This is a genomic window from Castellaniella sp., from assembly GCF_041675725.1.
Lineage (GTDB): Bacteria > Pseudomonadota > Gammaproteobacteria > Burkholderiales > Burkholderiaceae_B > Castellaniella.
The window spans coordinates 1-48,065 of sequence record NZ_JBAYTI010000021.1; the positions used below are offsets into that span (position 1 = coordinate 1).

At 63.7% G+C, this 48,065-nt stretch carries 42 protein-coding genes and 2 pseudogenes; 15 read left to right on the forward strand and 29 right to left on the reverse strand.

What is annotated here, in order from left to right:
• Positions 1–157: 157 nt before the first annotated feature.
• From WCZ84_RS06080 to WCZ84_RS06090, 3 genes are read right to left on the reverse strand one after another with little or no spacing between them, the layout of a single operon-like run.
• On the reverse strand, positions 158–1,882 hold the full coding sequence (locus WCZ84_RS06080) for a hydantoinase B/oxoprolinase family protein (protein WP_372685368.1): 1,725 nt from the start codon (positions 1,880–1,882) through the stop codon (positions 158–160).
• Positions 1,854–3,929: a hydantoinase/oxoprolinase family protein gene (locus tag WCZ84_RS06085; RefSeq protein ID WP_372685369.1), complete on the reverse strand. Its 2,076-nt coding sequence runs from the start codon at positions 3,927–3,929 to the stop codon at positions 1,854–1,856. Before WCZ84_RS06085 ends, WCZ84_RS06080 begins: the two co-directional genes overlap by 29 nt.
• A gap of 14 nt (positions 3,930–3,943) precedes the next feature.
• Positions 3,944–5,071: a histidinol-phosphate transaminase gene (locus WCZ84_RS06090; protein WP_372685370.1), complete on the reverse strand. Its 1,128-nt coding sequence runs from the start codon at positions 5,069–5,071 to the stop codon at positions 3,944–3,946.
• Positions 5,072–5,159: 88 nt separating this feature from the next.
• Here WCZ84_RS06090 and WCZ84_RS06095 point away from each other — a divergent pair, with 88 nt between their 5' ends.
• Complete coding sequence (locus WCZ84_RS06095) at positions 5,160–6,668, forward strand: PLP-dependent aminotransferase family protein (RefSeq protein WP_372685371.1); 1,509 nt, start codon at positions 5,160–5,162, stop codon at positions 6,666–6,668.
• Between the two features lie 122 nt (positions 6,669–6,790).
• On the opposite strand, the gene WCZ84_RS06100 is transcribed toward WCZ84_RS06095, so the two are convergent.
• Genes WCZ84_RS06100 through WCZ84_RS06135 form a run of 8 tightly spaced genes read right to left on the reverse strand, consistent with a single transcriptional unit; the run spans position 6,791 to position 14,013 of the window.
• Positions 6,791–7,585: an alpha/beta fold hydrolase gene (locus WCZ84_RS06100; protein ID WP_372685372.1), complete on the reverse strand. Its 795-nt coding sequence runs from the start codon at positions 7,583–7,585 to the stop codon at positions 6,791–6,793.
• 44 nt (positions 7,586–7,629) lie between these two features.
• On the reverse strand, positions 7,630–9,165 hold the full coding sequence (locus WCZ84_RS06105) for a GMC oxidoreductase (protein WP_372685373.1): 1,536 nt from the start codon (positions 9,163–9,165) through the stop codon (positions 7,630–7,632).
• Positions 9,166–9,188: 23 nt separating this feature from the next.
• On the reverse strand, positions 9,189–9,896 hold the full coding sequence (locus WCZ84_RS06110; RefSeq protein WP_372685374.1) for an ABC transporter ATP-binding protein: 708 nt from the start codon (positions 9,894–9,896) through the stop codon (positions 9,189–9,191).
• Positions 9,883–10,659, reverse strand: coding sequence for an ABC transporter ATP-binding protein (locus WCZ84_RS06115; protein WP_372685375.1), 777 nt, complete (start codon positions 10,657–10,659; stop codon positions 9,883–9,885). Before WCZ84_RS06115 ends, WCZ84_RS06110 begins: the two co-directional genes overlap by 14 nt.
• Complete coding sequence (locus WCZ84_RS06120) at positions 10,652–11,608, reverse strand: branched-chain amino acid ABC transporter permease (RefSeq protein WP_372685376.1); 957 nt, start codon at positions 11,606–11,608, stop codon at positions 10,652–10,654. The genes WCZ84_RS06115 and WCZ84_RS06120 overlap by 8 nt, the downstream gene beginning before the upstream one ends.
• A 5-nt stretch (positions 11,609–11,613) precedes the next feature.
• Positions 11,614–12,480: a branched-chain amino acid ABC transporter permease gene (locus WCZ84_RS06125; RefSeq protein WP_372685377.1), complete on the reverse strand. Its 867-nt coding sequence runs from the start codon at positions 12,478–12,480 to the stop codon at positions 11,614–11,616.
• Positions 12,481–12,488: 8 nt separating this feature from the next.
• Positions 12,489–13,664 (reverse strand): ABC transporter substrate-binding protein, encoded by a 1,176-nt coding sequence (locus WCZ84_RS06130; protein WP_372685378.1) that lies wholly within the window; start codon positions 13,662–13,664, stop codon positions 12,489–12,491.
• A gap of 25 nt (positions 13,665–13,689) precedes the next feature.
• A complete protein-coding gene (locus tag WCZ84_RS06135) occupies positions 13,690–14,013 on the reverse strand; it encodes a hypothetical protein (RefSeq protein WP_372685379.1) in 324 nt (107 codons plus the stop codon).
• 114 nt (positions 14,014–14,127) lie between these two features.
• Between WCZ84_RS06135 and WCZ84_RS06140 the strand changes: the two genes are divergently transcribed.
• Positions 14,128–15,036: a LysR family transcriptional regulator gene (locus WCZ84_RS06140; protein WP_372685380.1), complete on the forward strand. Its 909-nt coding sequence runs from the start codon at positions 14,128–14,130 to the stop codon at positions 15,034–15,036.
• Here the strand turns inward: WCZ84_RS06140 and WCZ84_RS06145 are convergent.
• The 13 genes from WCZ84_RS06145 to WCZ84_RS06205 form a co-directional block, all read right to left on the reverse strand.
• Positions 15,031–15,963, reverse strand: coding sequence for an NAD(P)-dependent oxidoreductase (locus tag WCZ84_RS06145; protein ID WP_372685381.1), 933 nt, complete (start codon positions 15,961–15,963; stop codon positions 15,031–15,033). The genes WCZ84_RS06140 and WCZ84_RS06145 overlap by 6 nt on opposite strands.
• A gap of 4 nt (positions 15,964–15,967) precedes the next feature.
• Positions 15,968–16,384: a carboxymuconolactone decarboxylase family protein gene (locus tag WCZ84_RS06150; RefSeq protein ID WP_372685382.1), complete on the reverse strand. Its 417-nt coding sequence runs from the start codon at positions 16,382–16,384 to the stop codon at positions 15,968–15,970.
• A 39-nt stretch (positions 16,385–16,423) separates the two neighbouring features.
• Positions 16,424–17,221: an N-acyl homoserine lactonase family protein gene (locus WCZ84_RS06155; RefSeq protein ID WP_372685383.1), complete on the reverse strand. Its 798-nt coding sequence runs from the start codon at positions 17,219–17,221 to the stop codon at positions 16,424–16,426.
• Between the two features lie 30 nt (positions 17,222–17,251).
• A complete protein-coding gene (locus WCZ84_RS06160; RefSeq protein WP_372685384.1) occupies positions 17,252–18,310 on the reverse strand; it encodes an SDR family oxidoreductase in 1,059 nt (352 codons plus the stop codon).
• A gap of 3 nt (positions 18,311–18,313) precedes the next feature.
• Positions 18,314–19,831 (reverse strand): 3-hydroxyacyl-CoA dehydrogenase, encoded by a 1,518-nt coding sequence (locus WCZ84_RS06165; RefSeq protein WP_372685385.1) that lies wholly within the window; start codon positions 19,829–19,831, stop codon positions 18,314–18,316.
• The gene (locus WCZ84_RS06170) at positions 19,828–20,832 is read right to left on the reverse strand and encodes an NADPH:quinone oxidoreductase family protein (RefSeq protein WP_372685386.1); all 1,005 of its coding nucleotides are present in this window, start codon (positions 20,830–20,832) and stop codon (positions 19,828–19,830) included. The genes WCZ84_RS06165 and WCZ84_RS06170 overlap by 4 nt, the downstream gene beginning before the upstream one ends.
• Positions 20,833–20,846: 14 nt before the next feature.
• Positions 20,847–22,367, reverse strand: a complete 1,521-nt coding sequence (locus WCZ84_RS06175; protein WP_372685387.1) for a 3-hydroxyacyl-CoA dehydrogenase NAD-binding domain-containing protein — start codon at positions 22,365–22,367, stop codon at positions 20,847–20,849.
• Entirely contained in the window at positions 22,364–23,530 is a 1,167-nt protein-coding gene (locus tag WCZ84_RS06180) for an acyl-CoA dehydrogenase family protein (RefSeq protein ID WP_372685388.1), read from the reverse strand. Before WCZ84_RS06180 ends, WCZ84_RS06175 begins: the two co-directional genes overlap by 4 nt.
• Complete coding sequence (locus WCZ84_RS06185; RefSeq protein WP_372685389.1) at positions 23,530–24,234, reverse strand: SDR family NAD(P)-dependent oxidoreductase; 705 nt, start codon at positions 24,232–24,234, stop codon at positions 23,530–23,532. Before WCZ84_RS06185 ends, WCZ84_RS06180 begins: the two co-directional genes overlap by 1 nt.
• Complete coding sequence (locus WCZ84_RS06190; protein WP_372685390.1) at positions 24,227–24,997, reverse strand: enoyl-CoA hydratase/isomerase family protein; 771 nt, start codon at positions 24,995–24,997, stop codon at positions 24,227–24,229. The genes WCZ84_RS06185 and WCZ84_RS06190 overlap by 8 nt, the downstream gene beginning before the upstream one ends.
• Before the next feature lie 6 nt (positions 24,998–25,003).
• On the reverse strand, positions 25,004–26,620 hold the full coding sequence (locus WCZ84_RS06195) for a class I adenylate-forming enzyme family protein (RefSeq protein ID WP_372685391.1): 1,617 nt from the start codon (positions 26,618–26,620) through the stop codon (positions 25,004–25,006).
• A gap of 48 nt (positions 26,621–26,668) precedes the next feature.
• On the reverse strand, positions 26,669–27,916 hold the full coding sequence (locus WCZ84_RS06200; protein WP_372685392.1) for a CaiB/BaiF CoA transferase family protein: 1,248 nt from the start codon (positions 27,914–27,916) through the stop codon (positions 26,669–26,671).
• 75 nt (positions 27,917–27,991) lie between these two features.
• Positions 27,992–29,653, reverse strand: a complete 1,662-nt coding sequence (locus WCZ84_RS06205; RefSeq protein ID WP_372685393.1) for a sigma-54 interaction domain-containing protein — start codon at positions 29,651–29,653, stop codon at positions 27,992–27,994.
• A gap of 306 nt (positions 29,654–29,959) precedes the next feature.
• On the opposite strand from WCZ84_RS06205, the gene rpoN reads away from it, so the two are divergent.
• Positions 29,960–31,387, forward strand: a complete 1,428-nt coding sequence (rpoN, locus tag WCZ84_RS06210) for an RNA polymerase factor sigma-54 (protein WP_372685394.1) — start codon at positions 29,960–29,962, stop codon at positions 31,385–31,387.
• Positions 31,388–31,460: 73 nt separating this feature from the next.
• On the forward strand, positions 31,461–32,561 hold the full coding sequence (locus WCZ84_RS06215; protein ID WP_372685395.1) for a CaiB/BaiF CoA transferase family protein: 1,101 nt from the start codon (positions 31,461–31,463) through the stop codon (positions 32,559–32,561).
• A gap of 18 nt (positions 32,562–32,579) precedes the next feature.
• Here the strand turns inward: WCZ84_RS06215 and pcaF are convergent, their stop codons facing one another.
• On the reverse strand, positions 32,580–33,785 hold the full coding sequence (pcaF, locus tag WCZ84_RS06220) for a 3-oxoadipyl-CoA thiolase (RefSeq protein ID WP_372685396.1): 1,206 nt from the start codon (positions 33,783–33,785) through the stop codon (positions 32,580–32,582).
• Positions 33,786–34,006: 221 nt separating this feature from the next.
• Here pcaF and tsaE point away from each other — a divergent pair, with 221 nt between their 5' ends.
• Together tsaE and WCZ84_RS06230 are read left to right on the forward strand one after the other, a co-directional pair.
• A complete protein-coding gene (gene tsaE / locus WCZ84_RS06225; protein WP_372685397.1) occupies positions 34,007–34,504 on the forward strand; it encodes a tRNA (adenosine(37)-N6)-threonylcarbamoyltransferase complex ATPase subunit type 1 TsaE in 498 nt (165 codons plus the stop codon).
• Positions 34,471–35,844 carry an N-acetylmuramoyl-L-alanine amidase gene (locus WCZ84_RS06230; protein ID WP_372685398.1) on the forward strand — a complete coding sequence of 458 codons (1,374 nt, stop codon included), beginning with the start codon at positions 34,471–34,473 and terminating at the stop codon, positions 35,842–35,844. Before tsaE ends, WCZ84_RS06230 begins: the two co-directional genes overlap by 34 nt.
• Positions 35,845–35,941: 97 nt before the next feature.
• On the opposite strand, the gene WCZ84_RS06235 is transcribed toward WCZ84_RS06230, so the two are convergent.
• On the reverse strand, positions 35,942–36,583 hold the full coding sequence (locus tag WCZ84_RS06235; RefSeq protein ID WP_372685399.1) for a VTT domain-containing protein: 642 nt from the start codon (positions 36,581–36,583) through the stop codon (positions 35,942–35,944).
• 80 nt (positions 36,584–36,663) lie between these two features.
• On the opposite strand from WCZ84_RS06235, the gene mutL reads away from it, so the two are divergent.
• Both mutL and miaA read left to right on the forward strand, forming a co-directional pair.
• Positions 36,664–38,526, forward strand: coding sequence for a DNA mismatch repair endonuclease MutL (mutL, locus tag WCZ84_RS06240; protein WP_372685400.1), 1,863 nt, complete (start codon positions 36,664–36,666; stop codon positions 38,524–38,526).
• Positions 38,527–38,529: 3 nt separating this feature from the next.
• Positions 38,530–39,504: a tRNA (adenosine(37)-N6)-dimethylallyltransferase MiaA gene (gene miaA, locus WCZ84_RS06245; RefSeq protein WP_372685401.1), complete on the forward strand. Its 975-nt coding sequence runs from the start codon at positions 38,530–38,532 to the stop codon at positions 39,502–39,504.
• On the opposite strand, the gene purM is transcribed toward miaA, so the two are convergent.
• Positions 39,494–40,543, reverse strand: coding sequence for a phosphoribosylformylglycinamidine cyclo-ligase (gene purM, locus WCZ84_RS06250; protein WP_372685402.1), 1,050 nt, complete (start codon positions 40,541–40,543; stop codon positions 39,494–39,496). The two genes, miaA and purM, sit on opposite strands and share 11 nt — an antisense overlap.
• 143 nt (positions 40,544–40,686) lie before the next feature.
• Between purM and hda the strand changes: the two genes are divergently transcribed.
• The 7 genes and pseudogenes from hda to WCZ84_RS06285 all read left to right on the forward strand — a co-directional run bounded on the left by hda (position 40,687) and on the right by WCZ84_RS06285 (position 47,372).
• A complete protein-coding gene (hda, locus tag WCZ84_RS06255; RefSeq protein ID WP_372685403.1) occupies positions 40,687–41,397 on the forward strand; it encodes a DnaA regulatory inactivator Hda in 711 nt (236 codons plus the stop codon).
• On the forward strand, positions 41,394–42,092 hold the full coding sequence (locus WCZ84_RS06260) for an HAD family hydrolase (RefSeq protein ID WP_372685404.1): 699 nt from the start codon (positions 41,394–41,396) through the stop codon (positions 42,090–42,092). Before hda ends, WCZ84_RS06260 begins: the two co-directional genes overlap by 4 nt.
• Before the next feature lie 72 nt (positions 42,093–42,164).
• Positions 42,165–43,577, forward strand: a complete 1,413-nt coding sequence (gene pcnB / locus WCZ84_RS06265) for a polynucleotide adenylyltransferase PcnB (protein ID WP_372685405.1) — start codon at positions 42,165–42,167, stop codon at positions 43,575–43,577.
• A gap of 2 nt (positions 43,578–43,579) precedes the next feature.
• Positions 43,580–44,128, forward strand: a complete 549-nt coding sequence (folK, locus tag WCZ84_RS06270) for a 2-amino-4-hydroxy-6-hydroxymethyldihydropteridine diphosphokinase (RefSeq protein ID WP_372685406.1) — start codon at positions 43,580–43,582, stop codon at positions 44,126–44,128.
• Positions 44,125–44,601: pseudogene (locus tag WCZ84_RS06275) on the forward strand (dihydrofolate reductase); the annotation flags it as partial. The gene folK and the pseudogene WCZ84_RS06275, both read left to right, overlap by 4 nt.
• A gap of 57 nt (positions 44,602–44,658) precedes the next feature.
• Positions 44,659–45,987 carry an aspartate aminotransferase family protein gene (locus tag WCZ84_RS06280; RefSeq protein ID WP_372685409.1) on the forward strand — a complete coding sequence of 443 codons (1,329 nt, stop codon included), beginning with the start codon at positions 44,659–44,661 and terminating at the stop codon, positions 45,985–45,987.
• A 77-nt stretch (positions 45,988–46,064) separates the two neighbouring features.
• Positions 46,065–47,372, forward strand: a complete 1,308-nt coding sequence (locus WCZ84_RS06285) for an arsenic transporter (RefSeq protein WP_372685407.1) — start codon at positions 46,065–46,067, stop codon at positions 47,370–47,372.
• Here the strand turns inward: WCZ84_RS06285 and WCZ84_RS06290 are convergent.
• Positions 47,329–47,547 (reverse strand): 4-oxalocrotonate tautomerase family protein, encoded by a 219-nt coding sequence (locus tag WCZ84_RS06290; RefSeq protein WP_372685408.1) that lies wholly within the window; start codon positions 47,545–47,547, stop codon positions 47,329–47,331. The two genes, WCZ84_RS06285 and WCZ84_RS06290, sit on opposite strands and share 44 nt — an antisense overlap.
• A 20-nt stretch (positions 47,548–47,567) precedes the next feature.
• Positions 47,568–48,065 (reverse strand): annotated as a pseudogene (locus tag WCZ84_RS06295) (glycine dehydrogenase (aminomethyl-transferring)); the annotation flags it as partial.

The following is a 48,065-nucleotide window of genomic DNA, read 5'->3' on the forward strand; positions in this document are numbered from 1 at the left end:
CCGCGTGCTCGGCGAGTCCGTCACCATGGTCATCGGCGTCATCTTCATCCTTTGCGTCATGGCGTTTCGCCGCGGCATCGTCGGCGAGTGGCTGCACTGGCGCCAGCGCCGCGCCGCGGGGGGGCAGGCGGCCGCCAGCCAGCCATGAACCCGGGGGCTAGGCTTGCGAGCCGTCCGACGGCTCGTGGGCGCCCCAACCCCCACCCCCTGCGGTGACCATCACCAGGCGGTCTCCTTTCATCAGCCGGTGCGGGCCGCTCTTGGCAACCAGTTCGCGCCGGGCGCCGTCGGCGGACTCGATGCAGAAACGCGCAAGGGCCCCCGCCGAGCCGCCCGAGCTGCCGGCGGCTGGTGTCTTCGTACGCTCGCCGAGCACCGAGGCACGGACGTGGTCGGTCAATACCTCGATCGTCTTGCGTACCCCGTCGCCGCCTGGATGGCGGCCGCTGCCGCCTGACCCGCGCACGATCCCATACTCGATGAAGCGCACCGGCATGCTGGCCTCCATGCCTTCGATCGGCAGGTTCATGGTGTTGCCCATATGCACGCGGTGCCCGCTGATACCGCGGCCCGCCGCCGTGGCACCCATGCCGCCGCCGATGGTTTCGTAATGCACGAACGGCCTGTGGCTTTCGGGGACCACCCCGCCCATGGTGTAGACGCAGGCCGACCCATAGCTGCCGGCACAGGCCAGCTGTGGATAGGCTTCGCCCAACGCCCCCAGGAGCATGTCGGCCATGCGGTTCGCGGTCTCGGTATTGGCCGCCACCACCGGGTGGGGATATGCCGCATGGACGATGGAGTTCTCTGGGGCAATGATCTCCACCCCCGCGTAAACGCCCGAATTCGGCGAGATATCGCCCCCCAGGAAACTCAGCACGGTATAGAACACGGCTGAAGCCGTCACCGGCAAAGGCGCATTGATCGGACCCGCCACGCAAGGCGAGGAGCCCGTGAAATCAAAAATCAGGCGCACCCCCGTTTTCTTGATCCGGACCCTGACCAAAGGCGCCGCATCCGGATCGACGCCATCGCTGTCCAGGGTTTCTTCGCGCACGACCTCGGCATCCGGCAGGTCGCGCAGCCGCGCCTCGACCAGGCGACGGCTGTAGGCCTGCGTATCCGCCATGATGCGGGTGATGACGTTTGTTCCGTAGCGCGCGCACAGTTCGATCACCCGTTCGGTTGCCCGTTTGTGGCCAGCCAGGGCCGCGTGGAAATCCCCCTTGCGGTCGCCCGGCACCCGCACATTCGCCAGAATCAGCCGCAATACGTCTTCGCGTACGGCCCCTTCGTCGAGAATCCGGATGGGCGGGATCCGCAAGCCCTCTTTGATGATCTCATCCGACACGCTCGAGCTGCCGGCGGCGATGCCGCCGATGTCCGGCCAATGGATGCGGCTGAGCGCAAACCCCACCAGGATGCCCTGGGAAAAGATGGGTGTGAGCAGCGACATGTCCGGCAGATGCGTACCCCCTTCATAGGGATCGTTGAGGAGGACCCCATCCCCGTCCCGCCAGGTCTCTGGCGGATAGTATTTCAGGGCCGCCTGCCCCGTGTAGCGTGCAGCGCCCAGATGCACCGGGATGTCGACCCCTTGTGCGATCACGTTGCAGCGCACGTCGAGCAAGGCACAGGACAGGTCCGCCGACAGGCTGAGCAGCGGAGAAAACGACGTGCGCATGATGATGCTTTTCATTTCGGCGCAAATGGCATGCAAGGCGCTGTTGACCACCTCGAACGTGACCGGGTCCTGCTCCAGCACGCCCGGCCCCAACGGCGCATCCGCCGGTCCGGATGGCGCCATCCCATCCTTGCCATATTCTTGTCCGTATTTTTTCGAGGCCATGATTTCACCCACCAGAAAGCTTGAAGATGACACTGCCGTCGGCCTGTACGCTGGCCACGGTATCTTGGGGCACCCAGATCGTCGAGCCCGAATGATCGATCAATACCGGGCCCCGCAGGGACTGGCCGGCGCAGTCTCGCGCCCGATGAACGGGAACCTGATGCGTGTGTCCGTCGGCGTCCAGATAGGCGCGCACTTGATGGGCACCGCCGTCGACGGTGGCGGGGGCTGGATCGAACAAGCGCTCGCCCTGCATCTTGAGTGGCAGACTGGCCACCAGATGAATGTTCACCAGCTCGATGCGCGAGCCCGACAAATCGAAGCCGAATTCGTCCTGGTAGGCGGCCCGGAAACGCTGCTCGATCAAGGCCACGGCCGGCATGGGGTCGTGCACTTCGCCCAGCGACACCCGCAGCTCGAAGAGTTGCCCGACGAAACGCAAATCGGCGAAGCGCTGGTACTGCGCCTGCGCAGCATCCGCCGATTCAGCCGCAAGCAGACCGGCCACCTTGCTTGCCAGGCCCTCGAAGGCCGCGACCACGGCGGCCGGATCGAGCGCCTCGAGCGGCTGCAACAGGGTGGCCGACACGTCATGCCGCACCTCGCCAAGCACCGCGCCCAACGCGGAAAAGATCCCGGACTGGGGTGGAATCAGTACATCGCGCACGCCCACCTCGGCCCCGACCAGGGCGGCATGCAACGGCCCCGCACCCCCCGAAGCCAGGAGGGAGAATTCGCGCGGGTCGTAGCCGCGGCGCACGGTAGCCAAACGCACCATCTCCGTCATGTTGGCAACAGCAATCTCGATGATGGCATGCGCGGCCCGGGCCAGCGACCAGCCCATGGGCTGTGCGATGTGGCGTTCGATGGCCCCGACCGCCGCATCGCGCGAAAAATGGATCCCGGTGCCCTCGAACGTCTCGCTGCTCAGCGTGCCGATCACGGCATGCGCGTCGGTCACGGTCGGCCGTTGTCCGCCCTTGCCATAGCAGGCCGGCCCCGGATCCGCGCCGGCGCTGTCAGGCCCCACCTTGGGTACGCCGCCTGGATCGATCCAGGCAATGCTGCCGCCCCCGGCGCCGACCTCTACGATATCGAGCACCGCACTGCGTATGGGATAGCCACCCACGTTGCGCCCGCCCTCGAGCCGATCTGCATGGAATTCGTCTGTGACCCTGGGTTGATAATCATGAATCACGCCGGCTTTGGCGGTCGTGCCCCCCATATCGAACGCAATGAGATTGGGCCGGCCGGTCACCCGGGCATAGGCCTGTGTCGCAATCATGCCCGCTGCCGGGCCCGATTCGATGAGGTGCACCGGATAGCGCTGCGCGTTGTCGGGCGACGTCAGGCCGCCGTTGGACTTGACCACCATCAGGCTGCGCACCCCCAGCCGGCGGGTTTCGTGATCGAGCCGTCGAACGTAGCGCTGCACGGCCGGGCCGATGTACGCATTGACCACCGTCGTGCTGGTGCGCTCATATTCGCGAAACTCGGGGCATACGTCGTGAGACACGGAAATGAAGTGATCCGGAAACGCCTGCCGCAGTGCGGCGGCGAGCCGGGCTTCGTGGACCGGATTGGCGTAGGCATGCAGGCAGGAAATGGCAAACGCCTCGGCATCGGCTGCCCGGACCTGTTCGACCAGGGACTCGACGCCCGCCAGTGGCTGAACGATGGCGCCCCGGGCATCCAGCCGTTCGTGCACCCCGAAACGCCGTTCGTGCGGCACCAGCGGTTCGGAGACCCGAACGTCCAGGTGATAAAGCGTGGGCCTGTCCTGGCGGCGCAGTTCGATCACGTCGGTAAAACCCTGCGTGGTCAACAGCGCGACCCGTGCCCCTTTCCTCTGGATCAGCGTGTTGGTGCCTACGGTCGTGCCATGGCATACGATGGCGCCCTGCAGCGGACGGATCTCCGAGAGGCGCTGCAAGGCGTCGATGACGGCGTCGGCCGGGTCCTCGGGTGTGGAGGGTACCTTGAACGTCGCCACGATCTGCCCGCTGGCGGGCGCCAGGGCGATCACGTCCGTGAATGTACCCCCTACGTCGATACCAATCAGCATGGTCTGATCTTCCATGGCGGGACCCGGCGTCAGACGCGGCTCGGCGCGCGGACTTCGGACAAGGCCCGCAGGAAGCGGTCCATGTGTTTCTGCAGATTCAGGTCTACCCGCAGATACCGGTCGCCCAGCCCCAGAATGTCATTGCCGTCCTTGACGATGACGCCCTGCTCGAGCAGCTGGTGAAACACATCGCTCGCGCCCAGGGCGGGGTCCAGGATTTCTGTCAGGAAGAAATTCGAGCGCGAGCCGGGCACCATGCGGAAACGGTCCATGCCCGCCATCCGGGCCTGCACGTCGGCCCGGCTGTCGGAGATGGTCTGCACCGCGCGCGCGACGTGCGCATCGTCTTCAATGCCGGCCACGCCACCGGCGATTTGCAGCTGCCCCATGTTCCAGGTCGGCTTGATGCGCCTGAGCGGCTCGATCAGGGCGAGGTTGCGCGCCATGCCGAAGCCGATACGCAAGCCCGCCAGACCATAGGCCTTGGAGAACGTGCGCAGCACGATCAGGTTCGGGTAATCGCGCAGCAGGTGCGCGCTGCCGGGCGTTTCACTGTAGTGGATATAGGCCTCGTCCAGTACGACCAGCGTGCGGGGATCCGCAGATTCACACACCCGGCGGATGTCCGCTTCCGGCAGCAGGCGCCCGCTGGGGTTGTGGGGCGTGGTCAGGAAGGCGATGCGGGGGCGTTCGCGCTGCATCAGGGCGATGTAGCGATCCATCTCGAACGTGAAATCCTTGCCCATGGGCGCGTAAATGGGACGCCGGCCTTCGCAGGTCGCGTAGATTCGATACAGGGGAAAGCACAGTTCGTGCATGAGCACGGCCTCATCGGGCCCGGCAAAGGCCCGTATCACCATCGAGATCACTTCGGTCTCGCCCGAACCGCACACGACCCCGTCGGGATCGAGGTCGAATTTCTTGGCAATGGCGATGCGCAGGGCCTGTGCAGTCCAGTCTGGATACACGGACAGGCGCCCCAGAGCGGCTTCTACGGCGGCCCGCGCCTTGGGCGACGCGCCATGGGGATTTTCGGCCGACCCGAGCTTGGCCACGTCGGCCAATGGAATGCCGTACGTGTTGGCCACGTATTCGGCCGACAGGCCCGGCACGTAGAGTTCGCCGTCGATCAGTGCCCGCAGGCTTGGTTGTACCATCGATTATTCTCCCGAAAGCAGACTAGTTTTAATGTTGATATTATGTAGTATTATTCGAGGGGTCAACCAGTATTATGAGTGAATGTCCATGAAAACACCGGACCGGGCAGCCAGGCGCCGGCGCACCGGGCAGGCGGCTCAGCCGGCAGACCCGGCACCCGCGCCGCGCCAGGCCCTCATCGGCACCTGGGCGCCACGGCTCGAGCCGGACGGCATCCCCAAATATGTCGCTGTCTCGCAAGCCATCCAGCAGGGCGTGGAACGCGGCGACCTGGCGCCCGGTCTGCGCCTGCCCCCCCAACGCGACATCGCGCGCTATCTGGGGGTGACCATTGCCACCCTCACCAAGGCGATCAATCTGGCCACCCATCAAGGCCTGGTGCATGCCAAGCCCGGCAGCGGGACTTTCATTGCCATGGGGCCGGCCAGCGGGCCCCCATCCGCCCGTACCGACACCGGCGGCCCCCTGGCAGAATCTTCGCGCGACCTGTCTTTGAATGCGCCGCCCGCTTCGCTGGTACACGATATTCTGCACGACAATCTCCAGGAGCTGGCGGCCGAGGGCCCAGCCTCCAACTGCCTCGACTATGATCCGATTCCGGGCGATATCCGTCATCGCCAGGCGGCCTGCCACTGGCTGGCGATGCGCGGGCTGACGATGGCCCCCGAGCAGGTCCTGATCACCCAGGGGGCCCATGAAGGCTTGCTGGCCTGCCTGTCGGCACTGACACAGCCTGGGGACACGGTGCTCTGCGAGCAGCTGAACTACACTGGCTTGCGGCGCATCGGCCAACTGCTGCGCATCCGCCTCGTGGGGATCCGGGTCCACCGTGAAGGATTGTGCCCGGCCAGCCTGCGCAAAGCGCTGCAGCAGCACAGCCCCAAAGCCATTGTGTGCACGCCGGTCATGCACAACCCCACCACGGCGACCTACTCCACCGCCAATCGGCGCCTGCTCTGCCAACTGGCCAGGTCGGCCAACGTACCCATCATCGAAGACGACATCTACGGGCTCCTGGGCGGCGACACCGCCCCGCCCCCGCTGATGGCGCAAGTGCCCGACCATGGCATTCTCGTCACCAGCCTGTCCAAGACCGTCGCCGCCGGGTTGCGCATCGGATACCTGGCCGCAGGCAGCCACTGGATACCGCAGCTGCGCGACGCCCTGTTCAATCTGGGCTGGACGGCCCCGACCCTGCAGATGCACTTTGCCACCCGGCTCATCGAGTCGGGCCGGGCCCGCCTATGCATCGACAGGCACCGGGGCGAGGCCCGGCGCCGGGTCGACCTGGCCCGGCGCATTCTGGGCGAATTCCTGCACACGCCCGGCGACGCCTCCAGCTACCACGTCTGGGTCGACACGGGCCAGATCCGGCCCGACGACCTAAGCGCCGAGCTCTACCGGGAAGGCATCCAGGTCTCGCCCGCATCCCATTTCCTGGTCGCCGATGATCTCATCCCGGACGGTGCCACCCCGCATGCGCTGCGCCTGAGCCTGGGCAGATCGCCCGACCTCCAGACCCTGGAACTGCCATTACAGTTGATCGCGCACAGAATTTCCAGCGGCAAGGCGTCGGCGTTGGGTTCCATCGCCTGAGCCAGCGTCGTATCGTCTGAACAACGAACGAGACCTCTCATGCAATCCATGCTCCTCACCCTGCACGATCCCCACACGGCACGCGGCTTCTATGACGCCGGGCTATGGCATGAGCCGGTGCGCTACCGGGCCGATGCCGGCTGACGCCCCGAAAGGAATCGGTCGAGAATATCAGCATACTGCTGCGCATCATCCATATATGGAATATGCCCGTACGGCAGATGGATCCTTTCGGCCCCATAGATGGCTTGATGCAGATGCTGGCCCATGTGCGCAGGGGTCGCCTTATCGTGTTCTCCGGTGATGACCAAGGTCTGCGCGTCGATTTGATGCAGACCGGGCCTGTAATCCATGGCCACGATGGCTTCGCACCAACGGCAGTAGCTCTCGTCATCGCACGCCAGGAAATCCCGCACCGCCACGGCGAATCTTTCATTGCTCGATACGGTCGACGATTCGATGAAAAACCGCCCAACCACCTGCGCCGCCACAAAAGCAATGCCAAACTTCCGAATCAACGCCGCGCGCTCGATCAAGTGCTCGGGGCTGACATAGGATGAGGTGTTGGACAAAATGATTTTGTCGAGCCTGTGGGGATGATGGATGGCGAGGTCGAGAATCGTCATCCCGCCAATCGATACCCCGCAGACGTTCGCCTTGTCCCAGGATACGGCGTCCATGACGGCCAGCACGTCGGCCGCATTATCCGATATGCGCAGTTCGCCAGAATACGAGGCGGATTGGCCGTGTCCAGACTTGTCGATGCGCAGCAAATGGTATTTGCCTGCCAGAATCGCCACGACCTCGTTCCAGGAACCCAGTGAGGTGCCCAAAGAGTTCAGGAGCACCAGCCTCGGCCCCTGAGCATTGCCATCGAGCTGGTAATAAATCGATCTGTCTTTGCTTGTGATGAACATGGGTATGGATCCATATGTCAGGGTTGAAGTCGGGCCGCCGCACGTCAGCCATTCAGATCGACGGCCGACTGGCCGGCCTTGTCCAGGAACCTGGACGCCACGTTTTCCGCCCAGGCGCCAATGGTCATGGATGGGCCCGCACCGACCGGCTCTGGAAGAGCGGCGGCATCGACCACGAACAGCCCCGGTATACCATGGACCTCGCCATTGCTGGCGACGACGCCGTCATCTTCAAGCCGCCCCACGCATGCGCCACCCAGAGGATGCACGGTGGACGGACGCCTGGTGGCATAAATCCGGTGGCCCGATGCCGCACTTACGTCTTTCATGGTCTTCTTGATCTGCTCGTAGATCGGGCTATTGGATGGATCAAAATCGATTCTGAATCGGCCATTTCTGATGCTGGCCACGCCATCCATCGCATCGATGCCCATGCCGCTGACCACCATGCCGTGCCGCAGCCGGTTGAGCACGAACGACGGAAAGGGATAATGGCTCAGGCTGGGCAAGCCATTTCGGCCGATGACAATGTCGCCATGGGGATTGTCTTTCAGCAGAATCCCCCCTTTGCTGGGCAGGCCCTTGGTGAAATCGCGCGTTTTGTCATTCAGGTCCCAAAACCCACGAATATCGCCATTGCCGCTGAAGCGCCGGCCCAGACCCGGCATGCCCGTCAGCGCCTTGTATTTGTCTCTGCTGGCAAGCAGCAGGCGCAAAGTGTTCATCGTACCGGCCCCCACGAACACATGATCGGCGGATAGGGTCTGCAGGGTATTGTTGCGCAAGTCTTTATAAATGACCTCGAACCGGTGGCGCTTGCCTTCGACACGCCTGATGTACTGTACTTCGCATAGATCCTGCACATTCAGGCCCTTTTTCATGCCCGGCAGGAGATAGACGATGTCCATCGACGATTTGGATCCGGACGGCGCCCCCAGAAACCCATGATCATCGCTGTTGTAATCCGCCTGCCACCTCTGAATCGTTTCGTCGCTATGGACCAGTTTATGTTCGTAGGATTTTTCGGGCAGCAGGAACCCGACCCTGGAATCGACTTTCGGGATGGCCGGCACGAAATGGGTGTCATTTACAAAGACTTCCAAGGCGGTATGGGGCGGCCTGTTGTCCGCACCTGGCTTCTGGGAACCGACCCGCTGGATGAAACGCTCGTAAAAAGGCTTCATGGTGGATTCATCCAGATCCACATAATGCCCATCCCAGTAATCATCCTTCTGTGGCCGGCGATGTACGGCGGAATACACGTGGCTGCCCCCCCCCACCCCGGAGGCGCATACGACCTCCATTCCTTTGGAGAAATACAGGTCGAACAGCCCTGTCTTGTTCAGCGTGAGGCGGTCTGCCGGAAGCCACGGCAACGATATGGATCGAACCGCACGGTAAAACAGCTTGAACCCCCTGGGAAGTTTGGCCCTGTTTTCGATGCCGGCCGAGCGGGTGGGTACGGTATCCCACCAAGGCCCGCGCTCCAGCACGGTGACCTTGAGGCCCGCCTCTGCCAAACGTCCGGCCGTGACCGAGCCACCGATCCCACTGCCAATCACCACAACTTCGGTATCCATTGTCAACCCATCTGGCACGTCATTCATATACCGAGATAAATCTTCTTTATCTCTTCATTGTTTGCAAGATCCTTGCCCGTTCCATCCCGGATGATCTCGCCCTTCTCGAGCACATAAGCGAAATCCGACATGTGCAGGGCCAGGTTTGCATTCTGCTCGACCAACAGGACCGACGTCTTTTTGACTTCGACGATCTTCATGATCGCCTGTTCGATTTCCTTGATGATCTTGGGGGCGAGCCCCAGCGAGGGTTCGTCGAGCATGAGCAGCCTTGGGCTGGACATCAACGCCCTGCCAATGGCCACCATCTGCTGCTCGCCCCCAGACAGGGAGCCAGCCACCTGTTTTCGGCGGTCGGCCACCCGGGGGAAAAGCCCGTAAAGATATTCGAGATTCTCTTTTCGGATCTGAAGGTCATTATGCAGATGCGCCCCGGTCAGCAGATTCTCATAGACCGTCATCCGCGGAAACAGCCGCCGCCCTTCCGGGCAGAGCACGATGCCTTTGGCCACCCGCTCGTGCGACTTCGTATGGGTGATATCCACCCCTTCGTAGAGTATCCTGCCCTTGGCAAGCGGCAGAATCCCTATGATGGATTTGAGCGTCGTGGACTTTCCGGCGCCATTCGCGCCAATCAGGCTGACGATCTGGCCTTTTTTGACATGAATGGAAACCGAGGACACCGCTTCGAGCAAACCATACTTGACGGATATGCCTTCAACCTTCAGCATGCCAACCCCCTCCGCCCAAATAAGACTCTATGACGCGCGCGTCATTCAGTACCTGTTCGGGTGTCCCCGTGGCAATCACCTTGCCCTGCGAAATGACGATGATCTTCGATGAGATTTCACGAACCAGTGCAATGTGATGCTCTACCAGCAATACCGTCAGCCCGTAATGCGCCTTGATCCGGTTGATCAGCCGCCCGAACTCTCTTGATTCTTTGCTGTTCAGGCCCGCTGCCGGTTCGTCCATGAGCAGGATCTCGGGCGACGTGGCCAGGCCGATCGCCACCCCCACCTTTTTCTGGATCCCGTATGGCAGTTCGTTGGCGAGCACGTCGCGATAGGACTCGAGCTCAAGCGTTTCCATGATGTCGGCGACCAACTGATGCGCGCTGTCCAGCCGAGAGGAATACTCGCCTGCAGGGGGCATCAGATTGAGGAACATATTGCGCTTGAGCTTCCAGAGGGTGCCGCGAAAAATGTTCTCGTGAACGCTGCAATCCGGATAAAGCGACGCGTTCTGAAATGTCCGGGCGAGACCCAGCTTGACGATCCGGCTGGGTTTCAGCCCGGTGATGTCCTTCTTGTTGAAGAACACCTTTCCGGCACTGGGGGGCAACGTGCCGGTCACAATATTGAAGGCCGTCGTCTTGCCGGCGCCGTTGGGGCCGATGATGCCGACGGTTTCACCCTTGGCCACGCTGAGGCTGATGTCCGACAAGGCCGCCAGCCCGCCGAAATTCTTTGATATGTTGACTATTTCAAGCACTTTTCTTCTCTTTCTTCAGAGCGCCCACCGAGGACGACAGGCCGGAGAAGATCGACACGAGCCCCTGGGGCCTGATCATCAGGATCAACACCAGCACGATCCCGTAGAACAGATGCTGGTATTCTTGCGCCCCCCTGAGGATTTCGGGCAACGGCGTCAGAAACAAGGCGCCGATGAGCGGACCCCACGACGAGTTGACCCCCCCGATCACCAGCATGGTGACCAGCGTGATGGACAGGTGCAGATTGAAGGATTCGGGCGACACGAACTCGATGTACGAGCTCATGAGAATGCCGCCGAAACCCGTGATCGCGCCACCGATCACGAATGAGGCCAACTGAACCGAAGACACGCTGATGCCGGATGACTCGGCCAGATCCGGATTGTCATTGACCGATAGATATTCCTTGCCGGAGGTCGTTTTGAAAAACCGGCTCATCAATAGCGTCAAGACAATACAGAACAACACGGAAAACACGAGCCAGCGGTCGACCCCTTCGATGACGAACCCCCCGATCCCGAGCGGCGGGATTTCGGCCAGACCGCTGGCGCCACCGGTCGTCTCGGGAAATTCGAGCAGGGCCAGCCGGGTGAATTCGGCAAATGCAAACGTGACCAGCACGAAATATACGCCCCGAAGTTTGACGATCACGCTGCCCAGGAGGTAGGCCACCACCGTGGTGGCGGCAAGGCCGCAGAGCGCAGCCAGAACCCAGCTGACGCCATACTGTGTGGTCAGAATGGCACAGACATAGGCGCTGATCGCCGCAAAGGCCGAATGCCCGAATGACAGCCGGCCTGTTCGGGCGACCAGCGAAAGGCCGCTGACCAGCACCGTATTGATGGCCGCCATGATCAGCATGTGGGCATAAAAGACATTGCCGGCAGAAACATAATAGACGAGCGCCACCAGCACCAGGGCGGCTGGGATCACCATGTTCTTTTTCATGTTTTTCAACTCTTTTCACCAAGCAAGCCTTGTGGGCGCAACACCAGCAGGCCGATCACGAACAGGAACAGGAACATTTCGGCATAGCTGGATTTCAAGAACGTGCCCGATAGGCTTTCACTGATGCCTAGAATCATGGCGGCGATCGCAGCCCCCGGTATGGACCCCAGCCCCCCGACGATCACCACGATGAACGACTTCACCATGGGGCCGAAACCGACCGTGGGATATACAGAAAATATGGGCGCCATCAACGCGCCGGCCAGCGATGCGAGACCGACACCGAGACCAAAGCCGATCGGGTAATACACGCTTACATTGATACCCTGGATCTGCGCAGCCTCGCGATCCTGCACGACCGCACGCAGCGCCCGGCCATGCCGGGTATGGTGAAAAAAGAAATACATGGTGACCAGAACGCCGATCGAAAACACACCTGCGTAGATTCGGGCCTTTGGCAGTACCGCGCCACCGATGCGTATGATGCCCTTGGCAATGCTGGGTACGGCAAGCGGATCCGGGCCGAAAATGATGAGTGCCACGCTTTGCAGGATCATCCCGATGCCGATGGTGGCGATCATGCCGCTGAGCTCGTCGCCCCGCATGCGCTTCAATATGGAAAGTTCGACCAGACTTCCAAAGGCGAGCGCGATCAGAAAGGTTGCCAGCACCACCAAAATGAACGGCAGCCGAAAATAGGCAATCCCCACAAAACAGATGAACGCGCCGAGCATGTAGAATTCGGCATGCGAGAAATTCACGATGCGCATCAGGCCAAATACGACGGTAAACCCGATCGCCATCAGCAGGTATAAGCTGCCGATGACGATGCCGTTTACAATAGCCTGTATAACTATTGTTTCGCTGAACATGTTGGTCTTCAGCCGTCCTGGCAGCCCGTTTCCACAGTGCACCGCGCACGGATCACTTCTTGGCCATCCACCACTTCAGCCACGTAAAACGGCGTGCTGATCTGGTGGTTGATACCGTAGGTGTCTTGGCCCGTCCAGGATATTTTCCCTGCGGCGCCATCGAAATCCTTGATGTTTTCAAGCTTGGCGACCACCGCCTTGGTATCGTCGACCGTATTGGCCTGCTTGATGGCTTCGAAAATCATTCGGGCCGTATCGTAAAAAGACGGACTGAAGCCATTCATGGCCTGCGTGTAATTCTCTTTGTGCTTCTGCATGTACGCTTGTGTCGTGGCAAGATCCGGGTCGATCAGCGTATGCACCAAAATGCCTTCCGACGCATCCTCGCCGGCCACGTTGACGATCTCTTGGGTAGACGGCCCCCCGGTGCGTATGAACAGGCCTTCGAAACCCAGGTCCCGGGCCTGCTTGACAATCAGGCCCGCTGACGACGGCGCATTGATGTTGAGCTCGATGGCATCGACATCCAGCCCCATCAGCCGGGTGAGCATGGGAACGAAGTCGACCCGATCGCGCTCGTAGAATTCTTTACCGACCAGTTCGACGCCCGCATTGCCATACGCCTTTTCGACGTCTTTGGAAACCTGAAGGCCGGTTTCATCATTGGGGAAGAACGAACCGATTTTCTTGATCCCGTATTTCTTGACGATCCAGTCGATCTGGGGTTGGGCAAATTCAACGGTGGTTACGTTGGCCCGGAACGTGAAGGGAGAGTTTTCGTTCAGGATTTTTTCACTGAACGCCATGGTCGACATGATGACTTCATTTTTTTCGGTCACCGGCTTGATTGCCACCGCGGCGGCCGAGCCCACCGGACCAATGATGAACTTGACTTTGTCCTGGTGAACCAGACGATTCACCGCGGTGACGGCCTCACCTGCCTGGTATTTGTCATCATATGTGATGACGTTGATTTTGTACTTCTTGCCGTCAACCTCGAGCCCGCCCGCTTCATTGACTTCTTTGGCCGCCAGCTCGACACCATGCTGGATGGCCTGCCCCCAACCCGCGCCGGCGCCGGATATCGTTGCAATGACCCCAACGTCGAGGGTCTCGTCTGCAGCATACGCCAAACTGCCCAGACCCAATAAGGACAGGGCAACGATCGTCTTCTTGAAGTTCACGGTAATCTCCTTTGATTTGATGTGATCAGCTTATATCCTGAGCAACATTGTCAAGATATACTTTCCTGTTTTCATTATCCAAACGGACGTAGTTTTCATAACAAGTAAGAATCGGCTTTGTCCCGAATCTCTTTACATTGGCCTCCTCCCATTCTTTGGTGTACCACTTGTCGGCAGCCTCTTTGGACTCCCAGATGTACACCCCGCCCCCCCCTGCTTCTCCGTTGAGATAGTATTTGGCCAGCAGGCCCTCGACCTTGGAAAATTTCTCTATGGTGCTCTGCGCATCCGCCATGGCCTTTTCCTTGGTTCTGCTGATTCCTGGTATTTGAACGATTGCGATATACATGATTTCTCCATTTCATTTCGGTGGCGTAGTGCTTCAAGAAACTTGAAGACAGTCTAGCAATTGGATGTAATAATGGTCTAATACTTTTCTTTGATAATTTGATAACGAATCATTATGACCACAACGCTCAAGCAGCTCCAGCAGCTGGTGATGCTATCTGAAGAACGCAACTTCAGGCGCGCTGCTGAACGTCTTTTTATGGCACAACCGGCCCTCTCCGTATCCATACGGAAGATGGAACATCAAATTGGCGTCAAACTGGTTCAACGAGACTCGCGGGGTGCGACCCTGACGCCCGCTGGCGAGGCGATGCTGCAAGAGGCCCGCTCGGCGCTGTTCCATGCCGAGCAGGCGCTCCGGCTGGCCAGGGGCGTGGGCGCGGGCGAGGTGGGATCATTACGATTGGGCTTCGTGAACTCGGCCATACACGAACTCCTGCCCGCCACCCTGAGCCGGTTTCGAACGCACTACCCCGAGATCCAGTTCGAACTGAGTGAAGACAGCACGTGGGAAATCATCCGGCGAATTGAAGCCTACGAACTCGATGCCGGCATCGTCCGCGGACCCATCGCGCTGTCTGCCAACCTGAAGACCTGGGTCATCGAACACGATGACCTGATGCTGGTCGTTCCCGAACATCACCGCTTTGCGGATCGGGAATACATCAGCCTCAAAGAGTGCCAGTCAGAAGAATTTGTGTTGTTCGGTTCATTTCGCACACCGGGCCTGCATAGCGTGGCGCTGGGATTATGCCACGCCGCCGGCTTCACGCCCCGCATCAGCCAGGAGGCGATTCAGGTCCAGACACTGGTGGGCCTGGTGGCCAGCGGAACCGGTATTGCACTGGTTCCCACCATTACCCGCAACCACACGCGTGCCCGCGCACGGTTCATCCCGCTGACCGACCCTGGTGCGCGTCAGTGCCTGTCATTGTCCCTGACCACCCGCCGAGAGCAGATATCGCCGACCGTGCGCCGCCTGTGCGAAGTGATGATGGCGGTAGCGGGCACGGCACGCTCATGACCCGGCGCTTGCGGCCGCCTCGAGTTCAGTGTGGGCCAGCGCTTCGACCAGCTTGGCGATCGCCGTGTGGTCCTGGCCGGGACCCAGCAGGGTGGCCCCGCTGGCCCATAGTTCGCGGCACAAGGCCGAAAACGGCGAAGGGGTCCCTTCTTCCGTGGCGATCGACAGGGCGATCGTCAGATCCTTGACCATCAAATCCAGGCCAAAACCGGAAGCAAAAGACCTGGACAACACATACTGCTTGAATTTCTTTTGCGTCGAATTGTTCATACCCGTGGACGCATTCAGTACGTCTACCATCACCGCGGGATCCAGGCCAAAACGCTGGCCGATCATCAGGGCCTCGACCCCGATGAGGAACCCGCCCGCCGACACCAGGTTGTTCAGCGCCTTCATGGCATGCCCCGAGCCGACGGCCCCGACATGCAGGACCTGCGTGCCCATCGCCGCCAGCACCGGGCGAACCTTGTCGACCTCGGACCCCGCACCCCCTACCATGATGGTGAGCTCGCCCACCTGCGCTCGCGCCACGCCGCCAGACACCGGCGCATCCAGCAGCACCCCGCCCGCCTGCTGGACGTCCTCGGACAAACGCTGGGTCTCGTGCGGCACGCCGGACGTCATGTCCAGCACGGGCGTACCCGGGCGCAGGCCGGCCAGCACGCCGCGCGGACCCGCCAGCACGGCACGCACGATGGCACTGGTGGGCAGCATGGTGATGATCAGGTCGCACTGGGCCGCCAGTTCATCCCCTGTGTCCGCCACCTGGATACGCTCGCCCAGCTCGGCGGCCAGCCGCTCGGCGACCTGGCGGTCCGCGTCCATCAGAACCAGGGCATGACCCGCCTGGTGCAGGCGGCGGGCCATGGGTCCGCCCATGTGCCCGACGCCGATGAAGCCGATCGTTCCGTAAGTTGTCTGCGCCATGATCTCAGCCCTGCCCCGCTTCGAACGCGCCTTCCTCCTCGAGGACCTGATTGGCCGACTTGAACGCGTCCAGGCCCGCGGGTATGCCGCAGTACACCGTCGCCTGCAGCAGGACTTCGCGGATTTCGTCCACGCTGACGCCGTTGCGCAGAGCGCCCTTGACGTGCAGGCGCAACTCATTGGGCCGGTTCAGCGCCGTGAGCATGGCCAGATTCAGCATGCTGCGGATTTTGCGCTCCAGCCCCGGGCGATTCCAGGCGTAGCCCCAGCACCATTCAGTGGTGATGTGCTGGAAACTCATCATGAAATCATTGGCCTTCTGCAGCGACCCGTCGACATAATCCGGGCCGAGGACTTCGCGGCGCGTGCTCAGCCCCTTCTGGAAAAGACCTTTGAGTTCGTTGTCTACATCTTTGCTCATGCCATTCGCTCCTTTGAATGAAAAACGACGATAGGCGGATCACCCGTCCAGGCGGGCGACAATACCCGCCAGTTCGGCGGATGCCGCGGGAAAGCGTTCCATCACGGCCGGATCATGCCCGGGAATCACCAGGTCGGCCGAATCGGCCAGGCGATACACCCGCTCGTGCCCTTCGAGCATCTCAGCCACGTTGTACACAATGGGAAACGGGCGGCGGCCTTCCATGTTCTGGTAATAATGAGAGGCATCCGAAGCGAGCAGCATCCAGCCTTTGCGGGTGTGCACCCGCACCACTTGCAGACCGGCCGTATGGCCGCCGATCCAGTGCAACGAAATGCCAGGAAACAAGGCCTCATCGCCATCATGAAAAACCACGCGCTCCTCGAAGACGCGCAGCACGAATTCGGATACATCATGCGGCTCGTAGGCCGCCCGCAGGCTGGGATGACGCATATGACGCCCCGTGGCGAAACTGACTTCCCGGTCCTGTACATGGAAGCGCGCCTGCGGAAAGCGATCGAAATTGCCGACGTGATCATAGTGCATGTGCGTGATCACGACATCCTGTACGGCTTGCGGCTCGATACCCAACAAGGCCAGTGAAGCGACCGGACACCGAAGAAATTCACGGCCGCGGGCAGCGGCCACCTGCGCATTGAACCCCGTGTCGACGACCACGATACGCTCGGGGCTGCGTACTACCCAGATGAAGTAGTCCATGGGCATGCTGGGGTTCTCGTGGGGATCGCCGCCGATGAAATTATCGCGCGCAGTGCGCTCATGCCGTGCATATTTGATGGCATAGGTTTCATAGACAGGCAGGCGGGCTGGTTCCATGGGATCTCCGGATGTTCGCCCTGCAGGGCATCAGGGAATGATTCGCGCCCTGCGCAATTCATCGAAATGACGCAGGAACATCTCGGTGCTGTCCTGCGCCTCTGTGAACCCGAACTGCCTGGCCTTCGTCGTCGAGGAAATCACGTCGTATTCGGCTGCAAAGACGTAGTCTCCATAGGCCCAGGAAACCAGCTGCCCATAGGGTATGGGCTGAAGATCGTGGCGCCGGACCAGGTCTTCCCACAGCGTCTTCTTGTCTGCCATCATCTGGACGAGGTCGATCTTCTGGGGCGGCGCGACGTCCATGCCGAAGTCATGCGCAATGTCGGACCACAACGACTGCCAGCGAAAAACGTCGCCATTGGTGATGTTGAAGGCTTCGTTGGCGGCCCGCTCGTCGGTTGCCATCCAGATGCTTGCACGCGCCAGCAGCCCGCTGTCGGTCACGTTGTACAGCGACCGCGCACTGGCCTCGGAGCCCGGGTGCCGCAAAGGCAGGCCCAATGCCCGCGATATCGAGGCATAGACCGCCAGCACAATCACGAGATTCATCGGATTGCCGTGGGCAAAGCCGCACACCGCGTGCGGCCGGGCAGCCGACCATGACCAGGCCTTGCCGCGCTGCAAGCCAACGATGTAATCGTGTTGGTCATAGTAGAAATTGGGCGGCATGTGCCGGGGATCGGATTCCTTGGCGGGTATCTTGAACGGCCCCAGATGATTGCCATACCATTTCGTGCCCTGCATCAGACTGACGTGGCGCAGGCCGCTGGCAACCGGCTCGAGCACCGCCATCAGGTTGCTCAGCATCCTGAGGTTGGGCTCGACCATATCGGCCCACGTGGGCTTCTCGACGTACGCCGCATAAAAGACGTGCGTGACATCCGCCAGTGCCCCCTGGATGGATGCCAGTGATTCGCTGCTCAGCAAATCGACCGACAGATGGCGAAACGCCCCGGGGAGATCCGGCTTGCGCCGCGACAACGCAATCACATCCCAGGCCTGGTCGCGGAGCAATTGGCCCAGCAGGTTTCTGCCAACGACGCCGGTTGCCCCCACGACCAGTGCGACGTTCTTCCGCCTGGCCATTTTTTACCCTGCCCGACCCGCAGCCATGCGCCGCAGCTTGACCGACACCCGATAACGCGGATCGCCATAGCTGGCCTGCATGCCATCCAGCACGCTCATGAAGTACCCGGCGCCCAGGCGCTGGGCCCATTCGAACGGGCCGCGCGGGTAATTCACGCCAAAGCGCATGGCATCGTCGATGCCCTGCGCCGTAGCGATCCCCGCCAGCAACGCGTCTGCGGCTTCGTTGACCAGCATCGCCAGCGTCCGTGCCACGACCAGGCCCGGCGCGTCATCGAGCACGTGCGCACGGATCCCCAGGCTGGCCAGCAAGGCCTGCGCATCCGCCGCCACGGACTCGTCCGCGCCATCTTGAACGGCAATGGCCAGATCCGTGACGTTGCGGTAATCATCGGCCAGATCGAAGACGACCAAGCCGTGATCCGACGCCTGGGCACGCAGGCTTGCGGGTACCCCGTCGGTCATGCACAAGGCGGCGCTGCCATACCGGATGACCGCCGGCGCGTCGGATTCGAGCACCTGACAGGCGATCCCCTGCGACTCCATCCGGGCCAGCAGCCCGGTAATGGGTGCCACCATGCCGGACACCCGCACGGCGCCCCGAAGGGGAACCGGCGCCAATGGCGGCGGCGCCACCGGCGGCTGCGCATCATCATAAAAGCCGCGCCCCGTCTTGCGGCCCAGGCGGCCGGCAGCCACGAGCTCGGCCTGCAGCAGTGACGGCCGATAGCGCGGATCATTGAAGTACGCCTGGAACGTAGAACGCGTCACGGTCAGATTGACGTCGTTGCCAATCAGATCCATCAGGCGAAATGGCCCCATCCGGAAACCTGCGCCGGCGGTCAGGAGGATATCCACCTGCTCGGGGCTTGCGGCCCCCTCTTCGACCACGCGCAGCGCCTCGGCATAGAACGGGCGCGCGACGCGGTTGACGATGAAACCCGGCGTCGAACGCGCATGCACCGGCTTCTTTTGCCAGGCGAGCGCCGTGGCATAGATGACGTCGGCCACCGCAGACGCCGTCTGCAACCCGCTGATCACCTCGACCAGCTTCATGACGGGGGCCGGATTGAAGAAGTGCATGCCAACCAGCCGTTCCGGACGGGCCAGTACGGACGCGATGGCCGTCACCGACACCGAAGAGGTGTTGGTGGCCAGGATGGCGTCTGCGGCCACGATGGCTTCCAGCCGGCTGAAAAGCGCCTGCTTGGCCTGCAGGTCTTCGAAAATCGCCTCGATGACCAGCCCCGCATCCTGCAGCTGATCGACATCGGCGACGACTTCGATCCGTTCGAGCAATGCCGCACAGGCCCCGGCGTCCATCTTGCCGCGCTCGACACGCGATTCGAGCGCGGTGCGGATGCGCCCATGGGCCGCTTGCGCCGCCTCGTGGCTGGCGTCGACCAGACGCACCCGATGGCCCGCCGCGGCGGCGACCTGCGCAATACCCGCCCCCATGGTGCCGGCACCCACCACGGCCACGATCACGTCGCGGCCCAAACTTTGATCTGGGGTATTCATGCCGAGGCCTTATTCAGAGTCACCACCGCTTTGCCGCGGACCTTGCCCTGACCAACCAGCGCGAGTGCTTCGGGCAAGGCCTCGAACGCCACGCTGCGGGCGATGTGCGGGCGCACCTTGCCCTGGCGCCATAATTCGAACAGGGCCCGCTGGGCCTCGTGCACCCGCTCGGGCGTGTAGTCGCGATAATCGCTCCATTGGATGCCCAACACCGAGATGTTCTTGACGAGCAGGTAGTTGACCTTGATGGTGGGGATTTCGCCAGCGGCAAAGCCGATCACCACCAGGCGTCCGCACCAGGCCAGGGCGCGAATGGCGCCGGCAAAGAAGTCGCCCCCCAGAGGGTCGATGACGATGTCGGCCCCGCCTTTTTCGAGTGGCAGGGCGCGGACCTGATCGCGGATGCTGTCGCGCAGATTGTCGCCCGAGAGGTCGATCGTGTGGTCCGCGCCCGAGGCGCGCGCGAGGGCGGCCTCTTCGGCACCCCGTACCCCGGCGATGACGGTGGCCCCCAGGCCTTTGGCCACCTGGACGGTCGCCAGCCCGATACCGCCCGCGGCCCCGCCGACCAGCACGGTTTCCCCGGCAAGCAGACGGGCGCGTTCGACCAGCGCAAAATAGGCGGTCTGATAGACCAGCCCCATGGCAGCGGCTTCTGAAAAAGACATGTCATCCGGCAATACGTAAGTCTGTCTGGACAAGGCGAGGGCCTGCTCGGCATACGCCCCTGATTCGACGTGGCTCAGCACGCGGTCGCCCGGCTGGATCCCGCGCACGGCCGACCCCACCGCACGCACCACGCCGGCAAAATCCTTGCCCGGGGTAAAGGGCAGTGACTTCAGGAACTGGTACTGCCCCCGGATCACCAGCACGTCAGGGAAATTCAGGCCGATCGCCTCGACATCCACCAGCACTTCTTCGTCGCCCGGCACGGGGGCATCGAGCTCGTCGATCACCATGGAAGAGGGCTCGCCAAACGCGTGAACCCGATAGCTGCGCATAGGTCTTTCTCCTGTCAAGAATGTTTCGACGCGCGATCATGCGCCACGACGGCCCTGCGTGCAGGACTGTAGGCCGACTGGCCGGTCATGCGCCAGATGGCCATGCACACGTCATGATGCCAGGATAACCCGCCGCGGGTGACGCGCTCGATCGGCCCGTCGGGATAGCCCAGCCCCAGGCGGCAGGTCTTGTCCATATCTTCGGCCAAGGCCAGGCCCTCGTCGAGAAACCGCAGGGCGTCGTTGTATTTGGGGCGTACGAGGCGATCGATGATCCGGCCCGGCCGATCGGCACACACCACCGTGTCGAGCCCCGCCGCCTCGAACACGGCCCGCGCCGCTTCGAGCGCCCGGACATCGGTACGGGGCTGGCGCACGATTTCCACCAGCCCCGAGGGCGCATCGGAACCATTGCAATAGCGCGCGAAACCAAGGACATTAGACCCCTCGCGGCCAGAGTCCTCGCCGGTATGATGGCCCAGGCATTCGGTCGTGAGTTCGACGAGCACCGCCGTTTTGGAAGGATCCGGCGCATACGCGCCCCCCAGGCAAACGGTAACTTCGGCGGTTTCGGACCCCGCCCGCGCCAGAAAAGCGTCCCCCTCGGGAAACGAGCGGCTGTCCCCTTGCCGCACCACGTGAAAATCAGGCGCCTCGCGGGCCGGCTCACGCGTGCTCGCCGTTCCGGCCAACAGGCCCTGGCCAGACTTCTGCCCCAGCCTGCCCGCCGCCACCATGCGCCGCACCAGGGGCGGCACGGCGGCGCGCGGATCCAGCGTAATCGGGTAGAAGGCTTCCCCCAGGCGCTGCTGGGTATCCATCCCCACCAGATCGAGCAGCGTGCAGGGACCCATCTTGTAGCCCAGCCCCGAACAGATGGCCTTGTCGATGTCCGCCGGCGAGGCGGTCCCTTCGTCGATCAGGCGCAGCACGTCGTTGTTGAAAGGCACCAGCAACGCATTCAGGATGAAGCCCGGCTTGTCCTGCGTCTGTACCGGATTCTGCCCGGCGGCTTCCACCCAGGCCCAGGCGGTCTGAAAGGTGTCGTCGGAGGTCATGATCCCGCGTGACATTTCGACCAGCTTCATGACCTGGGCCGGCAGGCAGAAATGCATGCCGACGACCCGGTCCTGCCGGGCGCATCCGCTGGCGATCTCGGAGATCGAGAGGGTCGAGGTATTGGATGCGAACAACGTCTCTGGCTTGCACAACGCATCCAGCTGCCCCAGGAGTTGCTTCTTGACCTCGAGGTCCTCGAATATGGCCTCGATGATCAGGTCGCAGTCGGCCAGTGCGTCGAGCCGGGTTTCATCGTGCATGCGCGCCAGCGCCGCAGCCGCATCGTTGGCCGATAGACGGCCCCGCTGCACCGCCCGGTCGAAAAACGTGCCGGCCGCCGCCCGTGCCCGCGCCAGACCCTCTGCGGACTGGTCGTAACATATTGTTTCATAGCCCGCCCGCGCGGCCACCAGGGCGATGCCCGCCCCCATGGTGCCACCTGCGCCGCAGACAGCCACTTTTTTGATTGCAGTCATTTGTTCAGAAAACTCCGTCCGATGAGTTGTCGGTGGATCTGGTTGGTACCCTCCCAGATCTGCGTAATCTTGGCGTCGCGCATCAGGCGCTCGGCCCGGTAGTCTTGGCAATAGCCATAGCCGCCGTGGAACTGAACGCACTCGGTCGCCATGGCCATCGCCAGGTCCGATGCGCGCAGCTTGGCAATCGAGGCTTCGAGCCCCATGTCATCGACGCCGTCATCGACCAGCTGGGCAACGTAATCGATCCAGCGCTCGAGCATCAGGAGTTCGCTGGCCAGATCCGCCAGGGTGAACTGATTGCCCTGGAAGCCCAGCACCGGCCGGCCGCTTTGCACGCGCTGGTTGCCGTAGGCCACCATATCCTTGAACGCCGCCCGTGCAATGCCGCGGGCGTGGGCCGCCACGGATGGCCGCGACTTGTTCAGTGACGCCAGCAGGATCGCCAGGCCCTCGCCCGGCTCACCCAGCAGGTTGGCCCGCGGCACCCGGCACCCGGTGAACGACAGGCCGCACGTGGATGACCCATTGTGGCCCATCTTGCGCTCTTTCGAGACGATTTCGAAACCGGGCGTCTCTTTTTCGAAGATCAACACCGAGATCGCCTGCTTCGGATCGTCGATCGTCGACCATTTTCCGAACAGCAGATACAAGTCGGCCACGTCGCCGTTGGAGATGAAGATCTTCGACCCATCGACGATGACGTCGTCGCCGTCCGGCGTGAAGCGGGTCTTCATGCCGGTCGCGTCGGAACCGGCCGACGGCTCGGTGATGGCCAGCGCCCCCAGGCCCCCGTTGGCGATGCGGGGCAGCAGCCGCGCCCGCTGTGCCTCGGTGCCGTACTGGATCAGGGGTTTCATGCCATGAAACGTAGTGGCGTAGATGATGCCCGTGGATGCGCAGGCTTCGGAAATGATGGACACCACCTCGACATACAGGGCGTAGGACATGCCCAGGCCCCCGTAGGCCTCGGGCACGAACAGCATATTCAGGCCCAGTTCGTTGATGGCCCGCACGTTTTCCCAGGGAAAATCGCCCGTGCGATCGATGCGCTCGGCATTCGGTGCGATGACCTCGTCGGCCAGGCGCTGTACCTGGTCGAGGATCTGCCGCTCTTCGGGGTTCCAGCGACGGCTGCGCGCCAGTTGTTGCAGTAGCTTCATCAGTGATTGATCCCTTGTGCCCCATCGATATAAATGGTTTCACCCGTCAGGAACGGGATGGCTGCAGTCAGGAGGGCGCCCACCAGGCGCGCCACGTCTTCGGGCTTGCCCGGCCCGCCCGTCGGGATCCTGGATTTCATCCAGGCCCGAACCTTTTCCCGGGCCAGGAAATCCCGGTTCAGGTCGGTTTCAATATACCCTGGCGCCACATTCACCACGGCTATCCCGTGACGTGCCCATTCGACGGCCATGACCCGGGTCATGGCCGCCACCGCCGCCTTGGAGGCGCAATAGGCGAGGTTATCCGGGGCCCCCATGCGATCGAAAAACGAGCCGATATTGACGATGGTACCGCCGCGTTCGCGCAAGAACGGGAACGTTTCGCGGGCCGCCACCATGACGGCCGTTGCATTCAGGGCCATGGTGCGGTTGAAGTCCGCCACCGACAGGGTGTCGGCCGAGCCGCCCACGTGCACCCCGGCGTTGTTGACCAGGCCGGCGATCGGACCCTGAGCCGCGATCTTCGCGATACTGTCGCGTACCGCGGCCTCGTCGGTCATGTCGCATGCCATGTGCTGCCCAACGGGCCCGGCCCCCGAGCGAGACAGGCAGACCACTTCACGGCCCTTCTGCACCAATTCGGCCGCAATCGCCTGGCCAATGCCCTTGGACCCGCCCGTCACAATAAACAAACCTTCAGCCATCTTTGAACTCCGGTGAGCGTTTTTCTTCAAATGCCCGCATGCCTTCTTCGGCATCCGTGGTGCGAAAGGCAAGCGTCGATAACTCGGCTTCAAGCTGCAGGCCCTGCTCGATCGGCAGATCCATGCCGCGCTGCACGGCCCGGCGGGCGAATTCGAGTACAGGTAGACTGTAACCCGTGAAGCTGCGGGCGAAGGCCATGCCCGCAGGCAGCAGCGCATCGGCGTCGACCACACGGTGCACCAGGCCCATGCGCTCGGCCTCTTCGGCTTTCACCGAACGGCCCGTCATGATCATCTCGAGCGCGCGGGCTTCACCCACCAGCCGTGGCAAGCGTTGCGTGCCGCCATAGCCGGGAATCAGGCCCAGCTTGATTTCCGGCAAGCCGAATACGGCATTGGGGGTGCACAGCCGGAAGGTGGACGCAAGCGCCAGCTCGAGGCCGCCCCCGAACGCGTAGCCATTGACCAGCGCCACCGAGGCGATCGGCAGCCGATCGAGCCGCGCAAAGACGGCCTGGCCCAGCTCGGCCCCCCGGCGCTGCGACACGAGATCGCGATGGCGCAGCTCTTTGATGTCGGCGCCCGCACAGAACGCCTTGCCGCCCGCGCCGGTGATGAGCAAGGCGCGGATGCCCTGCATGCCGGCGACCTCGTCGAGCGCGTCGCGGATCTCGCCCAGAATGGCGAACGAGAGTGCGTTCAGGGCCTGCGGACGATCGAGCGTCAGGCAGGCAAATTCTTCTATGGTCTTCAAGTTCACCATGATGTGTCATCCTTTGTGGGCGGCATAGCGCACAGGTTGTGGACAGAGCGAACCCGCCCGGACCTGCTCGGTGAGGACCCGCTTGAGAATCTTGCCGCTGGCCGTCAGGGGCAGGGTCTCGAGCGCGATGAACCATTCGGGCATATCGAACTTCGACAGGCCTTCACGAGCCAGGTGGTCCAGCATGTCTTGGGCGCTGACCTGCCCGATGATGGCAAGGCAGACCTTTTCGCCAAGGCGGTCGTCCGGCACCGGAAAGGCAGCCGCCTTGACGACCCCTGCGTGGGTGAGCGCCAGAGACTCGATCCGGGACGGGTAGATATTATGCCCGCCGCGAATGATCAGGTCCTTGGCACGCCCTTCGATGCGCAAATTGCCGTTTTCATCCAGCGACCCCAGATCGCCCGACATCAGGAACCCCTGGCGGTTGAACGTCTTGTCGGTGGCCTCCTGGTTGCCAAAATACCCGAGCATCAATGCCGCGCCCCGACCGCCGATTTCACCGGTCTGCCCGACCGGCAATTCGCGTTCGCGGTCTTCCGGATCCCAGATCCGGACCTCGTAGGCCGACCCGCCCCGCCCGCAGGTCGATATCCAGACATCCTTGGGGTCGTCTGGATGCGTGTACTGATGCGATGAGTTTTCCGTCATCCCATAAATGTTCTGCGGGGTGATGCCCTGGTCGACGAACGACCGGGCCACGATCTCCGGTATCGGCGCCCCAGCCATGTAGAAGACACGAACGCTGCCCATTTTGGCAATGCCACGCGCTTTTTGCTCGGCCAGGATGTCCATCGCATGCGTCGGCACCCCCAGTACGTAGGTGGCCTGGGTTTCCACGATCCAGTCGAGATGGCTCCTGCCCGGCGGTGGATCATCCACCACCAGCGTGGCCCCGCTGACCAGCCACTGCCCCGCAGCCACCCAGGCGATATGGTGCGACAGCGGGCTGAGAGTGAGAATCACGTCCCGGTCTGAAAGCGCCCAGTCGTGCACCAGGCCGCGCGCGTTGGCCAACAGCGTGTTGGACGAGTGCATCACGCACTTGGGCCGTCCGGTCGTGCCCGACGTGAAAGCCAGGTATGCCACGGAATCCGGGTTGTCATGCATGTGTTCATGCACCCCGGTAATGTGCAGCGGGAACGTCTGCGGCCGGTAGACTTTTTTCAGGAAAGGCAGCCGGGCCAGCATGGCGTCGAAATCCTGGTGGGCGCGGTCGGCGCCCCAGCCCTCTTCGGTGATCAGCACCGAGGCCTGCAGCTCGGTCAGCAGGTCGATGATCTCGGCACAGGTGTAACTGCGATGCAACGACGGGTTGCAGGCCGCACCGATGCGCGAGCAGGCAAGAAACGCGATGATCGCCTCGACCCGGTTGGACATCCAGATAGAGACGCGGTCACCCGCCACCAGGCCACGCTCGAGAAAATCATCGGCCAGCGCATCGACCCGGGCCTTCAGGCTGATCCAGTCGAGCCGGTTACTGCCGTCGCGCAACGCCGCGGCCGACGGCGCCCGTTCCGCGTGCTTGCGCAGCAGCATGTAGAACGTATCCAACTGCCACAGGCCCCGTGCATAATAGGCTTTGCTGGTGGCCGGATCATGCAGGGTCAGAAAGGGGCGCATGAGGGATCTCTTGTCACGATAAAACTCCGAAAAACAGGCCGTGAATGTTCACGACGTCCTGTCCTGCGCAACTTTGTGCCCAAGCAGCGCGGACAATATCGACTCGGTGTGCTCGCCCAGCCGGGGGGGCGCGGCCCGCGGCGTCGCCGACTCATCGTCGATGCGTATGCCCAGCCCCACCTGGGGGACGAGCTGCTCGCCGTCCTGCAGCGTGAAAAACAGGCCGCGCTGCTGGAATGCCCGATCATGCGCGGTCTCATCGACCCGATTGATCGGCCCGGCCGGCACCCGGGCCCTGGCAAAGACGTCGAGCCACTCGGCCCGCGTGCGGGTCAGCAGGATGGCCTGGATATCGGCCACGATCTCGCTGCGATGCGCCCGCCGCCGGGCGTTGGTGGCGTATTCGGGCCGCGCGGCATAATGCGGATCGCCCACCGCCTCCCAGAAGCGCTTCCAGATGGCATCGGACCCCAGGCCGAGATTCAGGAGACCGTCGGCGGTCTTGAAGCTCTGGTAGATGGCGATGACGCTGTCGGTGCCGCCCGAACGCGTAGGTACCTCGCCCGAACCCAGATAGCTGGAGATGCGGCAGGCCAGAAAACGGGTCATGCTTTCGGCCAGGCTCACGTCGACCTTCGCCCCCTTGCCCGTCCGCTCGCGCGCCAGCAGGGCGACTACGGTGGCCATGGCCGCGTCCTGGCCAGCCAGCATATCGGCCGCCGGCGCACCGACTTTTTGCGGAGGACCGTCCGCTTCGCCCGTGACGTCCATGATGCCTGAATAGCCTTCGGCAATCAGGTCATAGCAGGTCAGGTCGGCCCGCGCCCCGTCCAGCCCAAACCCCGTGATGGAAACGAAAATCAGATCATCCTTGACCGCCTTCAGCGTATCGTGGTCGATCCCCAGCTTACGCTGGATGTCCAGGGGCTGGTTGCAGATCAGCACGTCCACGTGCGCCAGCAATGCGCGCAATTGCGCAAGCCCATCCGCGTCGCCCAGGTCGAGCACCACGCTTTTCTTGTTTCGATTGACCGCCGTGAACCACAGCGAATGGCCGTCCAGAAATGGCGGGCCCCAGTGACGCGCATCATCCCCCTTGGGACGCTCGACCTTGATGATCTCGGCGCCGAAATCCGATAGCAGCATGGTGGCGTAAGGCCCCGCGATCGACGTGGTCAAGTCCAGCACGACGAACCCGGACAACATCTGAAAACCGGCACCCACGGGCCGGACCGGCAAATCCTGCCACGGCAGGCGGGGTGGTTGCGGCGCCCTTCCGGTATTGGCGTCATTCATCTTGCTTCCTCCGACAGACACAACCCCTGTTCTCGCAAGATCCATGCCAGATTGCCTTTCAAGGCGGGGCCTGCCCTATCCTTGCATCTTTTTGTAGAGATAGGTTCGGGAGACCCCGAGGTATTCGGCCACCTTTTTCTTGTTGCCATTGAACCGCAGCATGGCTTCTTCCATGATTTCGCGCTCGTAGCGATCGAGGGCATCGCGCAGGCCCCCTTCTTCGACCATGCGGCCCTGAAGGGCTGCCTCGGGCAGGCGCCCGGCGCCTGAATCGGGCAGGGACGCCGTGACTTCGAAATTCCTGACCTCAAGGCGGCCATCCTCGCAAAACACAAACGCCCGTTCGGCCAGGTGGCGCAGCTGGCGTACGTTGCCCGGCCACGCACCGGCCATGAGATAGTCAAACACATCGGCAGCCACCGTGGGCACATTGCGGTCATACTGTGTAGCAAATTCAGACAGGAAGTGATTGAGCAGAAGGGGGATGTCTTCGAGGCGTTCGGACAGCGCCGGGACGTGGATGACCACCGGGCTGATGCGATAGAACAGATCCAGGCGGAAGCGGCCGAGCTCGACGAACTCTTCCAGATCGCGGTTGGTGGCCGAGCAGAGCCGGAAATCTATTTTCCTTGGGTTGCCACTGCCCACCCGCTCGACGATGCGGTCCTGCAATACGCGCAGCAGTTTGGCCTGCACCTCGAGTGGCATATCGCCGATTTCGTCCAGGAACAAGGTACCGCGATCGGCCTGTTCGAATTTTCCGGCCCGGCCTTTTTGATCGGCCCCCGTGAACGACCCGGGTTCGTAGCCAAATAGCTCGCTTTCGACCAGCTGGGCCGGTAGTGCGGCGGCATTGACGGTGACCAGACGCTCGGGGCTGCGCGGGCTGAGCATGTGTAGAGCCTGTGCGACCAGCTCTTTGCCTGTCCCGCTTTCGCCTTGGATCAGCACCGGGATATCGAGCGGCGCAATCTTGCGGATCTGGTCGCGCAGCTTCATGATGGCCGGACTGCGGCCCACGATGGCGTCCAGGCAGGATTCTTTCTGGCGGTTCTTGCGCGCTTCGCTGCGGTAGGTCTCGATTTCCTGCTCGAGCGCATTGATGCGTCGGGCGAGCGCCTCGACCTGCTGCGGCCCCTTGAACATGACGCGCCCGATGGCCCCGACGACCGTGCCCTTGTGCCGGATGGGATGGCGCGAGACGACCCGCTCTCCCCCCCGCATGCGCTGAATCTGGCCGACTTCGGCCACCCCGGTGCGCACCACGTGGTTCAGACGCGTGTTTTCGATGACGTCGGTGACTTTTTTACCGACGCCCTCGCCTTCTTTCAGGCCAAAGAATTTTTCGTGGATGGGGGATACGAACACCAGGCGCTCATGGGCATCGATGATGGCCATGCCGTCGAAAGGATCCAGCAGCAGATGCTCGATGATGTCGAACGCGAAGGGCACGCCCAGAAAGAAACGCAGGACCGTCTCGCCGTGATCCCCGAAGAACACGACCAGCGTGCCCTTCTCGAAACGCGACACGATCGCGGTGTAGCGCATGTCCGTAAAGGTGATGATCTGCAAACGCCTCTGGGCCGCTTCCCCGAGCCAGGCGGGGTCCAGCAGCAGGGCGCGCAGCCGGGCTTGCGATGCCACGCCGGCGTGGCTCTGAAGCCTGCCGTCAGGGTCCAGCACGGCTATCCCAAGAATGCCGTCGTCGTGTGTTTCTGCCTGAGCGTCTGAGTTCATAGTCCGTTCCAGCCACTGGCCGCATCATGGGCTTGCATACGGCCGGGGCGCATGGCCCCGGGCACCCTCGCATTGTGTCTTTTTTGTGAACATATTGTCAATCCGACTTGGAAAATCAGCCGATAGCGTACTTGTCGCGCACACAGAACCCTAAATTCCGCGATATGGCATGATAATTGCGGCAGTTTTATTGGATAATGATCATAATGGCCAGCACGGCCTAAAGAGACAACGGATGATCGTGCCAGCACGCTCATCCGGCAGCAGCCTTGCAGCATGGGCATCGCCCAAGGAGGTCAGGTAAGCATGAAAATTGAACTGGGGGTGGCGCAGCAGACCCGGCAAACCCTTGTCATGACCCAACAGGCCATACAGGCCATCGAAATCCTCGGGTATGGGCAAGAAGAGCTGGAAGCGTTCCTGCAGGAGCAATTGGAGCGCAACCCCCTGCTGCAGCAAGCAACGGCCGAACCCAGCCCCGCGACCCCTCACCCGCTGTCGGTGCCGTTGCCGACGCATCTGTTTGCACACCATCCAGCCAGCCACGGGGGCTCGGCCGACTTGCAATCCCTGGCCGAGACGGTCAGTGTACGGACCACCCTGCGCGACCACCTGCACCAGCAACTGAGCCTGTTCCGGATTTCGGAAGACCTGCGGGTGCTGGCGTGCTATCTGATCGATTCGCTGGAACCCGACGGCTACCTGCGTTGCGCGCCCGATGAACTGGCCGCGCTGCTGGATCTGCCCTGCGGCAGCTTCGACCCCGCCCTGCAGCTGGTCCAGTCACTGGATCCCGCAGGGGTTGGCGCACGCTCGTTGCCCGAATGCCTGGCCCTGCAGCTGCGCGACCAGGGGCGGCTCTCGCCCACGCTGCAAGCCCTGCTGGCCGATCTCGACCTGCTCGAAAGCGGCGATGCTGAACGGCTGGCGCGGCGTTGCAAGGTCTCCATGGAGCAGCTGGGCGGGCTGATCGGGCTCTTGCGCACCCTGGATCCCCGGCCTGGATATCGCTTCAACTTCGAACCCGTGCAGCCCGCCCTGCCCGATATCCTGGTCACCATCAGCCCCGAAGGCCGGGTGCGCGTGGAATACAACCCGGCGCTGCTGCCGCGCCTGATGGTCGACAAAGTCTATTTTGCCGAACTCGACGCCTGCCTGCAGACCCGCAGCGATAAAGAGTTCCTGTACGGCTGCCTGCGCCAGGCCAATACGCTGATTCATCATCTGGACCAGCGAATACAGACCACGCTGCACATCGCTACCGAAATCATCCACAACCAGGCCGCGTTCCTGCTGCACGGAGATGGCCACCTCAGGCCGCTGCTGCAAAAAGACATCGCCCGGGTTCTGGGGCTGCACGAATCCACCGTGAGCCGCAGCATCGCCAACAAGTACATGCAATGCCCACAGGGCCTGGTGCCCTTCCGGCATTTTTTCTCGGATGGCCTGCAGGCCGCAAACGGCGATCCGGACATCGCCGCCGCCGCCATCCGGCACCGCATCCGCGACCTGGTATCTGGCGAAACCCTCGAATCCGTGCTTTCGGATGAAGCCATCGTCGACTTGCTGCAGGGCGAGGGCATCCAGATCGCACGCCGCACGGTCGCCAAGTACCGGACCCAGCTGAAGATCCCGTCGTCCGCCCAACGTCGCAGGCGCATGCGCCTGCCGTGGCACGTCACTTCGCAAAATCCGGCGGCCGCGGGTACCATGCACACACGGCCCGGACCCTGAACGGGGCCTGTAGGCCTCAAGTCGTCAAAATCCCCGAAACCGTTCCACTGGAACCTCTTGCCAAAATCCTCCTATGCCACCACTGAGCGATATTCTTATCCTTGATTTCAGCACCCTAGTGCCCGGACCCCTGGCGACTCTCTTCCTGGCCGAAGCCGGCGCCCGGGTCATCAAGATCGAACGCCCGCCCACAGGCGATGAAATGCGGCTTTACGAGCCTTCCGTGCAGGGCGAAAGCGTCAACTTCGGCATGCTGAACCGCGGCAAGTCGAGCCTGAGCATCAACATGAAAGAGGCCGATGCCCTCGACAGGCTGCGCCCGCTGCTAAAAGAAGCCGACGTGATCATCGAACAGTTCCGCCCCGGCGTGATGGCCCGGCTCGGCCTGGCCTACGAGGACGTCCGCGCGCTGAATCCCGACATCATCTACTGCTCCATCAACGGCTGGGGCAATACGGGCCCCAAAGCGGCAGCCGCCGGACACGACCTGAACTACATGGCCGAGACCGGCGTGCTGGGCCTGAGCGTAGACGGCACGGGCGCCCCGGTCCTGCCGCCGCTTCTTGCCGCGGACATTGCGGGGGGCGCGTACCCGGCAATGATCAATATTCTGCTGGCCCTGCGGCGACGCGACCGGACAGGCGACGGCTGCCAGATCGAGGTCGCTATGGGTCAGAATCTTTTCCCGTTTCTATACTGGGCCTTGGGCAACGCCCATGCCCTGGATCGCTGGCCGGTGCCGGGCGGCGAAACCATCACAGGCGGCACGCCACGCTACCAGATCTACCGCACGCGCGATGACCGCTATATGGCCGCCGCCCCGCTGGAAGACCGGTTCTGGGCCAATTTTGCCAAAGTGCTGGGCCTGCCGCCCGAACTGGCGGATGATCGCCGCGACCCCAAGGCCACGCGTGACGCGGTTGCCCAAATCATCGCGCGCAAGGATGCGGCCGAATGGATGCGGGCATTCGAGGGCATCGATGTCTGCTGCTCTATCGTGCTCACCCTCCAGGAAGCCCTGCAGGATCCCCATTGGGCCGCACGGGGCGTTTTCAGCCAATCACTGAGCCTGGGGGGCAAGACCGTACCGGCCCTGCCCTCGATCATCGCACCCGCCCTGCGCAGCCCTGACATCACGGCGCAGGCGCCCCAGCTGGACAGCATGAAACCTTGACGCCCGCATCAAGACCGTTCAGACCCGCTCAAGAATCACGGCAATGCCCTGGCCCACCCCGATGCACATGGTGACCAGGGCATAACGCCCCTGTACGTGATGCAGGCGGTTGACGGCCGTGGCTGCCAGCCGCGCCCCGCTGGCGCCCAGCGGATGCCCCAGGGCAATGGCGCCGCCCCAGGCATTCACCCGGGGATCGTCGTCGGCCACCCCCAACTGGCGCAGCACGGCCAGCCCTTGCGCCGCAAAGGCTTCGTTGAGTTCGATCACATCGACCTGTTCGAGCGACAGGCCCGCCTGTGTCAGCACTTTACGGGACGCCGGCACGGGGCCGATGCCCATGACGCGAGGCTCTACACCCGCCACGGCCATCCCTACGACCCGGGCCCGCGGCTGCAGGCCAAACCGGGCGGCCTGTGATTCATCCGCCAACAGCAGGGCACAGGCGCCGTCGTTGACCCCGCTCGCGTTTCCTGCGGTCACCGTGCCTTCGGGGTGCACGATGCCGCGCAAGCGCGACAGGGCGTCCAGGCTGGTTTCGCGGGGATGCTCGTCGGTGTCCACGACCAGCGGATCCCCCTTGCGGCGCGGCACGTGCACGGGCACGATTTCACGAGCCAGATGCCCGGCAGCCTGCGCGGCATGCGCGCGCGCCTGGCTGGCCTGGGCCATCCGGTCCTGGTCCACGCGGCTGATGCCGTATTCACGCGCCACGATCTCCGCCGTTTCGGGCATGGAATCTACCCCATATTGCTGTTTGAGCAACGGATTGATGAAACGCCAGCCGATGGTGGTGTCATAAACGGCGTTGGCACGGGCAAAGGCGGACTCGGCCTTGGGCATGACAAAGGGCGCCCGGCTCATGCTCTCGACCCCCCCGGCGATTGCCAGGCTGGCCTCGCCCAGGCGAATGGCCCGGGCCACGCTGCCAACGGCGTCCAGCCCCGAACCGCACAGGCGATTGATGGTCATGGCCGGCACACCGACCGGCAACCCCGCCAACAATGCCGCCATGCGGGCCACATTGCGGTTGTCTTCACCCGACTGGTTGGCGCACCCCATGAGGACGTCATCCACGCATTCCCAGTCCACGCTCGGGTTGCGCGCCACGAGCGCCTGCACGGGGATGGCCGCCAGATCGTCGGTCCGCACGCTGGACAAGGCGCCGCCGTATCGTCCGAACGGGGTGCGGATGGCATCACAGATAAAGGCCTGACGGTTCATGAAGATTCCTCGAAAAAATGGATATGATAGGGCACTATGCAGGAAGATTCGCAAGAATCATGCCATAAACCGGGCGCCAGGCCACCGCCGCGCCTTGCGAGCGACCACGCGCGTCGGGCATGGGTGTCCGCAACCAGGTCCATCGGCGATCTCACGTCCCATCCGGGACTCGCCTAAAATGCCGGCATCACCGCAACGGCCCAATCCGCGGGCACTCCGCCATGTCAACCCCCCTCTCCTGGCCCCTGGCCAACGAAGCCGCCACCCAAGATCTGGCGCGTCAACTGGCCATTCTGGTCTGCGGACGACACCCGGACGTCCAGCAGTCAGGCGGGCGGATTCACCTGAAAGGCGAGCTGGGTGCCGGCAAAACCACCCTGGCGCGGGCCCTGTTGCGGGCAGCCGGTGTGCAAGGCCGTATCAAGAGTCCGAGCTATGCGCTTCTTGAAAGTTATAATGTTTCTAACTTATACTTCTATCACTTTGATTTTTATCGGTTTAGCGATGCGCACGAATGGCGTGAAGCAGGCTTCGACGAACTGTTCGATGACCAGGCCGTCATCCTGATCGAATGGCCCGAACAGGCAGGCACCCGCCTGCCGCCCCCCGACCTGGACATCCATCTGCAGTACACAGGGTTCGGGCGCCACGCCACACTCAGTGCCCACAGCAGCAAAGGACGACTATGGCTGACGCACCTGAACCCACCACAGGCATGACGCCCCCGGCAAGCCTGCGGCGGCGCAGGCTCATGGCAGGGGCCGGCACGCTGATGCTGCTGCCCGTACTGCCCCGCTTGGCGCAGGCCGCGACCATCGTGGCCGTACGCACGTGGCCCGCCGACGAATACACCCGGGTAACGCTCGAAATGGACACCGAGCTCAAGGCCGAACATTTCACGCTCACCAATCCGCACCGGCTGGTGGTGGACATCGACGGCCTGCAGCTCAAGGCGACCATCAATGACCTGGTCAACCGCATCAAGCCCAATGACCCCTACATTGCCAGCGTGCGCGTGGGGCAGAATCGCCCCAACGTGATCCGCCTGGTATTCGACCTCAAGCAGGACGTGGCGCCGCAGGTGTTCACGCTCAAGCCCATCGGCGAATATCAATACCGGCTGGTGCTGGACCTGTACCCCAAGGTGGCCCAGGATCCGCTCATGGCCCTGCTCAAGGACGCCGAGAACGACCCCCTGGCAGGGATCCTCGAGGATCTGGCCCAACAGCAGGGCGCGGCCAAGGCATCCATTCCGCTGGCCGACGGCCAGGATCTGCCGGCACCGCCCGCCGCCAGGAGCCACAAAGCAGAACCGCCGCCGCCTGCGCGCCTGTCGCCGCCCCCCGCCGCCTCGCGCACCCGCCCGCTGCTCATCGCCCTGGACCCGGGTCACGGCGGCGAAGATCCGGGGGCCATCGGCCGTCACGGTACCCGTGAAAAAGACGTGGTGCTGCAGATTGCCCAGCGCCTCAAGAAACTGATCGACGCACAACCCGACATGCGGGCCTATCTGACGCGCGACCGCGATTACTTCGTGCCCCTGAACGTCCGCGTGCAAAAAGCCCGGCGCGTGAAGGCCGACCTGTTCATTTCCATCCATGCAGACGCTTGGATCAAGCCCACCGCCCGAGGGTCTTCGGTATGGGCCTTGTCACAGAACGGCGCCACCAGCGCCTCGGCCCGCTGGCTGGCGCAAAAGGAAAACGACGCCGATCTCATCGGGGGCGTGAACCTGGGCGCCCACAATGCACAGGTCGCCAAGGTGCTGCTCGACCTGTCTACGGGCGCGCAGATCAACGATTCGATCCGCGTCGGCACCCAGGTCCTGAACGAGATCGGCAAAATCAATACACTGCACAAGAACCGCATCGAGCGCGCCGGGTTTGCCGTGCTCAAGGCGCCCGACATCCCGTCGATCCTGATCGAGACCGCCTTCATCAGCAACCCGGCAGAGGAAAAGCTGTTGCGCAGCGCCGCCCACCAGCAGCGCATCGCCCACGCCGTGCTCAACGGCGTCAAGGATTACTTCGCATCCACGGCCGCGCTGGCACGCACTTGATGGCCCGTGCGCTTCTGCTCGCGACCGCGCCCCTGAGCGCCCCGCCCCGGGCCGTGCGTGCGGCCGCGCACTGACCGGCCCCGCACCGTGCGCCCGATCAGGACTGGCGTGGGCGGGCGTGCAGCAATTTCCAGAGCACGCCCAGGGCGGCCGGTACCGCAGCCGCCGCCACGCCGACCAGCACGATGGTGTTCAGGTGATCTTTGATGATGGGCACGTTGCCGAAAAAAAAGCCCAGGGTGATCAGCCCGGCGATCCAGAGTACGGCACCCAGGGCGTTATAGAGCTGGAACAGCCACCATTGCATCCCGGCCACCCCTGCGACAAATGGCGCAAACGTCCGGAACAGTGGCAGGAAGCGCGAGAGCACGATGGTCTTGCCACCGTGCTGCTCGTAGAACGCGTGTGTCCTGATCAGCGCCTTGCGATCGAGAAACCGGTAGTCGCGCGCAAAGACCTTGGGCCCGATATAGTGACCCACGTGATAATTCACGGTATTGCCCAGGATCGCCGCAACGATCAGAATGCCGCCCAGCAGCACCGGATCCAGCAAGCCCGACGCCCCAAAGGCGCCGGCGATGAACAACAGCGAGTCACCGGGCAGAAAGGGCAGCACCACCAGCCCGGTCTCGCCAAAGATGATCCCGGCCAGGATCAGATAGATCCAGGCACCGTATTCGGCCACCCACACCCCCAATGACTGGTCGATATTCAAAATCAGCTGGAAAAACTCTGCCATGGAAATGGATGGCCCCGTACCGGATGAATGAAACGCGCTGCTCACTATAATCGTTATCTGAAATCATTGCCTTTCGCCCTATGTCACGACCCATTGCCCCCCTGCCCGATACCCTGATCAGCCAGATCGCCGCCGGCGAAGTCATCGAGCGGCCCGCGTCGGTCCTGCGCGAACTGCTCGACAATGCACTGGACGCCGGCGCGCAAGCCATCGAAGTGCGGCTCGACGGCGGCGGGATACGGCGCATCGTGGTCACCGACGACGGCGCCGGCATTCCGCGCGACCAGCTCGCGCTGGCCCGGCAGCAGCACGCCACCAGCAAGATCGGCTCGCTGACCGAGCTCGAATCCGTCACCACCCTCGGGTTTCGGGGCGAAGCGCTGGCGTCGATTGCCTCGGTCGCCCAACTGACGCTCACGTCGCGTACGGCCACTGAACCGCATGCCTGGCAGCTGGCCCCCGGGCAGACCCAGCCCGAACCGGCTGCCGGAGCGCTGGGCACCCGCATCGAGGTGCTTCAGCTGTTCGACGAGATCCCGGCCCGACGCAAGTTCCTGCGTGCCGAAGCCACAGAGTACGCCCATTGCCTGGACGTGATCGAGCGCATGGCGCTGGCGCATCCCGGCGTGGCGATCCGCGTGTTTCACAACGATCGCGCACAGCGCCACTGGCCCGCCACCGACCTGCCGGGGCGCCTGCACGACGTCCTGGGCGCAGACTTCATGCAGCAGGGCGTACCGATTGCGGCCGAACAAGGCTTGGTGGCGCTGGATGGCGTCATCACGCGCCCCACGTTCGCACGCAATCGGGCGGATCGCCAATACTTGTACGTCAACGGTCGTCACGTACGCGATCGGATACTATCGCACGCCGTGCGCCAGGCCTACGCCGACGTACTCCACGGCGACCGGCAGCCCGCCTGGATCCTGTTCCTGACCCTGGATCCCAATACGGTCGACGTCAACGTGCACCCAGCCAAGCAGGAGGTGCGCTTTCGGGAAAGCGGTGCGTTGCACCGCTTCGTGGTGCAGAGCCTGAGCGCCGCGCTGGCGGGGCCGGGTGCGGCAGCCGGACAAGCCGGCGAAGACGCTGGCAACCAACGCCCCGACACGGCTGGCCTGGCTGTAAATCCCCCCCCGGCCGATCCTTCCGTCGCGCATCCACCCACGCCACGCCCTCTCGCGCCCGGCGCCTCAGAGCGTGGCGCCACGCAACCCCGTGCCACACCGGCCCCCTGGATACGCCCCCCGGTCCAGCAGCCCATGGCGCTGCACGAACCCACCGATCCCGACGGCTGGCAAAAGCTGTACCGGCCTCTGGAAAACACCCAAGCCACCACGGCGCACGAGGCCGCCACGGACCTGCCGTTGGGCATGGCATTGGGGCAGCTGCACGGCATCTACATCCTGGCTCAGAACCGGGACGGGCTGGTCGTGGTCGACATGCATGCCGCCCATGAACGCATCGTGTACGAATCCCTGAAGCAAAAGCTCGACGAAGCGCCTTTGGCAGCCCAGGAACTGCTCGTCCCGGTGGTCATCGCCGTGGGCGAGGTCGCCGTTGCCCTGGCGCAAGAATACCAAGCCACCCTGCAAGGCCTGGGGTTGCGCCTGGCCGCGATGGGGCCGGGCTCGCTGGCGGTACGGGCCGTACCCGCCCTGCTGGCCGATGGCGACATCGAATCCCTGGCGCGCGGGGTGCTGGCCGACCTCGCCCAATACGGCCAATCCGCGCACCTGACCGAACAGCGCAATGCCTTGCTGGCCACCATGGCCTGTCACGGCGCCGTACGCGCGCATCGCCGCCTGACCCTGGAAGAGATGAATGCCTTGCTGCGCCAGATGGAACGCACCGAGCGTGCCGGCCAATGCAATCACGGCCGCCCCACGTGGTTTCACTGGTCCCTGGGCGACCTCGACAAACGCTTCATGCGGGGCCAATAAGGCATGACCCAGGGCACGGCCGCACCCGTTCTTTGCCTGACGGGGCCCACCGCCTCGGGAAAGTCGGCCGCCGCGCTGGCCCTGGCCCAAGACTGGCCGATCGAGCTGATCGTCATGGACTCCGCCACCCTGTATCGGGGCATGGACATCGGCACGGCCAAGCCGAACGCCGCCGAACAGGCGCAGGTCCGACACCACCTGATCGATATCCTGGACCCCGCCGAACGCTATTCGGCCGCCCGATTCGCCGCCGATGCCGCGCGACTGATCACCGAGATCGAAGCACGCGGACGCATACCCCTGCTGTGTGGCGGCACCCTGCTCTACTGGAAAGCCCTGCGCGACGGCCTGCACGCGCTGCCCCAAGCCGACCCGCTGCTGCGCGCTGAATTGGATGCGCGCGCCCAGCGGCAGGGCTGGCCGGCCCTGCACGCCGAACTGGCCCGCGTCGACCCGGCCACTGCCGCCCGCCTGGCCCCCCACGACCGCCAGCGGCTGCAGCGTGCGCTGGAAATCTTTCATGCCAGTGGCCGGCCCATGAGCGACTGGCTGGCACAGCCGCCCCAGCCCTGGCTGCCCGGCCGGCGATTCATCACCATCAGCCTCGAGCCTGCGCGGCGCGATGTACTGCACGAACGCATCGCCCAGCGTTTCGATGACATGCTGCAAGCCGGGCTGGTGGCCGAGGTGCGGGCCCTGATGGCACGCCCCGACCTGAACCTTGGCTTGCCCGCCATGCGATGTGTCGGTTATCGGCAGCTATGGGCCCACCTGCTGGGCCGGATCCCCCTGCCCGAAGCGCGTGAACAGTCGATTGCCGCGACCCGCCAACTGGCCAAGCGACAGATGACCTGGCTGCGCGCGCTGCCCGGGCGACACCGTATCGACTGCCTGTCGGCAGATGGAACGACCCGGGTGAAGCAGGCGGTCGCCAAAGCGCTCACTGAGCCGCCGCCCCGATCCGCCGTCAGAGAATGACGGTCTGTGCCGCGTCCGGCCCGACAGCGGCGATCTCGCCCAACACGTGCACGGTTTCACCCTGGGCGCGCAGGGTCGTGGCGATCGCATCGGCCGCCGGGGCCTCGACCACCAGCACCATGCCGATGCCGCAATTGAAGACCCGCGCCATTTCGGCATCCGACACACGCCCTTGCGCCTGCAGCCACTGGAACAGCGCCGGGCGCGCCCACGCGTCGCCCCGCAGGTTCGCACACAGGCCTGGCTGCAGGATGCGCGGGATGTTTTCGAGCAGCCCCCCGCCGGTGATGTGCGCCAGGCCCTTGACGGCCCGCCCGTGGGCGGCCAGTGCGGCCAGCACCGCCCGCACATAAATGCGCGTGGGCGCCATGATGACGTCGGCCAGCGGGCGCCCCCCCAGGTCGTGCTCGGGCCGGGCGCCGGCGTGCTGGAGAATCTTGCGAATCAGCGAATACCCATTGGAATGCGCGCCGCTGGACGCCAGCCCCAGAACCGTGTCTCCGGGCGCGATGCTGAGGCCGTCGATGAGGGCGGATTTTTCCACGACCCCCACGGCAAAGCCGGCCAGGTCATATTCGCCCTCGGGATACATGCCGGGCATCTCGGCCGTCTCGCCCCCGATCAGGGCGCAACCCGCGAGTTCGCAACCCCGCGCCACCCCGGCCACCACCTGGGTCGCCACGTCCAGGGACAGCTTGCCGCAGGCGAAATAGTCGAGGAAATACAAGGGCTCGGCCCCCTGCACCAAAATGTCATTGACGCTCATCGCCACCAGGTCGATACCCACCGTCGCATGGCGCTGCCATTCGAACGCCAGGCGCAGTTTGGTCCCCACGCCGTCGGTGCCCGACACCAGGATCGGTTCGCGAATATCGCGGGGCAGCTCGAACAGGGCCCCGAATCCCCCGATGCCGGCCATGACGCCGGGGCGCAGGGTACGGGCCGCCAGCGGCTTGATGTGTTCGACCAGGGCCTCGCCGGCGTCGATGTCGACCCCCGCATCCCGATAGGTGAAGGAAGGTTTTGAGGTCTCTGTCATGATGGAAGCTGCCCGGCGGAAAGAAAGCCACGCGATATGTGAAGATATGAAGAAAATGGCCGAATATGCCAGAATGCCTGTTTTCAGCCATGCTGGCCCTGATTTTACCTGACTGCGCGCCCGACCCGCGCGCGCCGAACCCCATGTTGCAACAGCAGATCCTGGACATCCTGCAGGCCCCCGCCCCGACATTGGCCGGGTTCGTCGCCGGTCCGAATGCATCGGCGCTCGAAGCGGTGCGCGCCTTGCAGCCCGGCACGCTCCTGTACGTGTGGGGCGGGCCAGGCAGCGGGCGCAGCCACCTGCTGCAGGCGCGCGCCAACCTGTCGGAGCCGGGCCAACCAGCGGGCCTGTTCGTTCCGGCCGCCCAGGCCGGGCAACGGCTGCCGGCGCTGGCCGATGTCGACACCCCGCTGCCCGCCGTGCTGATCGCCATCGACGACGTGCAGCATCTCGGCGCCGCCGCGCAAAGCGCCCTGTTCGGCCTCATCAACCGCTGGCGCACCGCCATGGGCACCCCCGGCGCCTTTAGCCTCCTGTGCGCGGGCGACTGCGCCCCCCGCATGCTGGCGCTGCGCGAAGATCTGCGCACCCGGCTGGCCTGGGGCCAGGTCATACGCCTCCAGCCGCTGTCGGACCAGGATCGCGCCCTGGCCCTGCAGGACCAGGCCGCCGCGCGAGGTGTCCCCCTGGGGCCCGAACTGCTGCAGTGGATCCTGACGCACCACGACAGGGACATGGGCCGCCTGATGGCGCTCATGGATGCCCTGGACCGGTATTCCCTGGCCCGCCACAGGGCCATCACCCTGCCGCTGCTCAAAGAGCTGCTGGCCCATTCTGCTCCACGCCCATGACCCGTCATCTCGCCCTGTTCGATCTGGACCACACCCTGCTGCCCTTCGACAGCGATTACCAATGGGCCGAATTTCTCGCACGCACCGGGCGTGCAGGCGATCCGGACCAGGCGCGCGCGCGCAACGACGATCTCATGCGCCGCTACAACGAAGGCACGCTGAGCGCCGAGGAAGCCGCCGATTTCATGCTCGGCCTGCTGCGCCTGGGCACCGCCGACGAACTGGCGGCCTGGCATCGCGAGTACATGGACGAAGTGGTGCGACCGCGCCTGCTGCCACAGGCCCATGCCCTGGTGGACCAACACCGGGCCCGCGGCGCACTGTGCGCCATCGTCACGGCGACCAATGAATTCGTGACAGGCCCCATTGCCCAGGCCCTGGGCATCCAGCACCTGATCGCCACCATCCCACAGCAGGACGCACGCGGCCGATATACCGGGCGAATCTCGGGCACGCCGAGCTTCAGCACCGGCAAAGTGCTGCGCGTGCATCAATGGCTGCAAACACTCGATCGGCAACTGGAAGACTTCGATGAGACCTGGTTCTACAGCGACTCGATGAATGACCTGCCGCTGCTGGAGGTCGTGAGCCATCCCGTGGCCACCAACCCCAGCGCCGCCCTGCGCGGCCTGGCTCGCGCACGCGGCTGGCGGGAACTCGACCTGTTTGCCGACCTGCAGGATGCCAAATCCTGAGACGGAAGGCGCGCCCCCATTCGCTGGGCGGGGTTGACGAGGTACGCTGCCGAGGCTGGTAAAATACGCGCCATGCTTCAGCAGACCATACGCCATCTCGTCACTCGCCTGTTTGCCGGTCAACCATCGGGGCCCTTGCGCCTGTCGCAAGACCAGCACGGTATCGACCGGCGCCTGGTCTCGCGCCACGCGATCAAGGTATGCGAGGTCCTGCAGCAGAAAGGGTACGACGCCTATGTCGTGGGCGGTGCCGTGCGCGACCTGATCATCGGGCTCGCCCCCAAGGATTTCGACGTCGCCACCAACGCCACGCCGGCCCAGATCCGGCCGCTGTTCAGGCGCGCGCGCATCATAGGGCGGCGCTTCCAGCTGGTGCACGTGGTCTTCGGCCAGGAAGTCATAGAAACCTCCACCTTCCGCGCCGCATCACCCACCGGCCAGCCCACGGACGAGCACGGCCGCATCCTGCGCGACAATGAATTCGGCACCCACGAGGAAGACGCCGCCCGCCGGGACTTCACCATCAACGCGCTGTACTACGATCCTCTCAAGGAAGAAGTGATCGACTTCCACCACGGCGTGGCAGACCTCAAGAACCGCGTGGTGCGCATGATCGGCGACCCGGAAACACGGTACCGCGAAGATCCGGTGCGCATGCTGCGCGCCTTGCGGTTCAAGGCCAAACTGGGCGCCCGCATCGACCCGGCCACGGCCGAGCCGATTACCCGCCTGGCCGCGCTCATCGAGCACGTACCCGCCTCGCGCCTGTTCGATGAAACGCTCAAGCTGCTCAGTTGCGGCCATGCCATGGACTGCCTGCGCGAACTGCAGCAGGCGGGCCTGACCAAAAGCCTGATACCGGTCATCGATCACATATTCCAAGAAGAGCGCGACGAAGCCTTCGTGGACATGGCACTGTCCCGCACCGATGCCCGGGTGCGTTCAGGCAAGACGGTCAGTCCGGGCTTTCTGTTCGCGGCCCTGTTGTGGCGCCCCGTCCACAAGCGCTGGCAAGAACAGGTGGCCCAAGGGGTGCAACGCAACGAAGCCCTTATTCAGGCCGCCGACGCGGTCATGGAAGAGCAACTGCATACGCTGGCCATACAGCGGCGCCATCAAGCGGACATGCGAGACATCTGGCTGATGCAGGCCCGCTTCGAGCGGGCCACGTTGCGCACCATCTGGCGTGTACTCGAACAGCCCCGTTTCCGCGCCGCAGTCGATTTTCTCCAGTTGCGCGCCGAGGCACGCGAAGTCGACAGTGTGCTGGCCCAATGGTGGATGGATCTGGCCAACAGCACGGACGAGCGCCGCACCCAAATGATCGAAGCCTGGCATGCCGGCCATGCCGGCAGCCGCAAGACGGGGCCTGGGCAGACGTCACGCCGGCGCCGACGCCCCAGCCGGCGCAAGGCGGCCGCCGCGGATCAGCCGGCGCATGCCGCCAGCAACGCTTCCGGCCCCCAGGGCATCGCATCCAGCTAACCATGGCCGCATCGCACCCCGACCGCGCAGGGCACGTTGCGCCTGCTTTGCACGCCTTCATCGGCGTGGGCGGCAACCTGGGAGACCCCATCCGCGCCGTACACCAGGCGGCGGACACTTTAAGCCAGCACCCCCAGGTGCGGGCCTTGCGCCTGTCGCCCCTGTACATCACGGCCCCCGTGGACAGCACGGGCCCCGCCTACGTCAATGCGGTCATGCGCATCGAGACCACGCTGATGCCGCACGCGCTGCTGGCCGTGCTGCAGCAGATCGAGCAGGCCCATGGCCGCACTCGCCCCTGGCGCAATGCACCGCGTACGCTGGACCTGGACCTGCTCTGGTACGACGGCCGCCACATCCACACGCCGGATCTGATCGTGCCCCATCCCCGCATGCACCAGCGCGCATTCGTGTTGCAGCCGCTGCAGGATCTGGCACCGGACCTGACGCTGCCCCAAGGCCCGCTGGCCGCATTGCTGGCCCAGTGTCGAGACCAGAAGATCGACCGGCTGGCCGCCCCGAACGACACCCAAGATCCTGAATTTTCATGAGCGCATCCCGTTTTCCACACATCCGGCTCGTCGTAGCGTACGATCAGGACCGCGGCATCGGCCTGCAGGGCGGCATGCCGTGGCACCTGCCGGGCGACTTGGCGCACTTCAAGCACAGTACCCTCGGACACCCGATCATCATGGGCCGCAAGACATGGCTAAGCCTGGGCCGCCCGCTGCCTGGGCGCCGCAACCTCGTACTGAGCCGGGATCCTGATTTCCGGGCCGCCGGTGCCGAATGCCATGCGTCGCTGGATGCAGCCCTGGCACATTGCGCGGGCGAAAGTCGCGTGGCCATCATCGGCGGCGAGGGTGTCTTTCGCCTGGCCCTGGCATTGGCCGATGAAATCATCGCAACCGAAATCCACGCCCGCTATCCCGCAGACACTTGGTTTCCCGCGCTGCCCGACGGCACCTGGGAAGAGATCGAGCGCCGGCCTCAGGCGGTCAGCGACAGCCCGCGCTATGACTTTGTGATTTACCGCAGAGTGACGCAAAATAAGACTTCCCACCTATCCAACGAGACTGAAATGCCCAGCGATCCCCACGCCCTGCCCGACCTGTCCAACCTGTGGATGCCTTTCACGGCCAACCGACAGTTCAAATCACACCCCCGCCTGCTGGTCGGCGCCCAGGGCATGTACTACACCGCCCGTGACGGCCACCGCGTACTCGATGGCACCGCAGGGCTGTGGTGCGTCAATGCGGGCCACGCGCGCCCCGAAATCATCGAAGCCCTGTCGCGACAGGCGGGGCGTCTCGACTATGCGCCCAGTTTCCAGATCGGCCACGAAGATTCCTTCCGGGCCGCCACCCAAGTGGCGGCCCTGATGCCCGATGGCCTGGACCGCATCTTCTTCACCAACTCGGGCTCCGAATCAGTGGACACCGCACTGAAAATCGCCCTGGCCTATCACCGCGCCCGGGGGGAAGGCCAGCGCACCCGCTTCATCGGGCGTGAGCGCGGCTACCATGGGGTCGGTTTCGGCGGTATTTCCGTGGGGGGTATTTCACCCAACCGCAAGACGTTTTCCGGCGTGCTGATGCCAGGGGTGGATCATCTGCCGCACACCCATGCACCCGAACACAATGCCTGGTCCCGTGGCCAGCCGGCGTGGGGCGCACACCTGGCCGACGCCCTGGAAAACATCATCGCACTGCACGACGCCTCCACCATCGCGGCGGTCATCGTCGAGCCGATGGCGGGGTCCACTGGCGTGCTCATTCCGCCCGTCGGTTATCTCGAACGGCTGCGCGACATCACCGCGCGCCACGGCATCCTGCTGATCTTCGACGAGGTGATCACCGCATTCGGGCGCCTGGGCGCGGCGACTGCCAGCGGGCTGTTCGGCGTGACGCCGGATCTGATCACCATGGCCAAGGGCATCAGCAACGCGGCTATTCCCGCGGGCGCCGTGGCCGTACAGCGCGGCATCCATGATGCCATCCTGGGGGCCAGCCATACGGGCATTGAATTTTTCCACGGGTATACATATTCGGCCCATCCGATGGCGACCGCGGCGATGCTGGCCGCGCTGGATGTCTACGAAAAGGACGGCCTGTTCGCACGCGCCGCCGCACTGGCGCCCCGCTTCGAGGAAGCGGCCCACAGCCTGCAGGGCAAACCGCACGTGATCGACGTACGCAATCTGGGGCTGGTGGCCGGCATCGAGCTGGCCTCCCGCCCGGACGCCCCGGGTGCGAGGGCGGCCGAGGTCTTCGACCGCTGCTTCGATCGGGGGGTGTTGGTGCGCTATACCGGGGATACCCTGGCGTTTTCACCACCGCTGATCATCGAAGAGGCGCAGATCGACGAACTGTTCGGCACGGTCGCAGACGTACTGGCCGAAATCGCCTGATTCACACGACACCACCCCGGCCACACCCCTAGAAACCCGGCAGGCCCGCCTGCCGGACACGGCACTTCCCGATCCCCATGCCGCTGGCACTGATTATTTTTCTCCTGACCCTGGTGCTGGTGATCTGGCAACCGCGCGGGCTGGGCATTGGCTACAGCGCTCTGGGCGGGGCCGTGCTCGCCCTGCTGACCGGCGTGGTGCAATGGCCGGACGTGGCTGTGGTGTGGGGCATCGTCTGGGACGCCACCTTTACTTTTGTGGCCCTGATCGTCATCTCGCTGATCCTCGACGAGGCCGGTTTTTTCTCCTGGGCGGCACTGCACATCGCCCGCTGGGGCCGTGGCCGGGGCCATCGGCTGTTTCCCCTGGTGATCCTGCTGGGCGCCGTGATTGCCGCCTTCTTTGCCAACGACGGGGCCGCGCTGCTGCTCACTCCCATCGTGATCGCCATCTTGCACCGCCTGAAATTTTCCCCATCGGCGACCCTGGTTTTCATCATTGCCACCGGCTTCATTGCCGACACGGCCAGCCTGCCGCTGGTGATCTCCAACCTGGTGAATATCGTCAGTGCCAACTTCTTCGGGGTCTCGTTCTCCCGCTACGCGCTGGTGATGGCGCCCGTCAATCTGGTATCCGTCATGGCGTCGCTGGTGGTGCTATGGCTGGTGTTCCGCCGTCAAATACCCAGGCAGTACCCTGTGGATGACCTGGACCCGCCCGCCAGCGCCATCGTCGATCCGCAGGTATTTCGCGCCGCTTTCCCACTTCTGGCCACGCTGCTGCTGGCCTACTTCGTGCTGGCCCAGTGGCAGCTGCCATTTTGTCTGGTCGCCGGCAGCGGCGCACTGACGCTGCTGGTCATTGCCGGGCGGGTCGGCCAGGCAGCCCGGCAGCCGATCGTGCCCCTGGGCCGCATCATCCGCGACGCGCCCTGGCAAATCGTGCTGTTTTCACTGGGCATGTACCTGGTGGTGTATGGCCTGGGGCAAGCCGGGCTGACCCGCTACGGCGCCGAGGCGCTGGCATGGCTGGGTCGCCAGGGCACGATGACGGCCACCATCGGTACGGGCTTTCTGGCGGCCGTCGTCGCGTCGATCGTGAACAACATGCCCTCCACGCTCGTGGGTGCCCTGGCCATCGACCAGGCGCAGGTCGCGGACACGACCCGCCAGCTGATGATCTACGCCAACGTGATCGGCAACGACCTCGGCCCGAAATTCACCCCCATCGGCAGCCTGGCGACCCTGCTGTGGCTACACGTGCTGGCCGGCAAAGGCCACCGGGTCACCTGGGGGCAATACATGAAGATCGGGCTGATGATCACGCCGCCCGTATTGCTGGCTACGCTTCTGGCCCTGGCGCTCTGGCTGCCCGCAATGCAGTGATGCTCTGGCCCCCGACCCCCCAGTTGTCCGTATCGACTTCATCGATCACCACGAACGTGGTTTGCGGATCCTTGCCAAGCACGTCGACCAGCAACTGCGTGGTGCCTTCGATCAGCCGGGCTTTTTGTTCAGCCGTCACGCCATCGCGCGTGACCCGTATGTTTACATAAGGCATGTGGATCTCCTGGTGAATACTCAAGCATACGCCTCGACCGGCGGACAGGCACAGGTGAGGTTCCGGTCGCCCCAGGCATTGTCCACCCGGGCCACGGGCGGCCAGTACTTGTTCTGCACCAACCCCGGTACGGGATACGCCGCCTGGGCCCGCGTATAGGGATGATGCCAGTCGTCGGCCAGCAAGGTCACGGCCGGATGCGGGGCATTGACCAGGACATTGTCGTCCAGAGGCTGTTCGCCGCGCTCGACCGCTTCGATCTCGGCCCGGATGGCGATCATGGCGTCCACGAAGCGGTCGAGTTCGGCCAGACCCTCGGATTCGGTGGGTTCGACCATCAGGGTGCCGGCAACCGGAAAGCTCATGGTCGGTGCGTGGAAGCCGTAGTCCATGAGCCGCTTGGCGATGTCTTCGGCGCCGATCCCGCTGCGGTCTTTGATGGGCCGGATGTCGAGAATGCATTCGTGGGCCACGCGGCCATTGGGCCCGGCATAGAGCAGCGGATAATGCGGCGCAAG

Excerpts from the sequence above, each read along its gene's own strand:
- WCZ84_RS06085 (WP_372685369.1), bottom strand. The coding sequence starts at position 3,929 with ATGGAAGATCAGACCATGCTGATTGGTATCGACGTAGGGGGTACATTC.
- WCZ84_RS06090 (WP_372685370.1), bottom strand. The coding sequence starts at position 5,071 with ATGGTACAACCAAGCCTGCGGGCACTGATCGACGGCGAACTCTACGTG.
- WCZ84_RS06095 (WP_372685371.1), top strand. The coding sequence starts at position 5,160 with ATGAAAACACCGGACCGGGCAGCCAGGCGCCGGCGCACCGGGCAGGCG.
- WCZ84_RS06100 (WP_372685372.1), bottom strand. The coding sequence starts at position 7,585 with ATGTTCATCACAAGCAAAGACAGATCGATTTATTACCAGCTCGATGGC.
- WCZ84_RS06105 (WP_372685373.1), bottom strand. The coding sequence starts at position 9,165 with ATGGATACCGAAGTTGTGGTGATTGGCAGTGGGATCGGTGGCTCGGTC.
- WCZ84_RS06110 (WP_372685374.1), bottom strand. The coding sequence starts at position 9,896 with ATGCTGAAGGTTGAAGGCATATCCGTCAAGTATGGTTTGCTCGAAGCG.
- WCZ84_RS06120 (WP_372685376.1), bottom strand. The coding sequence starts at position 11,608 with ATGAAAAAGAACATGGTGATCCCAGCCGCCCTGGTGCTGGTGGCGCTC.
- WCZ84_RS06125 (WP_372685377.1), bottom strand. The coding sequence starts at position 12,480 with ATGTTCAGCGAAACAATAGTTATACAGGCTATTGTAAACGGCATCGTC.
- WCZ84_RS06135 (WP_372685379.1), bottom strand. The coding sequence starts at position 14,013 with ATGTATATCGCAATCGTTCAAATACCAGGAATCAGCAGAACCAAGGAA.
- WCZ84_RS06140 (WP_372685380.1), top strand. The coding sequence starts at position 14,128 with ATGACCACAACGCTCAAGCAGCTCCAGCAGCTGGTGATGCTATCTGAA.
- WCZ84_RS06145 (WP_372685381.1), bottom strand. The coding sequence starts at position 15,963 with ATGGCGCAGACAACTTACGGAACGATCGGCTTCATCGGCGTCGGGCAC.
- WCZ84_RS06150 (WP_372685382.1), bottom strand. The coding sequence starts at position 16,384 with ATGAGCAAAGATGTAGACAACGAACTCAAAGGTCTTTTCCAGAAGGGG.
- WCZ84_RS06155 (WP_372685383.1), bottom strand. The coding sequence starts at position 17,221 with ATGGAACCAGCCCGCCTGCCTGTCTATGAAACCTATGCCATCAAATAT.
- WCZ84_RS06160 (WP_372685384.1), bottom strand. The coding sequence starts at position 18,310 with ATGGCCAGGCGGAAGAACGTCGCACTGGTCGTGGGGGCAACCGGCGTC.
- WCZ84_RS06165 (WP_372685385.1), bottom strand. The coding sequence starts at position 19,831 with ATGAATACCCCAGATCAAAGTTTGGGCCGCGACGTGATCGTGGCCGTG.
- WCZ84_RS06170 (WP_372685386.1), bottom strand. The coding sequence starts at position 20,832 with ATGCGCAGCTATCGGGTTCACGCGTTTGGCGAGCCCTCTTCCATGGTG.
- WCZ84_RS06175 (WP_372685387.1), bottom strand. The coding sequence starts at position 22,367 with ATGACTGCAATCAAAAAAGTGGCTGTCTGCGGCGCAGGTGGCACCATG.
- WCZ84_RS06180 (WP_372685388.1), bottom strand. The coding sequence starts at position 23,530 with ATGAAGCTACTGCAACAACTGGCGCGCAGCCGTCGCTGGAACCCCGAA.
- WCZ84_RS06185 (WP_372685389.1), bottom strand. The coding sequence starts at position 24,234 with ATGGCTGAAGGTTTGTTTATTGTGACGGGCGGGTCCAAGGGCATTGGC.
- WCZ84_RS06190 (WP_372685390.1), bottom strand. The coding sequence starts at position 24,997 with ATGGTGAACTTGAAGACCATAGAAGAATTTGCCTGCCTGACGCTCGAT.
- WCZ84_RS06195 (WP_372685391.1), bottom strand. The coding sequence starts at position 26,620 with ATGCGCCCCTTTCTGACCCTGCATGATCCGGCCACCAGCAAAGCCTAT.
- WCZ84_RS06200 (WP_372685392.1), bottom strand. The coding sequence starts at position 27,916 with ATGAATGACGCCAATACCGGAAGGGCGCCGCAACCACCCCGCCTGCCG.
- WCZ84_RS06205 (WP_372685393.1), bottom strand. The coding sequence starts at position 29,653 with ATGAACTCAGACGCTCAGGCAGAAACACACGACGACGGCATTCTTGGG.
- rpoN (WP_372685394.1), top strand. The coding sequence starts at position 29,960 with ATGAAAATTGAACTGGGGGTGGCGCAGCAGACCCGGCAAACCCTTGTC.
- WCZ84_RS06215 (WP_372685395.1), top strand. The coding sequence starts at position 31,461 with ATGCCACCACTGAGCGATATTCTTATCCTTGATTTCAGCACCCTAGTG.
- pcaF (WP_372685396.1), bottom strand. The coding sequence starts at position 33,785 with ATGAACCGTCAGGCCTTTATCTGTGATGCCATCCGCACCCCGTTCGGA.
- tsaE (WP_372685397.1), top strand. The coding sequence starts at position 34,007 with ATGTCAACCCCCCTCTCCTGGCCCCTGGCCAACGAAGCCGCCACCCAA.
- WCZ84_RS06230 (WP_372685398.1), top strand. The coding sequence starts at position 34,471 with ATGGCTGACGCACCTGAACCCACCACAGGCATGACGCCCCCGGCAAGC.
- WCZ84_RS06235 (WP_372685399.1), bottom strand. The coding sequence starts at position 36,583 with ATGGCAGAGTTTTTCCAGCTGATTTTGAATATCGACCAGTCATTGGGG.
- mutL (WP_372685400.1), top strand. The coding sequence starts at position 36,664 with ATGTCACGACCCATTGCCCCCCTGCCCGATACCCTGATCAGCCAGATC.
- miaA (WP_372685401.1), top strand. The coding sequence starts at position 38,530 with ATGACCCAGGGCACGGCCGCACCCGTTCTTTGCCTGACGGGGCCCACC.
- purM (WP_372685402.1), bottom strand. The coding sequence starts at position 40,543 with ATGACAGAGACCTCAAAACCTTCCTTCACCTATCGGGATGCGGGGGTC.
- hda (WP_372685403.1), top strand. The coding sequence starts at position 40,687 with ATGTTGCAACAGCAGATCCTGGACATCCTGCAGGCCCCCGCCCCGACA.
- WCZ84_RS06260 (WP_372685404.1), top strand. The coding sequence starts at position 41,394 with ATGACCCGTCATCTCGCCCTGTTCGATCTGGACCACACCCTGCTGCCC.
- pcnB (WP_372685405.1), top strand. The coding sequence starts at position 42,165 with ATGCTTCAGCAGACCATACGCCATCTCGTCACTCGCCTGTTTGCCGGT.
- folK (WP_372685406.1), top strand. The coding sequence starts at position 43,580 with ATGGCCGCATCGCACCCCGACCGCGCAGGGCACGTTGCGCCTGCTTTG.
- WCZ84_RS06280 (WP_372685409.1), top strand. The coding sequence starts at position 44,659 with ATGCCCAGCGATCCCCACGCCCTGCCCGACCTGTCCAACCTGTGGATG.
- WCZ84_RS06285 (WP_372685407.1), top strand. The coding sequence starts at position 46,065 with ATGCCGCTGGCACTGATTATTTTTCTCCTGACCCTGGTGCTGGTGATC.
- WCZ84_RS06290 (WP_372685408.1), bottom strand. The coding sequence starts at position 47,547 with ATGCCTTATGTAAACATACGGGTCACGCGCGATGGCGTGACGGCTGAA.